The organism is Seohaeicola zhoushanensis (assembly GCF_014656415.1).
GTDB lineage: Bacteria > Pseudomonadota > Alphaproteobacteria > Rhodobacterales > Rhodobacteraceae > Seohaeicola_A > Seohaeicola_A zhoushanensis.
Genome location: NZ_BNCJ01000006.1, coordinates 1 through 56,148, shown reverse-complemented (window position 1 = coordinate 56,148; position 56,148 = coordinate 1). Strand labels below are relative to the sequence as shown.

Below are 56,148 nucleotides of genomic sequence, written 5' to 3'. Positions count from 1 at the left end.
TCTCGGCCGAATCCTGGCCGCGCCCCTCGAGCCGGCGCTTCAGCTCGGCGATCGAGGGCGGCAGCAGGAAGATCGACAGCGTATGCGCGCCGAGCGCCGAGTTGCGGATCTGCTGCGCGCCCTGCCAGTCGATGTCGAAGAGCACGTCGCGCCCCGCCGCGATGGCCGCCTCGACCGGCGCGCGCGGCGAGCCGTAGAAATTGCCGAAGACATGGGCGTGCTCCAGCATCCCCTCGGCCTTTACCTGCGCCTTGAACTCGGGCTCGGTCACGAAGTGATACTCGCGCCCGTCGCGCTCGCCCGGCCGGGCCGCGCGGGTGGTCGCGCTGACCGAGAAGGCGATCGAGGCGTCCCATTCCCTGAGCCGCCAGGCCAGGGTCGACTTGCCCGCCCCCGAGGGGCTGGAGAGGATGATCAGAAGACCGCGCCGCACCGACATCGTCTTACTCCACGTTCTGGACCTGCTCGCGCATCTGGTCGATCACCGCCTTCAGCTCGAGCCCCACCGCCGTCAGGTCGCTCGCCTGCGCCTTGGAGCAGAGCGTATTGGCCTCGCGATTGAATTCCTGCATCAGGAAATCGAGCTTGCGCCCCACCGCGCCGCCCTCGGCCAGCAGCGCGCGCGCCGCCTTCACATGGGCGCCCAGGCGGTCGATCTCCTCGGTGACGTCGGCCTTGACGGCGATCAGCGCCAGCTCCTGCGCCACCCGGTCGGGATCGGCGCCGCCGGAATTGTCGAGCACCCGCGCCAGGTTCACCCGCAGCGCCTCGGCGCTGGCGGCCTTGCGCGCCTCGGCCAGTTCGGCGGCGCGCGCGGTCAGCACTTCGACCTGTCCCAGCTGTTCCGAGAGGATGTTGAACAGCGCCGCGCCCTCGACCCGGCGCATGGCGACGAAGTCGCGCACCAGGCCGGGGAACTCGGCCATCAGCCGCGCCACCAGCGGGGCGGGGTCCTCGTTGCCATTGCCCGCCTCGAGCATTCCGCGCAGGCCCAGCAGTTCACCCGCCGTGGTCGGCGCCAGCGTCAGCCCGCGCGCCAGCGCCTCGGTCTCGAGCGCGTGCAGCGCGTCGAGGATCACCCCCATGGTGCCGGTGTTCAGCGCCAGCGTGCCCGCCGTCTCGTCGCGCCCAACGCGCAGCGTCAGGGTGACATTGCCCCGGGTCAGCGCCTTGCCGAGGTCCGCCCGCAGCGCGTTCTCGAGACCGTCGAGCCAGTCCGGCACGCGCAGGCGCAGGTCCAGGCCCTTGCCGTTCACACTGCGCAATTCCCAGGTCCAGCCATAGGAGCCGAAGGCCCCCTTGCCGGATGCGAAACCGGTCATCGAAACGATCATCTGGCCCCCTTGGTCCGCCTTTTGCGGCCCCTGCCGCGACAGTCGCACCTAATGCGAACCGGCCTGCGAGGGCAACCCCGCACCGCCGCCGGGCGCGTTAACTATTTGTTCAGGTTTTCCGCCCGGAAACGATCAAATGTGAGATATTAAGACTTGGCTAACCATTATGACCTAAAAGTTTCCATGCGGGTGACGCGGCGGTCTCCCGTCGCTTGCCCTTTTCCGGAGAAGAGCATGACCCCGACCCAAGGAAATACCGCCGCCCCCGACGCCGGAAAGGTCGTCAAGATGAACCGCTTCCTGAATGGCCGCACCCTCTCGCCGATCCGTCAGGCCGAAGCCTATTGGTCTGCGCTGCGCGAGGGCGCCGGCATCCCGCGCCGCTCGCAGATCGATCCGCGCGGGCTTGAACCGCTGCTGGAATTCGCCTTCATCCTCGAACATGTCGCGCCCGGAATCGCGCGCTTCCGCCTTGCCGGGCGGCACCTGGTGCGGCTCGGCGGCATGGAGGTGCGGGGGATGCCGCTCACCGCGCTGATCTCGCCGGCCTCGCGCGGGGCTGTCGGCGCGGCGCTGGAACATGTCTTCGAGACGCCGGCCGTGGCCGAACTGACGCTGACCAGCGAGCCGCGCCATAGGCGCGCGCCGATCAACGCGCAGATGATCCTGCTGCCGCTCAAGAGCGATCTCGGCGACATCAGCCGGGCGCTTGGCGTCGTGGTCTCGGATTGCACCCAGGGCAGCGCGCCGAACCGTTTCGACGTGACCTCGACCATCTTCCGCCCGGTGGCGGGGCTGCGCTATCAGCGCACGCCGGTTCCGCCGGCCGAGCCGGAGGACGGGCCGCTGACCGGACCAGTCTCGCTGCCGGGCTTTGCCGAACCTGAGGCGCCGCCGCTGCGCGGCCGCGCGCCGCACCTGCGGCTGGTCAAGTCGGACTGAGGCGCGCCGCGGCGTCCTGCAGGACCGGGGCGACTCTGGCGGCCTTTGGCCCGGGTTTGCGCGCGGAAATCGGGCGGCGAATTGGATCGGAAGGCCGGGCAGGGGGTGGATTCCATCCGTGCCCGAGAGCGGGGCTGGAAACCGTCCCGGAAATCACTCCCGGCCTAAGTTGTTTTTTATCAACGGGTTGACCCCCCGTCCTAGCTGGGACACCTTATTTTCGCCCGGATCGGCTTGCCGCGACGGCCCCCTTGACGGATCAAAACCACCCCTCCTAAGCTGCCGCCCAGTGCCCTCTTGCGGCAGGGGCCAGAACAACAAGCCGCGCCATCCAATAGGGGATTTAGATGAACCAGTTCCACACCCTGGTCGCTGCCGCCTCGCTTGCCTTGACGACGGCCCTGACGCCGTTGACGGCGAAGGCAGAGACACCGCCCGACACGCTGATCCAGGCCTGGTCGATCGACGACATCATCTCGCTGGACCCGGCGGAAGTCTTCGAATTCACCGCCTCCGAGATCCTCGGCAACAGCTACCAGGGCCTCGTCGGCTATGACGTGAACGACGTCTCCAACATCTTCGGCGTGGTCGCCGAGAAGTGGGACATCTCGGCCGACGGCAAGACCTTCACCTTCACCATCCGCCCGGGCATGAAATTCGCCTCGGGCAACCCGATCACCGCCGAGGACGCGGTCTTCTCGCTGCAGCGCGCCGTCAAGCTCGACAAGTCGCCGGCCTTCATCCTCACCCAGTTCGGTCTCAGCGCCGACAACGTCGAGGAGAAGATCCGCCAGACCGGCGACATGACCTTCGAATTCGAGATGGATCAGGCCTATGCGCCGACGCTGGTGCTGTATTGCCTGACCGCGACGGTCGGCTTCATCGTCGACAAGAAGGTCGCCATGGAGCACGAGGCCGACGGCGACTTCGGCTACAACTGGCTGAAGACCAACTATGCCGGCTCGGGCGCCTTCAGCATCCGCGACTGGCGCGCCAACGAGGTGGTCGTGCTGGAGCGCAACGACAACTACTCGGGTGACAAGGCGCCGATGGCCCGCGCCATCTATCGCCACATCCCCGAGGCCTCGACCCAGCGCCTGCTGCTGGAGCAGGGCGACATCGACATCGCCCGCAACCTTGGCGCGGAAGAGATCAACGCGCTTTCCTCCAACCCCGACATCGTGATCGAGAGCGGCGTCAAGGGCTCGATCTACTACCTGGGCCTCAGCCAGAAGAACGAATACCTCTCCAAGCCCGAGGTGCGCGAGGCGATGAAATACCTGGTCGACTACCAGGCCATCGCCGACACCATCATGAAGGGCAAGGTGCAAGTCCATCAGGCCTTCCTGCCCAAGGGCTTCCTCGGTGCGCTCGAAGACACGCCCTATTCGCTGAACGTCGAGAAGGCCAAGGAGCTGCTGGCCAAGGCCGGGCTGCCGGATGGCTTCAGCGTCACCATGGACACCCGCAACACCCCCGAGATCACCGGCATGGCGCAGGCGATCCAGCAGACCATGGCGCAGGCCGGCATCAAGATGGAACTGATCCCCGGCGACGGCCAGCAGACGTTGACAAAGTATCGCGCGCGCAACCACGACATCTACATCGGCCGCTGGGGACCGGACTACCAGGACCCGCACACCAACGCCGACACCTTCGCGCGCAATCCCAACAACGCCGATGACGCCACCTCCAAGCCGCTGGCCTGGCGCAATGCCTGGGACATCCCCGAGATGACCAAGATGGCCGACGCCGCCGTGCTGGAAGCCGACGCCGGCAAGCGCGCGCAGATGTATATCGACATCCAGAAAGAACATCAGATGACCTCGCCTTTCGTCATCATGTTCCAGGAGATCGAGGTGCTCGGTCGCCGCGCCAACGTGAAGGGCTTTGTCGTCGGACCCTCGTTCAACGACAACTCGTTCAAGGCCGTGACAAAGTAAGATGGCCCTGGCCGATACCTCGGGTGAAGGGCGCGCAAGCGCCCTTCGATCCTTTTCCGTCAAGGCAGCCAAGCTGATCCTCTCGGTTGCCGTCACCTTTTTCGGATTGCTGCTCGTCACCTTCCTGATCGGCCGCGTCGTGCCGGTCGATCCGGTGCTGGCGGTGGTCGGCGACCGGGCCAGCCAGTCGACCTATGACAAGGTCTTCATCGAACTCGGCCTCGACAAGCCACTGTGGGAGCAGTTCCTCATCTACCTCCAGAAGATGCTTTCGGGCAGCTTCGGCGAGTCGCTTCTGACCAAGAAGCCGATTGCCGAGGATATCGCCCGCGTCTTCCCGGCAACTCTCGAACTCGCCAGCGTGGCGATCATCATCGGCACCCTCATCGGGATTCCCGCCGGCGTGCTGGCTGCCGTCCGCCAGGGCGGGCTGGCCGACCAGGTGGTGCGCGTGCTGGGCCTCGTCGGCTATTCTGCGCCGATCTTCTGGCTCGGCCTGATCGGGCTGCTGGTCTTCTACGCCAGCCTCGGCTGGGTCGCGGGGCCGGGCCGCATCGACATCGCCTACGAGTATTCGGTGACCCGCCAGACCGGGCTGCTGCTGATCGACACCGCGATGCAGGGCCAATGGGCCGCCTTCCGCAATGTCTTCAGCCACATCATCCTGCCGGCCTCGCTGCTGGGCTATTTCTCGATGGCCTATATCAGCCGGATGACCCGCAGCTTCATGCTGCAGGAGCTGAGCCAGGAATATGTCGTCACCGCCCGCGTCAAGGGCGTGCCGGAATGGCGCATCATCTGGCTGCACGCGCTGCGCAACGCGGCGGTGCCGCTGATAACCGTGGTGGCGCTGTCCTATGCCAACCTGCTCGAAGGTTCGGTGCTGACCGAGACAGTCTTCGCCTGGCCGGGCCTCGGGCAATACCTGACCAACAGCCTGCAGAACGCCGACATGAACGCGGTGCTGGGCTGCACCCTCATCATCGGGGCGATCTTCGTCGGGCTCAACCTGTTCTCGGACCTGCTCTATTCCCTGCTGGACCCGCGGGTCAGGAGGGGCAGATGAGCGCGCTTTCCCGTGAATGGCTGCTCTCCGAGCAGCCGACCTCGCGCCGGCAGGCCCGGCTGGGGCAGGTCTATCGCACCTGGCTGTCGCTGCGCTCGAACTGGCTGGCGATGGTGGGACTCGGCATCATCGTGGTGCTGATCCTGGTGGCGCTCTTTGCCGATGTCATCGCGCCCTACGACCCGCTCGCCGGGGGCGACCTGCGCACCGCGCGGCTGCTGCCGCCCAGCTGGGAACACCCATTCGGCACCGACGAGCAGGCGCGCGACATCTTCAGCCGCATCGTCTACGGCTCGCGCCTGACGCTGATGGTGGTGGCGCTGGTCGCGGTCATCGCCACGCCCATCGGGCTGCTGGTCGGCACCACGGCGGGCTATTTCGGCGGCTGGGTCGATACCGTGCTGATGCGCACCACCGACATCTTCCTGGCCTTCCCGCGGCTGATCCTGGCGCTGGCCTTCGTGGCGGCACTGGGGCCGGGGATCGAGAATGCGATCATCGCCATCGCCATCACCTCCTGGCCGCCCTATGCGCGATTGGCAAGGGCCGAGACGCTGACCATCCGCGACAGCGATTTCATCAACGCGGCGCGGCTCCAGGGGGCGTCCTCGCTACGCATCCTCTGGGGCCATGTCACGCCGCTGTGCCTCTCGTCGGTGATCATCCGGGTGACGCTCGACATGGCGGGGATCATCCTCACCGCCGCCGGACTGGGCTTCCTCGGCCTTGGCGCGCAACCGCCGCAGCCCGAATGGGGCGCGATGATTGCCGCCGGTCGCAGGTTCCTGATCGATTTCTGGTGGGTCGCCACCATTCCCGGCATCGCCATCTTCACCGTCTCGCTGGGGTTCAACCTGCTGGGCGACGGGCTGCGCGATGTGCTTGATCCGAAGGCGCGCAAATGAGTGATCTGCTGACAGTGGAAGACCTGCGGGTCCGCTTCCCCTCGCGCAACGGGCCGGTCGAGGTGGTGCGCGGCGTCACCTTCGCGCTCGGGCGCGAGCGGCTGGGGATCGTGGGCGAAAGCGGCTCGGGCAAGAGCCAGACCGGCCGGGCCATCCTGGGGCTGACGCCGCCGCCGGGGCAGGCGGAGGCCAAGCGGCTGGAGTTCGACGGCATCGACCTGCGCAATGCCGACAAGGCAACCTGGCGCAGGCTGCGCGGCGCGCGGATCTCGATGGTGATGCAGGACCCCAAGTTCTCGCTGAACCCGGTGATGACCATCGGCAAGCAGCTGGTGGAATGCTGGAACCTGCACGCCGGCACCTCGCGCGCCGAGGCAAAGGATCGCGCCATCGCCATGCTCGAGGCGGTGCAGATCAGGGACCCGAAACGCGTCTTCGGCGCCTATCCGCACGAGCTGTCGGGCGGCATGGGACAGCGGGCGATGATCGCGATGATGCTCATCACCGAGCCCGACATGCTGATCGCCGACGAGCCGACCTCGGCGCTGGACGTGACCGTGCAGATCGAGGTGCTGCGCATCCTCGACCGTCTGGTGAGCGAACGCGGCATGGGGCTGATCCTCATTAGCCACGACCTGCGGCTGGTCTCGTCCTTCTGCGACCGGGTGCTGGTGATGTATGCCGGCAAGGTGGTCGAGGAGCTGAAGGCCTCCGAATTGCTGAACGCCCAGCATCCCTACACGCGGGGCCTCTACAACTGCCTGCCCAAGATCGACGGAAGCGCGCGTCCGTTGCCCACACTGCAACGCGAGGAGAGCTGGGCCGAATGACAGCGCATCTGGATATCCGCGACCTGCGGGTCAGCTTTCACAGCGGGGCCGAGCGGGTCGACGCCGTGCGCGGCGTCTCGTTCCGCGTCGAACGCGGCGCGAGCTATGGCATCGTCGGCGAAAGCGGCTCGGGCAAGTCGACCGTGCTGCGGGCGATCTGCGGGCTGGCGCCGGTGACCGGGGGCGAAGTGCTGTTCGAGGGCCGCCCGGTCAGCGAGCCGCGCGACGCGGCCTTCTACCGCAACGTGCAGATGGTGTTCCAGGACCCCTACGCTTCGCTGCACCCGCGGCATACCATCGACCGGGTGCTGTCCGAGCCGCTAGCGATCCACGGCTTCAAGGACCGCGACAAGCGGATCGAGACGGCGCTGCGCGATGTCGGCCTCGGGCCGCGCTTCCGCTTTGCCTATCCGCACCAGCTCTCGGGCGGGCAGCGGCAACGCGTGGCGGTGGCCCGGGCGCTGATCCTGGAACCCACGGTGCTGCTGCTCGACGAGCCGACCTCGGCGCTCGATGCCTCGATCCAGGCCGAGGTGCTGAACCTGCTCGACCGGCTGCGCGCCGAGCGCGGGCTGACCTATGTGCTGGTCAGCCACGACCTGGCCGTGGTCGCGCATATGTGCGAACAGCTGATGGTGATGCAGCACGGCCAGACCGTCGAAGTGATGACCCGCGCCGACCTCCAGGCCGGCCGGGCGACACAGGATTACACGCGCCGCCTGCTGGCGGCGAGCGAAGGATATACCCCGATGGAGACCAGTGCATGAACGTTCCGGTATTCGATGGTCACAACGACCTGCTGCTCAAGCTCTGGCGGGCGAAGCCCGAAGATCGCGACCGGATCTGGCTGGAAGGCGACGGCCAGGGCCACCTCGACCTGCCGCGCATGATCAAGGGCGGCTTTGCCGGCGGCTTCTTCGCCATCTACATCCCGTCGCCCTCGGACGGGCTGGATCACGACGCGCTGATGGACACGCCGCCCTATGATTTCGCGCTGCCCGAGATGATCGGCGTCGACGCGGCCCAGCCGGTGGCCATGGCTATGGCCGGCATCCTGATGCGGATGGAACGGGTCGCCGCAGGGCGGTTCAAGATCGTGCGCAGCGTGGCCGAGATCCGCGAGTGCATGGCGCAGGGCGTCATCGCGGCGATCATGCACATCGAGGGCGCCGAGGCGATCGGGTCGGACCTCGACGCGCTCTACGCCTTCCACGCCATGGGCCTGCGCTCGGTCGGGCCGGTCTGGAGCCGGCCGACGCTCTTCGGCCATGGCGTCCCGTTCCGCTATCCGGGCACGCCCGACACCGGCGATGGGCTGACCGAGACCGGCAAGGCCTTCGTGAAGGCCTGTAACGAGTTGAAAATCATGGTCGACCTCTCGCATCTGAACGAGAAGGGCTTTGACGACGTGGCCGCGATCTCGGACGCGCCGCTGGTGGCCACCCATTCCAACGCCCACGCGCTCTGTGCCTCGACCCGCAACCTGACCGACCGCCAACTGGCGGTGATCCGCGAAACCGGGGGCATGGTCGGGCTGAACTATGCCACCGTCTTCCTGCGCGAGGATGGGCGGCGTTCGGAAGACATGACATGGGAGCCGATGCTGCGCCATCTCGACCACCTGATCGAAAAGGTCGGTGAAGACGGCGTGGGCCTTGGTTCGGATTTCGACGGCGCGCAAGTGCCGGCGCCGCTGGGCGACGTGACCGGCCTGCCGGCCTTCCAGCAGGCCATGGCCGAGCATCAATATGGCGAAGACCTGATCCGCAAGCTGAGCCACGGCAACTGGCTGCGGGTTCTGGAACGGACCTGGGGCGCATAGCCCCGGCCAAACGCAACTCGGGCGGGAGCGCTTGCGCGATCCCGCCCGGATTGGCGCGGCCCGAGGGAGCGTGGCCGCGCCGGTGATCAGCCCTCAGAGCTGGAGAGCGCCCTCGATCTGCTTCACCTTGATGCGGGCGAGGCCCAGATTCGACGTCTTGCGATCAAGCGCGGTGTAGAGGAACACCGAGGGGTTCGCCGCCAGCGGGCGGATCAGGTGATATTGCTTGCCGAGCGAGATCAGGATGTCCTCGATCTGGTCGTTCAGCTTGAGCGCGTTGATCGCCGCCAGCTTGGCCTTGACCACCTGGGTATTCAGCGCCGAAGCCGCTTCGAGGTCGAGCTTGCCGCCGCCTTCCGAGGCCAGCATCAGGCCGGTGTCGCTGTCGACGAGGCAGGCACCGATGAAGCCTTGCATTTCGCTCAGTTCGGAGAGGTCGTTGTTCATTTTCTGTCCTTCGTGGTTGGTTTTCTGACGGTTGGCGAGCGTTCTCGCGCCTTGTGTTCGTCGTTTCAGTCGCATCGTGAATGCTTTGCTCATTGGCGAACGCAGGTCCGGCGGAACCCGGGTTTCAGGTCATTCTGCGGGAAATATCTCGCTTTATGGTTTCACATTATCGTCAGGAATCAACCTTAACGAGAGATTGCGACCAAATAGTGTTCAATCATAGTCGAAATTTCCATTTTTCCCGGAAAATCAGGTTGTTGCGCGGCGATGTTGCGCCAGATTTCCACCTCTCGCGGGATTGGTGGTTCTGTTTCGGCTACGGTCGGGGCGGGGGCTACTTCACGCTGGGCCTGCGTTGCTTCGGCTTCCTTGCGCGCATGGGCCTCGCGGGCCTGGCGCAGCAATTCGAGAATGCCGACACCCGCGGTCGACTCCGCGGCAGGCGCCACGTCGACGCCTTCATCCTCGAACTCGGGGGCCGGGTCGGGAACCTGGTCTTCGGGATCGGCTGCGATCTCGGCGACCTTGTAGCGCTCCAGCAGGGCCAGCCGGGCCTTGCGCAGCGCCGACGTGCGGGCCGTGATCTGCCGGATCAACTCGCCACAGCCGCTGGTGGCCCAGAGCGCGGTGTCGCGGGTTTGCAGCGCCTCGATCCCGCGGGTGGCCGAGAGCATCAGGATATGGCTGAACAGACCCTCGGTCTCGCGGCGGAGCCGGCGCAGGACACGCTCGCGCTCGTGGTCGGAGTCGAGCTTGTCGGCGCGGGTGACGACAAGAAGGCCGGTCCGGTGCAGCCGGTCGGGCAGGGCGGCCCAAAGGCTGCGCTCGGACTGGCGCCAGGCCTGGGTTGCCGGGGTGCACCAGATCGCCATATGGGCGCCGAGCAGCGCGGAATGGGCGCCGGCGTCGCTGCGGTTGGGATCGGCGAGGCCGGGCAGGTCGATGATATCCGCGCCGCGCAGGATGTCGGCCTCGTAGAAAAGCTGCACCTCGCGGCAGTGCTCGGGCAGGGCGTCGATGCCGCCCTCGGGCATGGGCTGGCGATGGCCGCGCGGGCCGATCCATTGCGCCGGGTCCGCGCCGTGGCAGAGCCGGATCGGCGGCGCGTCGGTTGCCGTCACCTGCATCGTCAACAGGTCGCTGCCGATCAGCAGGTTCAGCAGGGTGGACTTGCCCGCGCTGAACTCGCCGGCGATGGCGATGCGCGGTTTGGTGCTGGCCTGCCGCGCCAGGCGGTCGTAGGCGAATTGCGAGACCGGGCGCGCCCGGTCGGTGTCATACGGCATTGCGGAATTCCATGACCTTGGCCCCGGCCGGGGGGAGGGCTTTGTCGCTTTCGCCCCGGATCCGGCCGTGCAACTGGCGCAGCGCGGCGACAAGGCGGCGCGTCTCGGCCAGCGAGGCGGTCTGGATGGCGTTGCGCTCGGCGATCGCGGCGGCGATCTGTCCCTGTTCCTCGAGGAAGAGCGCCATGGCGGCCGTGGTTTCCTCGAGCGCGGTTTCGATGCAGGCGCGGACGTCTTCGGTGATGCCCTTGACCTCGATCTCGATCAGCGGGCGGTAGGTCTGCTCCAGCGCCTCGGGCGTGCGGTGCCGGCCCAGCCAGGACTTCCACCAAGGCGTCTGCATGTCGATCAGGATGGTGCGCCCGAGCGAGACCGGCGGCGGCATGTGAGGGGCCTGCGGCGGTTCGACGGTCAGGTTCCCGGCATCCTCGCCGATCAGCGCGCCGTAGATCGCGTTCAGGGCGTCCGAGGCGCTTTGGCCCGCCGCGTCGTTCATCACGCGGGCATCGCGCACCGCGCGGGCATAGATCACCCGGGTGCGCGTGCGCAGGAACATCGGGTCGAGCTTTTCGCGCCCTGCGACGCCCTGCGCAAAGGCGTCGGTCAGCGCCAGCAGGCTCTGGTCGATGAAGGCGGCGGTGATGTCGGCGATATCGGCATCGAAGCGTGCAAGGATGTCGCCGCTGGCGCCGGCCAGTTGGGTCTCGGTGTCCAGCCGCAGGCCATGCAGGCGGGCTTCCAGTTCGTCGGGGCTGAGGCGGCTGCGTGGCGCTTCGCCGGCCTCGCAGCGGGCCAGGGCCTGATTGGCCGCGCCCATGACGAGGTTGCCGAGCTTGCGGCGCACATGCTCGACAACCCGGCGCGCCGAAGTCTGTTCCACGATGGTGCCGATCGCCTCCTGCAGCGCCGGCAGGCCCGAGGCGATCCAGGCGGTCTGGGCGTTGACCGGCGTGTCGGCATTGCCGACGGCCTCGACCACGCGGACCAGGCTGGCGCGGCTGTCGGGGCGCAGCTGTTCGAGGCCCCCGGTCAGCGCAGCTTCGGCCCAGCGGGCGCAACCGAAGATGATGTGGCCGATGCCGCCGAGCGACTGGCTGTCGAAGGTGCGGGTCAGCGAGCGGCGGATCTCGGCCACCTGCGTCTCGGGGCGGTCCAGCTCGTCGATGCGGTTGACGAAGATGATGACGCGGCGATTTTCCATCGAGGAGAGCAGCTGCACCAGCGCCAGGTCGACCGCGTTTAGCGCCTGCGCGGCCGAGAGCACGACGACGCAGAGCGAGGCGCCACGAACGCTTTTCAGCGTGATCTGTTCGCGCATAAGGAAGGGGTCGTTGACGCCCGGCGTGTCCTGGAACAGCAGCGGCAGGGGATAGGCGGGCTCGTCGATGTAGAGCTTGGCCAAGCGGGTGATATCGGCAAACCGGCCCTGGCGGTCGGCGCCGTCCTCCTCGGGATCGCCGAGGCAGACATAGCGTTCGATCAGGGCGGTGTCGAAGTGGTCGTATTTGTGGCGCTGGCCCAGCAGCAGTTCGAAGTTCCGCCCCAGCCGGGCGCGGGATTTCTCGCACATGGCGTTGACCTGGCGGCGGATCTCGGCAAGCTCGTCATGCGCCCCGGCGCGGCGAGCCATCTCGCCCAGGCGGCCGCCTTCCTTGACCAGATCCTCCCATTCGTCGCGCTGGAAGAAGGTGAACTCCGAGCGCACGTTGCGCGGACGCTGGCCATTGACCTGGATCGAGGTCACCACCGAGGTCCAGGGGTTCACGTCCGAGGGCAGCAGGCCCGGCCGGCCCGAGAGCGCGTTGACTAGGGCCGTCTTGCCGGCCTTCACCTGTCCGACGAAGGTGATTTGCGGGCACAGGCTGTCGAGGGTCTTGCGCAGCGACAGGAGCGGCTTGGCCGCGTCCGTGCCCAGCAGGGCCTCGGCTTCGCCCAGCCGGGCGTTCAGCGCGTCCAGTTCCGCCTGGATGGCAGTCATCCGGCGCAGGCCGAAGCTGGGCATGGCAGAGTGTTTCTCAGTTGCTTCAACCGCCTGCGACATGAACACTCCAGCCTTACTTGACAGATTCCGGCCTTGTCCGATGAACGCTTCGGTCGTGCTTGATCTGTTGAATTCTCCTTAAGGTTGCAAGATCAATTTGACGACAATTGGGCGGCTTGTCGTCCTTTCGCCTTTTCCTTTCGTCAGTCGCAGCCTGTCACCGGACCGGTGCAACGGTGCTACCGGTTTGAAAAGGCGATGCAATTCGACGGCCAAAAGATTCCCGAAAAATAGGCCTTTTCCCGCTGCGCCCTACCACCCGCGCGCCGCAATCGCCCGCGTCCGGGCAAAACGGCGAATCGGGAAAAACGGCATGAAAGGGGCCAAACTATGGCGGCATCTCGTGCAAGGCGACGGGCCAGGACTGCAAGGAACGCCGCAAATCTGCCGCGGACGGGGCAGATTCCTTCCGTCATTCGCAGGCCTCGCCAACCGGCGAAACGGCCCGGTTCAGCGGGTCAGGATATAGGTTCCAGGCGCGTCGCAGATCGGCTTGGTGCGCGGCATGCCCATGCGCGGCGGCGGGCCGGGAGGGCTGGAATGCCGGGCGAGCCATTGCTCCCAGGCGGGCCACCACGAACCCTCGTGAACCGGTGTCGCCTCGATCCAGGTGTCCGGGTCGAGCCAGGGTTCGCCCACGTGATGCGTCGCCATGCGATAGTGCCGGTTGGCCCGGCCGGGCTCGGACACGATCCCGGTGTTATGCCCGCCGTTGGTGAGCAGGAAGGTCACCTCGGCATCGGCATCCAGCGTCAGCTTGTAGACCGATTTCCACGGCGCCACGTGGTCGGTTTCGGTGCCGACCGCGAAGACCGGGGCGACGATGTCGGGGATCGCAACCGGCCGGCCAGCGGCGATCAGGCGGCCCTCGGCCAGGTCGTTGTCGAGGAAGAGGTGGCGCAGGTACTCCGAATGCATCCGCGCCGGCATCCGCGTCGCATCGGCGTTCCAGGCCATCATGTCGGTCATCGGGGCCCGCTTGCCGAGCAGGTAGTCACGTACCACCCGCGACCAGAGCAGGTCGTTCGAGCGTAGCAACTGGAAGGCCCCGGCCATCTCGCGCGCTTCCAGGTAGCCGCGTTCGGCCATCAGGTCTTCGAGGAAGGCCACCTGGCTTTCGGTGATGAACAGGCGGATCTCGCCGGCCTCGGTGAAATCGGTCTGGGCCGCGATCAGCGTCAGGCTGGCCAGGCGGTCGTCGCCGTCGCGCGCCATGGCTGCGGCCGCGATCGACAGCAGTGTGCCGCCCAGGCAATAGCCGGTGGCATGGACCTTCTCGGGCGTGATCGCGCCGATGGTGTCGAGCGCGGCCATGATGCCGAGCTCGCGGTAATCCTCCAGCCCCAGGTCACGGTCCACGGTTTCGGGGTTGAGCCAGCAGATGGCGAAGACGGTGTATCCCTGGCTGACCAGCCAGCGGATCAGCGAATTCTGCGGCGACAGGTCGAGGATGTAATACTTCATGATCCAGGCCGGGACGATCAGAACCGGTTCGGGCCGGACCGTCCCGGTTGTCGGCGAATACTGGATCAGTTCGATCAGCCGGTTGCGGAAGACCACCTTGCCCGGCGTCACCGCGACATCGCGGCCCGGCTGGAACGCTTCGGTGCCGACCGGCGGGCGGCCCTCGGCGTTGCGCTGGATGTCCTCGACCAGGTTCATCAGCCCGCGCACCAGGTTCATGCCGTTCTCGGCGCGGGTCGCGGCCAGCACCTCGGGATTGCTCCAGGGAAAGTTGGTCGGCGCCCACATGTCGAGCAGCTGGCGGGTCAGGAAGGAGATCTGCCGCTCGTTCTCGGCCGAGACGCCGTGAACGCCGGTGGTCGCGACGTGCCACCATTGCTGGTTGAGCAGGAAGGCCTGAGACCAAAAGTTCCAGGGCCATTCCTTCCAGGCCTCGCCATTGAAGCGGCGGTCCTGGGGCAGGGGGGCGATGCAACTCTCACCGCAGCCCTCGTTGCGCGCGCAGCTGAGCAGGAAACGTTGCAGGCGCATCGCCTTGTTGAAGGCCTTGCTGACGAGCTGGCCCTGTTTCTCGGGCGAGGTGGCGAGGTGCATGGCCCAGTCGGCCCAGGCCAGCATCAGCGCCGCGGGCGCAAGACCCCGCGTGAAGCGGGCCATCTGCGCGTGCAGATGGCGGTCCAGCGAATGCGATGCACTGCGCGGGTCGACGGCGGAGTCATCCTCCTCGCCGGTGATCCCGGCCTGCGCCTGGTCGTTCAAGTCTATGTTTCCTTGGTTTCCGTCATCGCGCGGGCAGAGCGTTCGAGGATCGAACTCATCCGCGCGGCCTCGTCCTGGTAATCGTCGATGGCCTTCTGGAAGAAGGAGGCGTGGATCTCGTGCAGGTCCGAGGCGGAGCGGCAATGCAGGATGGCGTGCTGCGTCCGGGCGTCCTGGCGGAGGCGCTGTGCGATGAAGCTTGCCGATTCCGCGATCAGGTCGGCCCAGGCATCGGCCATGGCGACGCCGAAGTTGCTCATCGGGCGGATCAGGGCAAGTTCCATCTCGGCCATCCGTTCATAACTGTTCTGGGCAATATCTGCTGCCGAAACCTTGGCCTCGGCCTGCGTCTCTTTCGCGATCTTGTTCATGGGCGTTCTCCCCTGATGACCGGACCCGTGTAGTGCGACCCGGATCCTCCCGCATTGACCCATATCAAGAGCGCGGCTGCAAAGCGCGAATCGACGCGGGTGCGGCTGGGCAGGCGGGATCTGGCGCATCGGGCCCTGGATTTGGGCATATGGCGGAGTCACGCAGGCTTCCGACGGGCGTTGGTGCTTCACATCGAGCGGACTTCGCGCCAGAACACCGGCATCAGCAGCACGAAGACCGTCACCATTTCGAGCCGGCCGAGATACATCCCAAGCGACAGCACCATCTTCACCGGGTCCGAGAGCGTCGCGAAGTTGCCGGCCGGGCCGATGATCGGGCCGACACCGGGGCCGACATTGGCAAGCGCGGTCAGCGCGCCGCTGATCGCGGTCGCGAAGTCCAGCCCCAGCAGGTCGAGCGCGACTGCCAGAACTGCGAAAGTCAGGAAGTAGAAGGCAAAGAAGGTGATGACCCCGTTCCAGACGTCCTCGTTGATGCGCTGCCCCTCGTAGCGGACGACCACCATCCGGTGCGGCGAGCGGATCATCTGCAATTGCGCGCCGACCGAGCGTTTCAGGATCAGCCAGCGCATCGCCTTGGCTCCGCCTGCGGTCGACCCGGTGCAGCCGCCCACGCTGGTCAGCGCGAAGAAGGCGAAGGCCGCGAAGGGGCCCCAGAGCGTGTAGTCGGTGGTGGCGAAGCCGGTGGTGGACACCACCGAGACGACGTTGAAGGCGACCATGCGCAGCGCCTCGAGCGGTGCGACGGAGCGGAACAGGACCAGCCAGGCCGAGAGGGACAGGATGACCACCGTGAGGCTCATCACCATGGCGCTGACCTGTTCGCTGCGGAACGCCCGTTTCGTTACAACGCGGATATACCAGGCGAAGGGCAGCGAGCCGCAGAACATGAAGAAGGTCGCCGTCCACTCCAGGAACGGGCTCTGGAAATGGCCGAAGGAGGCGTCATAGCCGGAATAGCCGCCGGTCGAGAGCGTGGTCATCGCATGGGTGATGGCGTCAAACCCGTTCATGCCGCCCAGGAAGTAGATGAAGGCGCAGAGGCTCATCAGGCCGAGGTAGACCTTCAGCGTGGCGGTGGCGAAGAGGGTCGCGTTGCGCAGCTCCTTCTCGCCCTTGTCCGAACTTTCGGTGCGGAAGAGCTGCATCCCGCCGATGTTCAGGATCGGCAGCAGCGCGATGCCCGTGACGATGAAGCCGACGCCTCCGACCGCCTGCAGCACGGCGCGCCAGAAGATGATGCCACGCGCGGTGCCGTCGAGGCCGGTCATCACTGTGGAGCCGGTGGTGGTGATGCCGGACATGGCTTCGAAGAAGGCATCGACCGGCGAGAGCGACCAGAGGAACAGCGGCAACGCCCCGACCGCCGCCGCGGTCATCCAGACGCTGGAGGTCAGCAGGAAGGTGTGAACCGTTTGCAGCCGATCAAAGGATGATCGTGTCGTCAGGCAGAGCAGCGCGCCGATCAGGCCGGAGATGACGGCAGAGGTCAGGAACTCGGCCGCCGTGTCCTGGAAGAGCAGCGCGGTCAGCCCCATCAGCGAAGCGAAGAACAGCAGGACCAGACCATTGATGAAAAATACGAAATGCATTCTCTGTCCAGTTCGTCGACGGCACCGGTCAGTTCCGGGCCATGACTGCCAGTTCAGCCGGGGTACCGGTGCCTGTCATAGCCTGTTCCATCGCCGTTCACACGATGAAAATGTACCGAGGCGCCACGTGGCATCGTACAGTCGATGTGGCGGGCCGCTGGCGCGGGGGCACTGACCGCTAGACGAGCCCCGTGATCTCGGATGTCGCCGCCAGCCGGTAGTCCGGCGCGAAATCGGCGATGTCCCGGCGCTGATAGCCGCCTTCGAAATAGGCGAAGCGCACCCCGGCGTTGCGCGCGGTGGCGTAGTCGGTTTCGCTGTCCCCGACATAGAGGCATTCGTCGACGGCGACCCCCAGCCGCTCGATCGCCAGAAGCAGCGGGGCCGGGTCGGGCTTGCGCACGGCCAGCGTGTCGCCGCCGATGATGACGGGGAAATAGGGTGTCAGCCCCAGCGTGTCGCAAATCAGCTTCGTTGCCGCTTCCGCCTTGTTGGTGCAGATCGCCAGGCCAAACTCCCTCGCGGCAAGCTGCGCCAGCATCTCCATCACGCCGGGGTAGGGATGCGTCGTCTCGGTGGCGGCGGGGCCATAGTAGCCGGAGAAGATGCGGACCTGCTCGGCTAGGATGGCCTCGTCATGGCCTATCCCGCGATGGTCCAGCACCCGGCGCACCAACGTCGGAATGCCATGCCCGATAAAGCGGATGGTCTGTTCCAGGTCAATCGGTTCGGCGGAATGGTCGGCCAGCAGGCGGTTGGCGGCGGTCATGATATCGCGCGCGCTGTCGATCAGCGTGCCGTCCAGGTCAAAGACGAGGCCCTTGACCCGCTGCGTGCTCTGCAATGTGAAGTTCATCTGCCCAATTCCCCTCAAAGCTCCAGGAGCCTGCCAATGCCTCGGCCCCTCCTATGCCAGGGCTGGCCTCGGGGCCAAGCGGCAAATGGTCCCCACATGGCGCGCAATTGGGGTTCGTGTCATATCCGGCCCCGCCGACAATAGATTTCTAGACGGTCCGCTCCATCTCGCCCTCCGGCAATACTTCCGGCTATGATGGCGGCAACAGGATGAAAGCAGCCCCGCCATCTCCGCGCGGGCAACCTGCGCGAGATGGGGGCTGACGCATGAACGTGGTGGAATTCTTTGATTACGCCGGGGTTGCGCTGTTCTCGGCGACAGGCGCGCTGGCGGCGTCGCGCAAGCAGCTCGATATTCTGGGGTTCGTCTTCCTGGGCGCGGTCACCGGGATCGGCGGCGGAACCGTGCGCGACCTCGTCCTCGGGGTGCCGGTCTTCTGGGTGGTGCGGCCCGACTATATCATCGTCTGCGCGATTGCTTCGGTGGTCCTCTACTTCACCGCGCATTTCGCCGAATCGCGCTATCGCTGGCTGCTCTGGCTCGATGCTGCCGCGCTGGCCGCATACGGCGTCTTCGGCACCTACAAGGGCCTGCTGATCTCGGGCAGCGCCACGGTGGCGGTGGTGATGGGGGTGCTGACCGGGACGCTGGGAGGCATCCTGCGCGACGTCCTGGCAAACGAACCCTCGGTGTTGTTGCGGCGCGAGATCTACGTCACCGCCGCGCTGCTCGGGGCGGTGGTCTTTGTCGCTTGCCGGCAGGCCGAGGCGAGCCTGCTGGTCTCGGCGCTCGGCGGCGCGGGGATGGCCTTTGCCCTGCGCGGCGGCGCGCTGGCCTTCAACTGGCAACTGCCGGTCTACAAGGCACGCGAGGGCGTCGACGCCAGGGAGTTCCGGCGTTAGAGGTCGGCGCGACCGCATTCGGGTTGCCCTTCTGGCCCGTTGCCCCTATGCCGCAATGCAGCGAACCTGGACCCGGAAGCGATTCCGGGTGGCTCTTCCGGCCGCCGATCCGCCGGACAACGACAGACAACGGCGCATCTGCGCACCGGCCGCGCTTGACGCGCCGATATCGGAACCGATCTGATGATTTCATTCGACGCTTACCGCAACCAGTGGTTCGGCAATATCCGTGGCGACCTGCTCTCGGGCCTCGTCGTGGCGCTGGCCCTGATCCCCGAGGCGATTGCCTTCTCGATCATCGCCGGGGTCGATCCCAAGATCGGCCTCTACGCCAGCTTCTCGATCGCCGTCATTACGGCGATCGCCGGCGGGCGGCCCGGCATGATCTCGGCCGCAACCGCGGCGACGGCGGTGCTGATGGTGACTCTGGTGCGCGATCATGGCTTGCAATACCTGCTGGCGGCAACCGTGCTGGCGGGCCTGCTGCAAATCGGCGCGGGGATGCTGAAGCTGGGCTTCGTGATGCGCTATGTGTCCAAGTCCGTCATGACCGGCTTCGTCAACGCGCTTGCCATCCTGATTTTCATGGCGCAGCTGCCCGAGCTCGACCCGCGCAACGTCACCTGGCTGACCTATGCGCTGGTGGCGGTGGGGCTGGCGATCATCTACCTGTTTCCGCTTGTCGCCAAGGCGATCCCGTCGCCGCTGGTCACGATCATCGTGTTGACCGCGCTGACCGTCACCTTCGGCTGGGACGTGCGCACGGTCGGGGACATGGGCGAACTGCCCGACACTCTGCCGGTCTTCCTGATCCCGCAGGTGCCCTTCACGCTGGAAACGCTCTGGATCATCCTGCCCTATTCGGTGGCCGTGGCCACGGTGGGCCTGCTCGAAAGCCTGATGACCCAGAACATCGTCGACGACCTGACCGACACGAAATCGAACCGCGACATGGAATGCATCGGCCAGGGCGTCGCCAATACCGCCACCGCCTTCATCGGCGGCATGGCCGGCTGCGCGATGATCGGGCAGTCGATGATCAACGTGAAATCCGGCGGGCGCGGGCGGTTGTCGACCTTCGTGGCGGGACTGTTCCTGCTGATCCTGGTGGTGGGCCTCGGCGACCTGGTCAGCCGCATCCCGATGCCGGCGCTGGTGGCGATCATGATCATGGTCTCGATCGGCACCTTCTCGTGGTCCTCGATCAAGTCGCTGCGCGTGCATCCGCGGTCCTCGTCGATCGTGATGATCGCGACCGTGGTGACTGTGGTCTATACCCACAACCTCGCTATCGGCGTGCTGGTCGGCGTGCTGCTGTCGGGCATCTTCTTCGCCGCCAAGATCGCCCAGTTGTTCCGCGTCACTTCGGAGATCAGCGCCGACGGACGCATCCGGACCTACCGGGTCGAGGGTCAGCTCTTCTACGGCTCGGTCGAGGACTTCATGAATGCCTTCGACTTCCGCGAAGCGCCCGAGCGGGTGGTGATCGACGTATGCCGCTCGCATATCTGGGACATCAGCTCGGTGCAGGCGCTCGACATGGCGATCCTCAAGTTCCGCCGCGAGGGGGCCGAGGTCGAGGTCGTCGGCATGAACGAAGCCACCGAGACACTCGTCGACAAGCTGGGGACCCATGACAAGCCCGGCGCCATCGACGCATTGTCGGCGCATTGAGGGAGGACGCGCGATGACCGAGAAGATCATAGCCCTGGTAGACGGCTCCATCTATTCCGAGAGCGTCTGCGAACACGCGGCCTGGATCTCGGCGCGCACCGGGGCGCCGGTCGAGCTGGTGCACGTGCTGGGCCGCCGCGAGGCGCCCGAGACGCAGAATCTGTCCGGTTCCATCCGCCTTGGCGCCCGCACGCAGCTGATGGAGGAACTGGCCGAACTCGACGCGCAGCGGGCCAGGCTGATCGGGCAGCGGGGAAGGGCGATCCTGGAGGATGCCCGCGCTATCGTCGAACGTGCCGGCGGCACGGATGTCACCTCGCGCCTGCGCCATGGCGACATCGTCGAGACCATCGCCGAGGTCGAGGATGAGGCACGCGTCATCGTCATCGGCAAGCGCGGCGAGGCCGCCGATTTCGCCAAGGGCCACCTCGGCTCGAATCTCGAGAGGATCGTCCGCGTCGCTCATCGCCCGGTTGTCGTCGCCTCGCGCGCCTTCCGTCCGGTGCGCTCGGTGCTCGTCGCCTATGACGGCGGGCGCTCGGCCATGAAGGCGGTCGACCTGATCGCCCGCAGCCCGCTGTTCCTCGACCTCGCCGTGACCGTCGTGACGGTTGGCACCGACACCGCCGACCTTCGCAGGGGGCTGGCCGATGCCGCCGCGCTGCTGAAGGCAGCAGGGATCGAGGCGGCGACGCGGATCGTGCCGGGCCAGCCCGAGACCGAACTGGGCAGGCTGGTCGAGGAAGAAGGCTTTGGCATGGTGGTGATGGGGGCCTATGGGCATAGCCGCATCCGCAGCATGATCATCGGCTCGACCACGACGGAGATGGTGCGCTCGTGCAAAGTGCCAGTCGTCCTGCTTCGCTGATCCGAGCCTGCGTGCCGTTGCCTGGGGACTGGGCCGGCCCCGCTGCGAAGAGAATTGAAATCGGCAATAATGTTTGATATCCACCATTACGAGAGAGTCGGAGGAGGATCCGGCTCTGCTTGTGGGAGGATATCATGAAATTTGCACAGACCGCTCTTGGCGGAATTCTTTTGCTCGCCATTCCGGCCATGTCGATGGCACAGGAAGTGACCCTGCGCCTATCGCACTGGGTTCCCGCCGGCATCGCGCCGGCGTCCAAGGGGATCGAACCCTGGGCCAAGGACGTCGAAGCGGCGTCGAACGGGCGTATCGCCATCCAGATCTTCCCGGCGCAGCAGCTGGGCAAGGCGCCGGATCACTACGACATGGCCAAGCAGGGCATCGTCGATCTCGCATGGGTGAACCCGGGCTATACCGCCGGGCGTTTCCCGATCTACGCGCTGACCGAAGTGCCCTTCATGGCCGATGACTCGATCAAGGGCGCCAAGGCGATCCACGAGTGGTATCTGCAATATGGCGCCGAGCAGGAGATGGGCGACGTCAAGGTCTGCTTCATCCACCCCCACGCCCCGGGCACGCTGCATTCCAAGGAGAAGATCACCTCGCCCGAGGGCATCAAGGGCAAGAACGTGCGCCCGGCCCATGCCACCATGGCCCGCTTCGTAAGTCTGCTGGGCGGCGGCCCGGTGCAGGTGCCCGCACCGGAAGTGCGCGAGGCGCTGTCGCGCGGCACGGCCGAGGCGGTGACCTTCCCCTGGGGGTCGATGTATGACTTCAAGCTGACCGACGAGGTCAAGGAGCATCTCGACATGCCCTTCTATCTCTCGGCGCAGGTCATGATCATGAACAAGGCGAGCTACGAAAAGCTCTCGGCCGAGAACAAGGCGGTGATCGACGAGCATTGCTCGCCCGAGTGGTCCTCGAAAGTGGCGCAGGGCTGGTACGACGACGACATGGCCGCCCGCGACAAGCTGATCGCCGACCCCGAGCAGACCCTGAACGTGCCGACCGACGACGAGGTTGCTGCCTGGCGCAAGGCGGCCGAGCCGCTGCTCGACGAATGGCGCAAGGCGGTCGAGGCCAAGGGCGGCGACGCCACGGCGATCCTCGATGGCTACGTGAAGTCGCTCGAAGCCAACGACGCACGTTACTGACCCTCCGGCCGCGCCTGTGTCTTATGCCCCGGCGCGGCCCCTGATCTTCGGGTTCTTCCATGTCGCAGCCAGATGAAGGCTCCCGCGCCACGCGGGGAGTCATCCTCCTGATCGAACGGATCGCCGGCATCATGCTCGGTGTCGTGACCGTGCTGATCGTCATTTCCGCCATCGGGCGATACATCTTCGCCTCGCCGGTGCCCGATACCTTCGACGTCTCGCGCCTCGTACTGGGCGTGGCGATCGCCTGGGGGCTGGCGAGCCTCGGCTATCACGGCACCCACATCAAGGTCGACCTGCTGGCCCATGCGCTGCCGCGCCGCCTGCGCACCGCGATGAACACCTTCGCCTGGGCAGTCCTCTTCGGCTTCACCCTGCTGCTGGTCTGGAAGATCTGGGAGCGGGTCCAGGCCGCGATGAGCGGCGGTGACGCGACGATGGAACTGCGCCTCGCGCATTGGCCCTTCTTCCTCGGCATCTGGCTCGGCCTTGTCGCCGCTCTGCTGACCACCGCGATCCGGCTCTGGCTGATCGCGGGGCGGGGCCGGGACCTGGGCGAATACGACGGCATCGACGAGCACCTTCTCGAGGACATCAAGAAATCATGAGCAACGAGCTTGTCGCCGGCGGTGGCTTTGCCGCCCTGTTCCTCCTCATGATCCTGCGCGTGCCGATCGGTGTCGCTATGGGGCTGGTCGGGATCTTCGGCTTTGGCGCCATCGTCGGCATGGGGCCGGCGCTGAACCTGCTGGCGCAATCGCCGATCAGCACGGTGACCGACTTCAACCTGACGCTGATCCCCTTTTTCGTGCTGATGGGCGTGTTGGCGACGAACTCGGGCATGTCGGCCGAGTTGTTCCGCGCCGGGCGCGCCTGGCTGGGCGGGCTGCGCGGGGGGCTGGGCCTAGCCTCGGTCGGCGCCTGCGCTGGGTTTGCCGCGATCTGCGGCTCTTCCGTGGCCACCGCCGCCACCATGACCAAGATCGCCCACCCCGAGATGAAGCGCGCCGGCTATTCTGACGAGGCCTCGACCGGCATCATCGCTGCCGGCGGCACGCTCGGTATCCTGATCCCGCCCTCGGTGGTGCTGGCGGTCTATGGTTTCATCACCGAGCAGGACATCGGCCTCCTGTTCATAGCCGGCATCGTGCCGGGCCTGCTGGCCGTGGCGATGTACATGCTGACCGTCCGCATCTGGTACGGCCCCAGCCTGCCGGCCGGGGAACGCTTCGACCTGGGCGAGGCCTTCCGCTCGCTGCGGGGCGTCTGGGCCGTCGGCCTGCTGTTCATCGCGGTGATCGTCTCGATCTACTTCGGCATCGTCACCGCCACCGAGGCCGCCGCCGCCGGCGCCTTCATCACCGCGCTGATCGGTATGGCGCGCGGCCGGCTGTCGCTGTCGGGCCTGCTCGACAGCCTGGTCGAGGCGCTGCGCACCTCGGTCGCCATCTACGTCGTGCTGATCGGCGCAACCCTGTTCGGATATTTCCTCGCCATCACGCAGGTGCCGCAGGAGCTGACCCAGTTCCTGATCGACCTCGGTGCGGGGCGCTATGGCACTCTGATCCTGATCCTGCTGATGTTCGTGATCATGGGCTGTTTCCTCGATGCCATGGCGATGGTCATCCTGATGGTGCCGATCGTCTTTCCGGTGATGATGGAACTCGGCTTCGACCCGATCTGGTTCGGTGTCATCATCGTGATGACGGTTGAGCTCGGCCTCATTACCCCGCCGGTCGGCATGAACGTCTTCGTCATCAACTCGATCACGCCGGGCATCTCGCTGGCGACGATCTTCCGGGGCGTCATGCCCTTTGTCGTGGTCGACGTGCTGCGGCTGATCCTGCTGATCGCCTTCCCGGCCATCGTGCTGTTCCTGCCTTCGGGGATGCACTGATGGCGGGGGTGATGCGCGACCTGGAAGATCTGGTGGAGCCGGAGGCGCTGACCGGCAGCGTGTCCTACCGGCTGCGGCTGCTGCAGATCGCCGCCTACAAGAGCTTCGAGAAGACCATCACGGGCTTTGGCGCCGCGCCGCGGTATTACGGGATGCTCAAGCTGGTGCAGGCCAATCCGGGCATCCATCAGATGCGCCTGGCCGAGGCGATCTTCCTCGACCGTTCGAGCCTGGTGCCGATCATCGAGATCCTGTCGCGCGAAGGCTGGCTCGAACGGCGCGACGCCAAGAGCGACCGCCGCGTCAAGCGCATCTTCCTGACGGACGAGGGCCAGGACAAGCTGGCCCGGCTGGAAGCCGAGGTCGCCCGCCACGAGGCTGTGATCACCGATGGATTCACTCCTGCCGAGCTCGACCGGTTGCGCGGGGATCTGGCCCGCATCGACGCCAACCTTCGCGGCTTCCTGGCTGCCCCGAATGTGGAGCAGAGCGCATGACCATAAGCGGCATCGCCGATCTCGAACAACTCGAAGCGCGGGGCTTCGAGGCCGTTTTCCCGCATAGCACGCCCTGGGACCTGCTGAAGCACAGTGCGGCCCGCGCCCCCGATGCCACGGCAATCCGCTTCCTGCGCGATGCGGGCGATCCGGCAGCGGATCGGATTGTCAGCTACGGCGACCTCCTGCGTGACAGCATGGGGGCCGCGCGCCTGTTCCGCGGTCTCGGCGTGGTGCCGGGGCGTTCGGTCGCGCTGATGGCGCAGCACACGCCCTCGGCCCATGTCGCGCTCTGGGGCGGGCAGATCGCCGGGCATGTCTGCCCGATCAACCCGCTGCTGAAACCCGCGCATATTGCGGGGCTGCTCAAGGCCGCCGGGGCCGCCGTGGTGGTCATCACCGGCGTGAACGACGAGATCGACTACTGGAGCAACCTTGTGCCCGCCCTGCGCGCCGAGGGTGTCACCCTGCCGATCCTGGCCTGCGACGGCGATGCCGATTGCCCCGGCGCGGACGGGATCTTCGAGGATCTGGTGGCCGGGAACCTCGCTGGACCCGAGATTGCGCCCGAAGGCGACGAACACGCGCTGGCTGCCTATTACCACACCGGCGGCACCACCGGCGCGCCCAAGCTGGTGCGCCATTCGCGCCTCAACGAGGCCCATGTGGCCCGCTCCTGCGCGCTGCTGCACGACCTTGCGCCGCAGGACGTGGTGGTCAACGGCTTTCCGCTGTTCCATGTCGCGGGGGCCTTCGTCTACGGGCTCTCGACACTTTCGGCCGGGGGAACGCTGCTGATCCCCGGCCGCCTGGGGATGCGCAACCAGACCTTCATGCGTTCCATCTGGCAACAGGTGGAACGCCACGGCATCACCATCGTCGGCGCGGTGCCCACCGTGCTGGCGGCGCTCAACGGCATCCCGGTCAACGCCGATATCTCGACCCTGCGCTGGTTCCTGACCGGCGGCTCGCCGCTGCCGACCGAATTGGCCGAGGCGACGGAAAGCAAGACGGGCAGGGGCGTACGCAATATCCTCGGCATGACCGAATGCGCCGGGGCGATTGCGGTCGAACCGGTGCACGGCCCCCGCACGCCGCTGTCCTGCGGGCTGCGGATGCCCTTCTCCGAGGTGGCCATCCTGGGCGAGACGGCAGGCGATGCCGATCCGGACAAGCGTCTCGGCGCGGACCAGACCGGGATCATCGCCTTGCGCGGGCCCAACGTTTCGGCCGGCTATTCCGACCCGCAGCGCAATGCCGGCACCTTCTTGCCGGGCGGCTGGCTGGTCAGTGGCGATATCGGCAAGCTCGACACCGCGGGCCGCCTCTACGTGACCGGCCGCGCGAAGGACATCATCATCCGTGGCGCCCACAACATCGACCCGCAGATGATCGAGGACGCACTGCTCGCCCACCCGGAGGTCGAAAACGCCGCGGCGGTGGGGATGCCCGACGCCTATGCCGGCGAACTGCCGGTCGCCTTCGTGACGTTGCGGAGCGGTGCGCAGGCCGATGGCTCGGCGTTGATTGCCTTCCTGCGCGAACGGATCGACGACCCGGTGGCCTTGCCGAAACGGATCGGGGTGCTGGAGGCTCTGCCGCTGACGCCGGTGGGCAAGATCTTCAAGCCGACCCTGCGGCGCGAGGCCATTCTCTGGGCCATCGCCGCAGCGGCCGAGGAGGCCGGGATCGACGCAAGCGTGGTGGACATCGAGGTCTCGGAAAGTCTCGATACCAGCGTCGAGGTGCCCGCGGCCACGCTCGATGCCATGAAACAGGCGCTGACGGGGATGCCGCTTGCCTTGACCATCACGGGGCGGGAATGACGATGGCGCTGCCTCTGATATTTGAAACACGGGGGGCGGTCGCCCTCATCACCCTCAATCGGCCTGAGCGGCACAACGCGCTCAACCCCGAAATGATCTGCCGCCTGGCAGATGCCTTCGACCGTTTCGAGGCCGACCCGGAGCTGCGGGTCGCCGTCATCACCGGGGCAGGCGAGGGGAGCTTCTGTTCCGGCGGCGACCTGGAATTGACCCTGCCGCTGCTGACCGGCGCCCGGCAGCCCGAAACGGAATGGGACCATCGCCTCGCCGCCAATCGCGAGATCCTGTTCCGCTCCAATTTCAAGGGCGCGCATAGCGTCAAACCCGTGATCGCGGCAATCAACGGACACTGCCTCGCCGGCGGGTTCGAGCTGATGCTGGCGACCGATATCCGGATCGCCGCCGATCACGCCCGTTTCGGCCTGCCCGAGGTGCGGCACGCGCTGATCCCCTTCGCCGGCGCTCTGGTGCGCCTGCCGCGCCAGTTGCCCCATGCTGTGGCGATGGAGATGTTGCTGACCGGCGATCAGGTCGAGGCCAGCCGGCTGCTGGCGCTCGGCCTGCTGAACCAGGTTGTGCCGCCGCAGGAGGTGCTGCCCGCTGCGCTGCGCGTGGCCGAGCGGATCGCGGCCAACGGCCCGCTCGCGATTGCCGAGGTCAAGCGGGCCACGGCCGAAGCCGCCGGCCGTCCCTATGCCGAGGGTTATGCCATCGAAACCGAGAGCATGGACCGGATCATGGCCTCGGAAGACGCCCGCGAAGGCCCCGCCGCCTTCCTCCAGCGTCGCGCGCCGGCCTACCGGGGGCGGTAGAGACCCCTGTTGTCGACTCGGCACCCCATTGAAATGGGGCGGTACAGCGGCAAACCACATCCGATTCTCACCCGTTGAAAACGTCGATTTCAGCGCCAATCGGAAACGGTAATGACATTTTGGCGAGGAGTGTCTCCAGGGGCTGTACAAAAATCAGAAATTTGTCGATTTCGTGCGGCAATTACAGCAGAAGCACGTTGTAATTGTGGCGGAAGTTGGGCTCGCACGGGTGGCGTGAAGTCCATTGGTAGTAAAATGGTTAAAGAGTTCCTCGCCTTCAAACGGCAAAAGACCTGGTCCTGGGCGCTTATCGTGGCCCTTGCCTCGATGCCGTATCAGCTTTCGGCGGCGGCCACCCGGATCGACGACGATTCGGTGGCCAGCCTCGGCAGCGTCGGACCGGCGATCATCCAGACCTTCCTGCCCAACGGCGCCTCGGTCGTGCGCACGCAGGCCGGCGCCAGCTGCGTCGTCAGCGCCCGCATCCTCATCGAGGATTCGAGCTATGTCGACGTCGACGGCATCGCCCTCGATTTCGCCCACATCCGTCGCAGCCCGGCCACCTCGATCCAGGCCATCGCGCCGGAAGAGGGCGCGCTGCGCTTCCGCATCCAGCTCAAATACAGCCCGCGCGCCGACCGTCCCATCCGCATGGCCTTCGGCGATATCGAATGGGATCTGAGCGACGCGCTGGAAAAGAGCACCGACTCGCTGCTGCTGACCGGCGAACGCGCCGTTGTGCTCGCCGAAGCCTTCCGCAACGGGCTGCGGCCGCAACTGGTCGCGATCTCGCGCGATAACGATCACGTCGTGACCGACCGGATCGAAGTTCCCGACCTGGCAACGCTCGACACCTGCAAGGCCGAGCTGGGCCCCGATCCGTCGCAATCGCCCAGCCCGCTGGTCAGCCTTCGGTTCAACGCCGATCCGGCAAGCGCGCCGCTCGCCACGCTGGGCCAGCTTCAGGATTGCCGCATGGACGAGGCACCGGGCGAGCTTCACCTGGCCCGGATCGAACAGACCACCGGTTTCTTCTCGCAGACCGACAAGGTCTTTGTTGCCTTCGACGACGAAGGCAAGGTGACCCGCGCCTATGTGCCCGGCATCTTCGATGCCGATTTCCGGCGCGGCCGCAATGCCGCCCGCGTCAGCATCGCTGCGAACACCAACGTGCCGATGGAAGACAATGAGGTGAAGGGCTGCCTCGGTCTCGCCCCGGTCAAGCTGTGCAGCTACAACATGGGCAGCTCGCGCTATCTCGGCCTGTGCGAAACGCCCTTCGCGGGGCTTGTCGACCCGGATATCGAAGTGGCTTCGGTGCCCGATCCGGTCGGCAACTGGCGCCCGCCAGTCTTCACCCCGCCCGGCGGCGGCACGCCTCCCGGCACGACCACCTCGACTCCGATTCCGCCAAAGGACCCGAAGACACCGGGCGGCGAGCCAGAAATTCCGCCGACCGTCATGCCACCGGCCCCGATTCCGCCAATCGACGTGACGCCGGTGCCGCTGCCGCCTTCGGCCTTCCTGCTGCTCGGCACCTTCGCGGTGATGGCGGGCCTGCGCCGCCGCAAGGCGCGCTGAAGCGCAACGGGGGATGACGGCGTCGCCATCCCCCGGACCTTCAATGCATGATTGCGTAGAGAAGGACCGTCTCGCAGTGGCTGTCGGCCCATAGATCGACCACCGACAATTCATCCTTCCACCTGCCGATGATCCCGGCGGCGCAGTCGTCGCGGAGGGACTCCATCGCCATCCGGTAGGCGAGGTTGCCGTTCCGGAACTCCACCAGCTGCAATGCCTCATCCATCCGGGCGTTGAACCCGGGCATCAGCGCATGGACGCTGTCCCAGACATCCCGGATATAGTCCCGCATCTTCACCACATCCTCGCGCGTTCCCAGCACCGATACGTGTCCCGAGAGAAAGTGCTCGAAATCGAAGTCCAGAAAAGTGTCGAACCCCTCCAGGTAGGCACGGACGTTGCTTGTCGCGCCGAAGTTCATGAAGGGCGCCTCGCCGGGGGTGATCGTGTCGACCGCCATCAGGAAGCGCTGCCGCGGCAGGTGGATGATCGTGTCGGCATCCTCGGCGTGAAAACGGGCGGTGCGCAGGTGGATCGGAACGCCGCCCACCACCAGGTCGAAGGTCTCGGCGAAGGTCTGCGTCGGCGCAGGCACGCCCCGCACCGGTGCGGCGGCCAGGCTTTCGGCATGGGCCTGCGCGGCGATCACGACAAGACCGTCGTTTTCGGAGAAACCCGCGCCGCCGCCGTTGTGGTCGCCATGGGCATGGCTCATGATCAGATGGGTGATCGGAACGCCCGGCGCCACCATCTCGATCGCGGCGCGATGCCCGATACCGAAGCTCGGAGGCGCGTCGAAGACGACGACGCCTTCGGGGGTGACCAGGACAGCGGATTGATAGATCAGGTCGGTCAGGAAATAGAGCCCCGGTTCGATCTCGCTGACATGCAGACCGAAATCGGTGTTCACCTGCGCCGCGCGGGCGCGGGTGGCGGGCAGTTCGGGAGCAAAGTTGCGAAAGCTGTCGGGGTGGGTGGGGTCAATTGAAACGGTGTTCGCCGGGTTGTGGCCCGGCGTGGTCTCGGCCCGCAGGGCCGTGCCGGGACCGGAAGCGGCCAGCACGGCCAGGAGGACGGCGGTTTTCAGGTTGTACATTTGGTCACCTTGGCTAGGAGGCGGGCAGAAGCAGGTCTCGGGCCGGGCGCTGCCGCCCGAGACCCATCGCGGGATCAGAGGTCTTCGACCGCCGTGGTGCGAATGCCCGGCCAATTGTCATAGGCGACCGAGATCACCTCTTCGCGGTTCTTCAGGTATTCCGCGAAGATGGCCGCGTTGACGAAGAGGTAGAGCTTGCCGTCGACGATATCGGCATAGCGGACGTCCCCGTCGAGCTTCTTGCCCTTGTAGACACCGAAGGCGCAGAAGCCGCCGAACTGCGGCAAGAACGACGCCGGATCGGCCTCGAAGCGCTTCTTGGTCTCTTCGCTGGCAAAGTAGTAGTCCACCCCGTCATGCGCCACGGTGTGGACGGCATCGCCGATGCCGGGAGCTTCGCTCGCGAACATCGAAACCGGATCGACGCCGTGCAGGCCCAGCGGATTGCCGGTGAGCGTGATCCCGTTCGAGACGTTGTATTCGTCGGCGGCAAAGGCCGGCGAAAAGCTCAGTGCGGCGGCGATGGTGAGGGCGGACAGGGAGAGCAGGGTTTTCATTTGGTTGGTCCTTTCGAGGAGAATTCTGGGTTGAGGGAAGGGGGCAGTTCAGGCCGACTGCGCGATGCGCGCGACGGCGTCGTCGGTCCACCAGACGCCATTGGCGACCATGCGGAAGTTGATGATGGCGGCGAGATAGCCGTCGCCTTCGGGCACCTTGGCGCCGGCGGTCGCGTCCCGCACCACGGCGACCTCGAAGCCCAGCTCCAGCAGCTCGTAGAGATGCGCCTGGGTGCAGAGGTTGGCCGACATGCCGGCCAGGATGACCTTGTCGATACCGCGCTTGCGCAGCTGCAGGTTCAGGTCGTTCTGTGCCGGGCTGTAGACCTTGTGGGGCGAGCAGATGACGGTTTCGCCATCCTCGATGTATTTCTTGTATTGCGGCATCCAGTCGGCGCCCGAGCCCTGGAAGTTTTCGAGGTTCAGCGGGCCGGGGCGGTCGAACATGCCGATGGCGTGCATGGTCTTTTCCAGCGTGCCCTCGAACTGCCACTTGTGGTCGTGCGGGTAGTAGTAGTGCGGCGAAATGAACACCGGCATCCCCGCGCTCTTGGCGGCGGCGAAGAGGCGCTCGATATTGTCGACGGTGCCCTGTTCGGTGACGCTCTCGCCCACCACGCCCCAGGTCACGCCCTGTTCGGACAGGAAGTCGACCTGCGGGTCGGTGACCACCAGCGCGGTGCGGCCCTTCTCGATGGTCATGTCGACCTGCGGCAGGCCGGGTTCCGCCGGATCGGCATAAAGCGCGCGGGCCTCGTCGGTGGCCGCGCTGGTGGCGGAACCGGCGACGGCAGCCGCCGCCGCGATGGCCGCGCCAGACATCAGTCGACGGCGCGCCATGTCCACCCGTTCCGGGGTGACATCGCATCCGCATTGGTGGTCGTGGTCGTGGGTCATTTCAGGTCTCCTTTTCCTGGGTGATGGAAGCACGCCGGTCAGCGCGCCTTATGGCCCGGCACATCACGCCGGACATGGTTGTCCCGGTCGCGGTCGCCGTGGCGCCGCGTCGGGGAAGATCGGGTTGGGATGGGTCTCAGCCGACGTTTGTCGCGACGCCCAGCACCACGGTGTCCCAAGACGAGAGCGAGCCGCCGGGCAGGGTGAAGGGCAGTGCAAGCGCCCCGGTGAGCAACGCCGCGACGATGGACAGGAGCAGCAGTTGGATCATCTCCCTGCGGGCCTGACCGATCCGCGGGGCGCGATGGCGCGACATGGTCCTGGGAACAGCGTCAGCCTTGGTAACCATTCTGATGGCCTTTCCTCTCTGCCAGGAGCGTTGTCAGCTCCGGTGTGTTCGATGAGGAAAACCTAGCCGTGGGGGCGGGCCCGGGTATCGGCCGGCTCTGCCATGCTCTTGGCCGATCCTGCCAAGGATCAGAGGTCGGAGGGCTGCTGCCTGAACTGCGCCGGGGCCTTGCCGACCCAGCGCTTGAATGCGCGGCTGAAAGTGCTCTGCTCGGAAAAGCCGGTCAGGAAGGCGATCTCGGCAATCGAGTTGCTGCCGTCCCGCAAGAGCTCCTGCGCCAGTGCCGATTGCGCCTGCACCAGCACGTCGCGGAATGTCAGCCCTTCCTCGGCCAGCCGGCGATAGAGCGTGCGCTCGCTCATCCCGAGGTCACGCGCGATGACCGCCGCCTGCGGCACGCCATTGCTGAGCGAGGGCGTAAGGCGGCGCAGAAGGGCGGCCCGCAGCGAGGCTTCCTCGCTCAGCGGGCCAAGCTCGCTTTCTAGGTGTGCGGTCAGGAAGGCATTCACCGCCGAATCCCCCAGCCGGTTGGGCAGATCCAGCATGGCGGGTTTCATGGCGATGGCATTGCGCTCGGCCCCGAAATGCACCGGGCAGCCGAAGAGCGCCGAATAGCGCGCCTGGTCGTTGCGGCAGGGGTGGCTGAACGAGACGTGCTCGAACGCCAGCTCTCCGCCGACGAAGTTGCGCATGTTGCGCACAAAACGGCCAGCGCGCATTCGTTCCTGAGGTCGAGCACCGGGTGCGGCGCGGTCCGGGCCTCGATCTGGAACACCGCGGGATCGCCGCTTTCGTCGAGGCAGTAGACCGCGGTGTCAGTCAGAATCCGGAAATATCGCTCGATCCGCTCCAGCGAGGCGCGCAGCGTCGGCGCGGTCTTGAAGGCCAGCCCGAGAACGCCAAGGTCATCGGCCTGGATCGTGTCGGCATAGGCCTTCACCAGCGCCAGGTCGTCGGGCTGGGAATTGCGCACCCATTGCGTGAAGTCGAAGAACTCGGCGTCGCTGATCCGACCGTCGGATTCCGAGAAACGGCGCACGACGACGCCGTCGCGGAGCAATGCTCCGTCTTCCCTCAGCGTCGCGCCGACCGCCCTGGCCATCGCGCGCACGAAAGCGATGGTTACGCTCGGCATAGCGCAATTTACGCCGGGCAGGGCGATCAGGCCAGCGCTTTGATGCCGCGGGAGAATGTTGCGTTCGGGATCAGAAGCCACGGCCCGGGGCCAGGGCTATCTCCCGTTCCAGAATGTCGATCCGCGCGCGCAACCGGGCGATCTCTGCGCCGGCTTCCTCATCGGTGAGGCGGACCGGGATGTGCTGCGGGCAATTCCAGTCGAAGCCTGCGACGCGGATGACAATTGCGCGCTCGGCCGCCGGCCCACCGTCGCGGTTGAGCAGAGCGATGATGTCCGGATCCTCCGAGATCCGCGCGTGACCCAGCAGTTTCAGCCGCTTCCGGCGCGCATAGTCCACGGCGATGATCGACACGCGGTCGTTGTGCCGCAGGTTGCCCGTGCTGATGTATTGCCGGTTGCCGCTGTAATCGGCGTAGCCGATCGTGCGGTGGTCGATGATCTTGAGGAACCCAGGCTGGCCGCCGCGAAACTGTACATAGGGCCAGCCCGTCTCCGACACCGTCGCCTGGAAGACGCCGTCACGTTCCGTCAGGAAAGCCACCTCGCGCGCCGTCAGCTCGGCCCCGCCCGAGCGGTCGGGCGACAGCCGGGCGGCATAGTCCGCGGCCGACCCGAAGCGCTGCTGTTCGGCGCGGACGGCGGGGGTGAAGGCGATCTCGGAATAGGCATGGGGCATGATGCGTCTCCTAGAGGCCGAGGTCGGTCAGGCCGAGGTGATCCGCGGGCCGTGGCCCGAGCGGCCAGTGAAACAGCCGGTCGGCCTCGTCGATCGGCAGGTCGTTGATCGAGGCGATGCGGCGGCGCATCAGCCCGTCTGCGTCGAACTCCCAGTTCTCGTTGCCATAGGCGCGGAACCATTTGCCGCCTGCGTCGCGGTATTCATAGGCAAAGCGCACCGCGATCCGGTTGCCACTATGCGCCCAAAGCTCCTTGATCAGCCGGTATTCCAGCTCGCGCGCCCATTTCCGGGTGAGGAATTCGACGATACGGCCGCGTCCCTGGAAGATCTCGGCCCGGTTGCGCCACTGGCTGTCCGGCGTATAGGCCAGCGCGACCTTCTCGGGCGTGCGGCTGTTCCAGCCATCCTCGGCCAGCTGAACCTTGGTCCGGGCGGAAGCTTCGTCAAAGGGCGGCAAGGGCGGGCGTGTCATGGCTTGGGCCTATTATCAGAGTGTTAAAGTGTCCCGGCTGCGAGCGGGGGAGGACATTGGTTCGCGGCCGGGACAGGGGGACGTCAGGCCGCTTCGGCGCTGACGACGGCGAAGTCGATGGGCGTATCCAGTGCTTCGTTCAGGTAGTTGGTCAGCGTGTTCAGCGCGACATGGGCGACGATCTCGACGATCTCGGCCTCGCCGTAGCCGGCCAGCTTGACGGCCGAGACCTCGGCCTCGGACACCTGGCCGCGCTTCTGCACCAGCTGCGCAGCGAACTGCACCGCCGCGTCGGCCTTGGGATCGGAGGAGTGGCCGTTGCGGTTGGCGGCAATCTCCGCCTCGTCCAGCTTGGCGAGGTTGCGGCCAAGGTAGCTATGCGCCGAGAGGCAGTAGTCGCAGCCGTTGATCTGGGCCACGGCCAGCGCGATCCGTTCGCGGGTCTGCGGCGAGAGGCGGCCCTTGGCAAGGGCGCCGCTGAGACCGAGATAGCCTTCGAGCGCGACCGGGCTGTTCGCGGTGATGCGGAACAGGTTCGGCACGCTGCCAAGCGACTTGCGGACGGCTTCGAGAAGCGGCTGTGCGGCGGTGGGGGCGGCGTCGATCGAGCCGGGAAGAGTGATGCGGGGCATGGTGTGGTTCTCCGTAAGTTTCGATGGTCTTGAGATAGCGGCCGCGGCCTTGAAGGTATTGGCGCGGCCTGCCAAGGCTTTGGCTGTTCCTGCCAGTTGGGTGCCGGACCGGATCAGAGATCCCTGGCCGCGGTGTGTTCGATGGCTTTCCAGTTGGCGGCAGCCTTGGCGATGGTCCCGGCCTGGTCCTTCCGGAAGGCCTGGTAGATCTCCTCGCTGAGGAAGACGTAAAGCTTGCCGTCGACCACGGCGGCAAAGTTCGGGTCGCCGTCGAACTTCTTGTTCACCGAGACGCCGAAGGTGCAGAAACCGCCGTTCTGGACCATGTATCGGGCCGGGTTCGCCTCGAAGGCCAGGCGGTTGGCCTCGGTGGCGAAGTAATAGGCCACGCCGTCATTAACGGCGGTCTGAGCGGCCAGGCCTTCGAGGTTCTGGCCGTGATCCAGAAGCGCCACCGGATCGGCGCCATGCAGGCCCAGCGGCGCGCCGGCGGCGGTCAGGCCGGGCACGACGTTGACCTCGTCGGCAGCGTGGGCCGGGCCGAAAGCGCAGAGGGCGGCGATGGTGGTCGCGGCAAGAAAAAGTTTGGGGGACATCGGTTATCCTTCCTCGTGGTTTGATCCATCCCGGCGCGGCGTCTGGCCGACGATCCGGAACGATGTAAACTGACCGCAAAATGGCTGGATTTTGAATGCCGGTAAGTCCGACAAACATGCTAGATCGTCCGGATATCTGGACGGTTATAATTCTTCTGATAGGATGCCCGGCATGTTGGACCTGCTCAGCGATATCCTTACCCGCCTCTCGCTCCGGGGCACGCTCTATTTCCGGACGAGCTTCACCGAACCCTGGGGAGTCCGGGTGCCGGCCTTCCGCAACGTGGCGCGGTTCCACTTCGCCCACCGGGGCGAGGCGATGGTGCGCCTCGCCGGCCAGTCCGCGCCGATACACCTGGCACAGGGTGACCTGGTGATTATCCCGCACGGGGCCGCGCATGTGCTCTCGTGCCGTCACACCGGCCCCGACGATGCCCTGCCGCTTGACGATGTCCTGGCCCGGTCCGGCTTTCCGGGCCACGGCACGCTGGTCTGGGGCGGCGACGAGATGACCCGCGACACCCAGCTGATCTGCGGCCACTTCGCCCTTGCCGAAGGCTCGCGCCACCTGCTGTTTGACCGGCTCCCGACCCATATCCACCTGCGCGGCTACGGCGAGGAAGCCGGGCCCTGGCTCGAAGCGACGCTGAAGGTGATCGGTGCCGAGGCCGGCGGCGCGCGGCTGGGCGGCGACCTGATCGCGCTGAAGCTGTCCGAGGCGATCTTCGCACAGGCGATCCGCGCCTATATCGAACAGACGCGCGGCATGAACGGCGGCCTCGCCGGTTTCGCCGATCCGAACCTGGTTCGGGCGCTAACCGCCTTTCACAGCGCCCCTGCCGCGGAATGGACGGTTGCCTCGCTGGCGCGCGAGGCGGGCCTGTCGCGCACCGGCTTCGCCGAACGCTTCGCCACGCAGATCGGCCTCACGCCGATGAACTACGTCACCGCCTGGCGCATGGAAATCGCCCGCGAGGCGCTGTCGGCACGCGGGCTGAGCGTTGCCGAAGCCGCCGAGGTCTCGGGCTATGCATCGGAATCCGCCTTCAGCCGCGTGTTCAAGAAGGAGATCGGCATCTCCCCCGCCGCCTATCGCCAGGCCGGGCGGTCGAAACACGGCATGGCAGATGCGTCGTCCTGAAACCTGTGGCCGGGCGGGCAGGCCTCAATCCTTGGTGCTGCTGCCGAACAGTTCCTCGTCCGAGATTTCCAGCCGCCCGACCAGCAGGCTGCAAGTCAGCTTGTCGCTCAGGGTTGCTGTCACCGACCCCAGCAGCCAACGCGCCATAGGACCCTGCTTGTGGTGTCCGACAACCACGAGGTCGGCCCCGACCTCCTTGGCAAGGTGGCTGATCCGGTCCGCCGGGTGCCCGGTCTCCAGCCGCGCCTCGGGTACAAGGCCCATCCGCACCAACCGCGCCAGGCCTTCGTCGAGGATCGCCTGCACTTCGGTGGTCCGGTCCGGCGGGATATAGACCGAGCCGCCATCGCCGACGACGAACTCGGGCGTCGGTTCCATCACGGCCACCAGGACGACCCGCGACCCGCAGACCTGGGCCAACCGCGCCCCTTCGCGCAGGGCCAGGCGTCCTTCGAGAGAACCGTCATACGCCAACAGGACGGTGCGATACATGACTGCCTCCTATATGATGCTGTATCTCAATACTTATCCTAGCATATTCCGGGCCGGATTTGGGATTAATCGCTGTGACGGGCACCCGCTCCGTCGGTTCGCTCAAGCGCCATAATCCTCTTCAGCGAGGGCAGGAAGAACCGCCTCCGCAAGATCGCGTCCGGACCGGGATCATGACGCGGGCCCGGTAGGGGCGCGTCGATCAGATGGGCCAGGTACCCGCCCAGTTCGCCCCGGTTCCAGAAATGCGCCGCGACGTTGTGCAGTTCCAGCCTGGGCACAACCACGATCCTGCCCGCACCTCTGGCCCGGAGCTTGCGGGCCCCCTCGGCATCGGCCTCGCAGCCGCCCGGATAGACGATCAGCCCGGCCAGGGGCCGTTCCGAGAGACAATCGCAGATCGGATCGAAGGCCGGTCCCGGGTGGCGCCCGAGCAGCAGCATCACCGGGTCGTTGCTGTCTCGCGCACCGACCGCGATGGCGCGTTCCGCCGCGAGGAACAGACCTGCCCGCAGGGCGGCCGTGCCCCCCATGGAATTGCCGTAGGTCACCACGCGACGGTAGGTCTGCGGCCGAAACCTCTCCCGGATGACCTCGATCAGGCCGAAGAAATGCGCCGCCAGATCGTCGACGCCGAAGCGGAACCGGCTTTTCTGCGGATCCCGCAGCAGGAGTACATCGAAGCGCCGCGCATCGAGATGCTGCAGGAAGTTCGGGGTCGGTACCCCGAGACGTCCGCCCAGCCCGGCAAAGCAGATCAGCAGCGTCTTGTCCGCCGGTGCGGCCCCGTCGCTGTAGAAACTCACGTTCTCACTGATCGGCTGGCGATGAAATGGCTGTAGCGCGTCCTCGCCGGGCAGGTCGGTCAGAAACCGCATGTCCAGAAATTCCGCGCGTCGCGGGTGATTGCTCTCGGCCAGCAGGCGGGCAAAAGCCGCCATCTCGCGCGGAGCAAAACGGGCCTGCATCTGATTGACGGCAACATCGACCCGGCGCCCGCGCGCGGCGAAGAACGCCGCGATCAGAGTTTCTGGCGCCTCTGGGCCAGGGGAGTCAGGCATCAACTTCTGCCGTTCGACCGGCCAGAGCCTCCACATATCGGATCAATCCATCGAGTGTTTCCTGCGCCATCATCTCATCGTCGTCGATTTCGATGTCCAGCGCCTCCTCGATCTGCATGAGCGTCTCGAAGCGGGTAAGGCTGTCCACTTCCAGCGCGACAAGTTCGATGTCGCGCCCCTCGGTCAGGGCATCGAAGAACACCGGGTTGCTGCGGATGCCGATGGTCGAATCCAACGCGTCGATAACTACGGAACGGACGGATTTCATTGCTTCGACACCTCGATTTCGAAAGTTCCCGGAATATTGAACACGTCATCGCGGCGCAGCTCGAAGGTCAAGACCTTTGGCCGGGCAGAACTGTCGGTCAGGAACCGTCCCAGCGCGCGCCAGCTGTCCATCGCCAGTGCCCGGCCAAGGCACAGATGCGCGCCGGCCCCGAAGAAGGAGAGGCGCAGACGCGGATCATCAGAGGCCTCGAAATCGGCCAGATGCGCCCGCACCGGTTGACCCTTGGCCACTGGTTGTTCGCCAATCATCACATCCGCATTGGCGACCCGGTCGATATAGGGCACGCCGGTGCGCGGCGGCAGGTCGGGCCAGTCGAGGCTGTTCCAGCCGGCTTCCGCCGCCTGCGCCATGGCCGCCAGCGAACAGCCGAAGGTGCCCATCATCGCATCGCGCCCGAGGATCATCAGCGACAGCTTGAGCCCCAGCTCGCGTGCGCTGCTCGACGGGAAGGTCGCGCGCAGCTGCGCGTTCAGCCGGCCCAGTTCCGCTTCCAGCGTCTTGCGCCGCGCCACCCCCATTGACTGGCTGAAGATGCGGCTGACGTGGTTGGTGTCCTCGACGCCGATCGGCATGCCGACCAGGAGCGAAATCAACTCGGCCACCGCGGGAGCGACCGCCTCCCGCATCACCTCGACCCGCCCCGTCTCGGTCAGCCGGGCGAAGTGCCGACGGACGATATGGGGAAGCTCGGCGCGCAGCACCTCGTTCCGGCCTGCAATCATCGCGGCGATGTCGCGCCGGGCCTCGGCGTGCCGGTCGCGGGGCAGGCAGAGCGGAATGGCGTTCAGTGCGTCGACTGTCACTGAAAGGTCAATTCCCAGCCGCTCCGACAGACCGGCGACACGCGCGGCGTAGGGAACGACATCCAGGTCGCGAGCCTTGAGGATATCGGTCGGCGTATCGGGTATCACAGGGTTCATATCGCTTCATTTCAAATACATGCGGACGCTATCACCGCCTCTTGTACGGCGCAATCTGTGTCGGCGATTGGCATGTTCGCGCGTTCGGACCGCGATTGATTTCGCGGCGTTCAGACCAGTGCGAACCCCTGCCAGGCCAGGAAACCGGCCAGCCCGGCACCGAAAGCCGCCAGCGTCGCTGCACCAAGCGGCAGCCAGAAGCGCGCAGGTCCGAGGACCGCGGCCAGCACCAGCCGGGCCAGGGCGTTCAGCCCGGCCGCCGCGCATACCGCCCCGGCAGCCATGGTCACGGAAACCCCGTGGTCCACCAGCCGCAGCGAGGTCAGGGTCGCGACATCGACGTCGAACAGTCCCGCGAAGACCGAGGCGGCCACCGCGCTGGTGCTGCCGAACTGGTCGGAGAGCGCGGCCCCGGCGGTTGAAACAAGGCCAAAGAAGGCGGCAAACAGCAGGAGCGGGCCAAACTCGAACGGGTTCCCCGCCGGTCCTGGCTGCCCTTGGACCGGGCGTGCCTTGGCAAGGAGGACCGCGCCGATCATCCCGAGCACGGCGGCGGCCGGAAGCAGGGCCGGCAGCACCTCGGGCAGGACGCTGACCCCGAGAAGGGCCGTCAGCGCCATCACCCGGAGCAGCGAGACCATGCAGGCGAGAGATGCCGCCCCGGCGCGCTCGGTCACATACTGCCCGTCCGCCGCCGCACGCGCGAGCGCAACAACCGTCGCGGTAGACGAGACCAGCCCGCCGGCAAGCCCGCTTACGACCATGCCGCGCACCGACCCCAACAGGCGGACGGCGATGTATCCGGCATAGGAGATCGTGGCCGTGAGCACTGTCAGGAACCAGATCTCCCACGGGTTGAACCCGCCCCAGGGGTCGACCGCCTTGTTGGGCAGGAGCGACAGGCCGATCATCGTCATCGCGCCCAGCAGCACGGCCGAGCGGACTTCGACCCAAGACAGGTGGCGAAGGAAACCGTGCAATGCCGTCTTGCTAGCCAGCAGCGCGGCGACCGTGGCCCCCGATGCGGCGGCGATGCGGTAATCTCCAACGACGGCCATAGCGCCCAGCGCAAAGACCGCCAGCGCCGCAATTGCCGTGGTCACGCTGAAATCGCCGTCATGGATCGCCTCGCGCAGCTTGAAGGCCCCGAACACTCCGGCGAAGGCGAAAAGGCATGCGGAGAGAACAAGGCCACCGCCAAACGATTGCGACAGCGCTGCCGCCAGACCACCGAACAGGCCTGTCAGGCCGAAGGTGCGGAAACCGGCGGTGCGGCTACCTTCCGGCGCATCGCGCTCGCGCCAGCCGCGCTCCAGCCCGACCAGCAACCCGATGGCGAGCGCCAAGGCGATGTGGAATGCCAGACCTTCGCTGTTCAGATCCATGTGCCACGTCTCTCCGATCGCGAACCGCCCCAAATCGGCTGAATCGGAAGCTGCGCTTGGTATTGTCCTGTCAGGAAAGATTGTCATGGCGAACTGCAAACCGGCAATGACCTGAATCAATCCGCAAGCGCCATGTTTTGCTAATGAATTGCATCGAGAGCGCGTCGGACAGACCTTGACGAGAAGCAGGGTTCCGCAATCCGCGTCCATCGGTGAAACATAGATCGCACGGAACGATTCTGCTTTCCGGCGTCCGGTCCAACGAAAAACAGGGACTCAGCATGAGCATCTTCGAACGCTACCTGACCGTCTGGGTCGGCCTCGCCATCGTCGGGGGAATCCTGATCGGGCAGGTTGCACCCGGCCTGATGCAGTTGATCGCCGCCACCGAGGTGGCGAGCGTCAACCTCGTCGTGGCGGTGCTGATCTGGGCGATGGTCTATCCCATGATGGTGGGTGTCGATTTCCGGGCCGTGGCAGGCGTCGCGCGCCAGCCCAAGGGGCTGATTGTCACGCTGGTGGTCAACTGGCTAATCAAACCCTTCACCATGGCGCTGCTGGCGGTGCTTTTCTTCGACCACGTCTTCGCTCCGCTGATCTCGCCCGAGGATGCGGCGCAATATACCGCCGGGCTGATCCTGCTGGGTGCCGCGCCCTGCACGGCGATGGTCTTCGTCTGGTCGCAGCTGACCCGGGGCGACGCCACCTACACGCTGGTGCAGGTCTCGGTGAACGACCTCATCATGGTGGTGGCCTTCGCGCCTATCGTCGCCTTCCTTCTCGGCGTGACGGATCTCTCGGTGCCGTGGGAGACGCTGGTGCTGTCCACCGTGCTCTACGTCGTGCTGCCGCTTGCCGCCGGGATGGTGACGCGCCGCAGGCTGGGGTCGAAGGCGGAGATCGCCGCCTTCTCGGCGCGGGTAAAGCCCTGGTCGGTCGTCGGGCTGATCGCCACGGTGGTGATCCTCTTCGGCCTCCAGGGCGAGACGATCCTCGCCAAGCCGGCGGTGATCCTGCTGATCGCCGTGCCCATCGTCATCCAGAGCTACGGCATCTTCGCGCTGGCCTACGGCGCCGCCTTCGCGCTGAAGGTGCCGCACCGGATCGCCGCGCCCTGCGCGCTGATCGGGACGTCGAACTTCTTCGAACTGGCTGTGGCTGTCGCCATCAGCCTCTTCGGCCTGAACTCCGGCGCGGCGCTGGCGACCGTCGTGGGCGTGCTGGTCGAGGTGCCGGTTATGCTGACGCTGGTGGCCTTTGCCAACCGCACACGTGCGAAGTTTCCCGAACCTGACGCTCAGCTGCCGCCGGAACCGCGGCAGCCATTTCCCCGATGATCGGATGACCGCACGAAGGCGCGTGATTCACCGGTTTGTCCCGCAGTAAAGACTCATATTCCAAATTTGATATGAATCAATGTTCCGCTCCGGCGACCGGCTACGGTCAGCAACGAGACGCGAGTTTGCGTCCATGCTTCACCGATTGGGAGGGGAAATATGGCAGACGTGGTAACAAATGCTGACAGCGGCAGCGGTAGCGGTGGCGGAAGTGGTAGCGGCGATCTTTTCGGCGATCTCTGGGTGGTCGCCCGGGATCTCGACCCGACCGACGGCGGCGGCAACGGCGAACCGATCCTTGACGAGAACGGGCAGATCGTACCCATCGGCTATGACCCGGTTGCCGACGAAACCTTCCCCATCCACCTGGTAGAAATCGCGCCGGGCGACTTCGAGGTTCCGGCCGAACTGCTGCCCTATGTCCAGGAAATCGACCTCGAACGCGCCAACATCATGCGTTCGCCCGATCAGGTGGTGGAAAGCGCGCTGACCGAGGCCCTGGCCAAGATCGCCGCGGGCACCGTGATCGACGCCGATCCTTCGGGCCGCATCCGGGTCGATGGCGTCCTCATCGACTCGCCGCGCGAAAACCTCGCGCTCTACAAGCTTATCATGCAGGCCGGCGGCGCCACCAGTTGGACCGATGCGCAGGCCAATGTCACGGGCGTCGTGCCAGACCCCATCCTCGACCTGATGGCCTCGGGCTGGAATCCGACCGGGCTGCTGGCAGGGGTCTTCTCGAAGTTCGTCCCGGTCAGCCTCGATGCAGTGGTGACCGCGCACACGCTGATGGGCGTCAACGAAGTCACCGGCTCGGGCGATACGCAGACGATCAGCCACTATGGCTTCACCGACGGGACCAACGAGACCTTCGACTATGATCGCGTCGCGACCTATGGCGATGTCTGGGTGCAGTGGTACCAGGACATGGACGGCGACCCCTCTGACCTGGAGGCGGTGCAACGCACGCTTCTGGACCTGATCTGGGGCAAGGACCGCAACGGCGACGGGGTCAACGACGTGGGCACTGGTGTCGGCTGGGTCGACCAATACACGAAGCTCTCGGCCGACGGGCTGAGCCTGGAACTGGCCGAAGGCTCTGCCGCAGGTCTCAACGACTGGGCGCAGGCCGTGGAAGATGCCCGCCAGGTCATCTACACGATGCATGAATCTATCGGAACCACCGAGGTTTCGGCCCCGGCTTCGACCGATGATGTCATCTTCGGCAGTTCCTTCGGCGATTACATCGCCTCCTGGGGCGGTGACGACGTGATCTTCGGCAACGAAGGCGACGATTTCCTCGATGGCGGAGACGGCAACGACATCCTGCTCGGCAACGAAGACAACGACAGGCTCGAAGGCGGCAACGGCGACGACATTCTGCGCGGCGGGCTGGGCAACGACGTCCTGTTGCGCGGCGCTGGCAACGACCAATTGTTCGGCGGCAATGGCGATGACGTTCTGAACGGCGGCGGCGGTGACGATGCCCTCGACGGCGGGAATGGCAATGATCGCCTGACGGGCGGGTGGGGTAGCGACCTGATGACCGGCGGCGAGGGGGCAGATGTCTTCGTGTTCCTGCGGGCCGACGCCCGGCACGTCGACACCATCACCGATTTCGCGCGCAGCGAACTCGATCTCGTCAAGCTGGTGCGGATTGATGCCGACACCTCGACCGAGGCCGACGATGCCTTCGCCTTTGTCGGTTACGTCGATTTCACCGGCACCGCCGGCGAGCTTCGCGCCATCGACCTTGGCGGGACGCAGCGGGTCGAGGGCGATGTCGACGGCGATGGCCTGGCCGATTTCGTGATCGATTTCACCGGCGACGCCGCGGTCGAGGCCGACTGGTTCGTCCTCTAAGCACAACATGTCAGGGCAGGGGCCGCAGATTGCCCCTGCCGTTTCACCTTGTTCCCGCGTGGTTTGACGCATCACCCCTGTCGCATTGAAGGAGAATTGAACATGCGAAGACTGGCGACTGTATTGGTGGCCTGCTCGGCATTCGGGCTTTCCGGCTGCCTCGGCCTCGACTCCGACCTCGAACGCGCCGCCGTCGGCGCTGCCATCGGCTGCGCGGCCGGTGAGATCCTGGTCGACGGCCACTGCGTGGCCGGCGCCATCGTCGGCGCAGGCGTCGGCGTCCTGAGCGACTGACCCGGGCAACGGCCCCGAAGCAGCAAGCGCGCAAGGGCGCTGCTTCGGGGCAATTTCAATTGAATGAACCTCGGATGAGAGCGGCAGCGCTTCGGAATCCCTGTCCGAAGCTGGTGTTGCAAAGTCAAGCCCGGCACGTCGCAGCACATGACGCACCCAAGCGGCCGCCTGCCGCCCAGCGGTGGCTTCACGGTCCAAATGCGCAACGTCTCGGTCAAGAAGGTTCAATTGCGTTGACTTGCACCGGGTCGGTCCATTCATCCGGTGAACATCTGCCACCATTTGCCCCACGGCCGAAAAGCCAGCAGGGACTTGGCTCGCGGCCAGATATCTTGACCGAGATCATGTCGCCGCGCGACGGCAGGTGAAAACGTACTCCGAGCATCAGGAAACACGAAACAGCGGGACTCGGATGGACAAGCACAAAGCCAATATCGCCTTTGCAATATTCGCCTTCCTGATCGTTCTGGGGTTCCAATACGTCGTTGCCCTGCGCACCGTCGCGACGATCGATTACAGCACGTTTCTCGAAAACCTGCGGGACGGCAAGATCGCCCATGTCACGGTCACCGAAGGCCGCATCGAGGGCGCCTACAAGCAGCCGGAAGAGGGCAAGCCCTATTTCGTGACCTTGCGGGTCGAACCAGGTTTCGCCGCCGAGCTCGATAAGGCCGGGGTGAGGTTCGATGGCGCCTCTGACAGCAACTGGCTCACCTCGCTGCTGTCATGGATTCTGCCGACGCTGTTTTTCCTCGCCGTCTGGGCCTTTGTCTTCCGCCGTTTTGCCGAACGGCAGGGAATGGGTGGCCTGGTCAGCATCGGCAAGTCCCGCGCCAAGCTCTATGTCGAGAAGGATACCGGCGTCACCTTCGACGACGTCGCCGGGGTGGACGAGGCGAAGGCGGAATTGCAGGAGGTCGTCTCGTTCCTGAACGACCGGGATCGTTACAGCCGGCTTGGGGCGCGTATTCCCAAGGGAATCCTCCTGGTCGGGCCTCCGGGGACGGGCAAGACGCTCCTCGCCCGAGCCATTGCCGGCGAGGCCGGGGTACCGTTCTTCTCGATCTCAGGATCGGAATTCGTTGAGATGTTCGTAGGTGTCGGGGCCGCGCGCGTCCGGGATCTTTTCGAACAGGCCCGCAAGGCGGCGCCCTGCATCATCTTCATCGACGAACTGGACGCCCTCGGGCGGGCAAGGACCGCGATGGGAGGCCTCGGCGGGGCTGACGAAAAGGAGCAGACGCTGAACCAGTTGCTGGCGGAACTCGACGGCTTCGACCCGAGCGTCGGCGTTGTTCTTCTCGGTGCCACCAACCGGCCCGAGATCCTCGACCCGGCGCTGCTTCGCTCGGGCCGTTTCGACCGGCAAATCGTGGTGGACAGACCCGATAGGACCGGGCGCGAGGCCATCCTGGCCGTTCATGTGCGCAAGGTGAAACTCGCCGATGGCGTCCGGCTTGCCGAGATCGCGGGCATCACCGCTGGCATGACCGGCGCGGATCTTGCGAACGTGGTGAACGAAGCGGCGATAACCGCCACCCGTCGCGGGGCCAAGGCGGTGGACACGCAGGACCTGACCGCCGCGGTCGAGCGGATCGTGGCCGGCACTGAACGACGGACCCGCGTTCTGGGTGAGAAGGAACGCCATCGCGTGGCGGTGCATGAAATGGGTCACGCCCTTGCGGCGGCGAACCTGCCGGGCGCCGATCCGGTCCACAAGGTCTCGATCATTCCGCGCTCAATCGGTGCGCTCGGCTATACGCTCCAGCGTCCGACGGAGGATCGCTTTCTCATCACCTTCGACGAGTTGAAGGACCGCATGACCGTATTGATGGCCGGCCGCGCTGCCGAAGCGCTCGAATTCGGGGTGGTGTCGACAGGGGCGTCGGACGATCTGGCCAAGGCAACCGACATTGCCCGCGATTGCGTGACCCGTTTCGGTATGAGCGAGACGGTAGGTCAGGCGGTGCTCGAGACGCAGCGGCTGCAATGGCTCGGTGCAGGGCAGGGGGATACGGTGAGCGATTACTCCGAGGAAACCGCCCGTGAAGTAGACCTGGCGGTACGCGATCTGATCGAGGAAGCCTTTGCATCCGCCAAGGCACTCCTGAGTGCACACCGGGATGATCTGACAGCCGGCACCAACCTGCTGATGCAACGCGAGACCCTGACGCCCGACGACTTCCCGGCCCTGCGCCCCGGGCGCGCGGCCATCGCCGCGAACGCACGGGTTTGATCGATACGGGACGCGCGTCACCGGTCGTGTTCATACTGGGAGGATGACCTTGCAGGCGTAGAGCGATCGCGGTCAAAGTCCTTCGCCGCATCTCCAACTATGTGCTACGCGAAGGGGAGGCGCTCCGGACCGGATTGCCAGCCAACCTGTTCGAGTGCCTTCCGAGATGGACAAGCTCTCCGTCATGCAAGCCTTTCGCCGCATCGTCGAGCGCGGCAGCTTTGCGCGCGCGGCCGAAGATCTTGGCGTCTCTCCCGCGCTCGTCAGCCGCGAGATCAAGCTGCTGGAGGAGAGCCTCGGGACGACGCTTCTGACGCGCACGACGCGCTCCATGTCGCTCACCGAAGCCGGCCAGCGCTACTACGAAGAGGCGATCGGCATCCTCGATGCCGTGACCGGTCTGGAAAGGAGCATCCGCGAGGGCGCGGGGGCAGTGCGGGGGCACCTGAAGGTGAACGCATCCAGTTCCTTCGGGCAGACCGTGATCGCCCCGATGCTGCCCGCGTTTCTCGAGGCATACCCGGACTTGCGGCTTACGCTGTCGATGGACGACCGGGTGATCGACATGGTCGAGGGCGGGTTCGATGTTTCGATCCGCATCAGGCCGACGATGCCCGACTCTGCCCTGGTCGCGCGCAGGATCGGCACCATCAAGCAGCGCATCTTTGCCGCGCCCGCCTACCTGGAAGCGGCCGGTGTTCCGCGGGCACCCGGCGATATCGCAGGGCACAGGGTCATCGGCTTCATGCTGGCCGACCACCTGACGTCGTGGACGCTGCATGGTCCCACGGGAACGATTACCGTCGACCTCGATCCGCCCGTTCGCGTCGGCAACAGCCTTGTCCTGCGCGATCTGCTGCTTGCGGGCCAGGGCATCGGAACTTTGCCGGATTTCGTCTCGAAGGACCCCGAGACACGGGGCGAGCTGGTGCGCGTCCTGCCGGACTGGGAACTTCCCGCGCCGGACATCTTCGCCGTCACGGGGTCGCGGCTGGGCATGGATGCGAAGGTCACGATCTTCCTCGACCACCTCCGGGCCGCCCTGCGACCCTAGCATTCTTCAACCGGAGTAAAGAATGAAGTGAGAGCCGGCCGGTTATTCCGGTCCGGCCAATCCGCGATCCTCACGGGCAATGAAACCCCACACTTCGAGAGGATCCCATGACCCGAGTTCTTGTTCTCTACTACTCCAGCTACGGCCACGTGCGCGCGCTTGCGCAGGCCGAGGCCGAAGGCGTCCGCAGCGTGCCCGGCACGCAAGTCGACCTGCGCCGCGTGCCAGAAACCGTGCCCGAAGACATCCGGCAGAAGGCCGGGTTCATGACGGACGACACGCCCCTGGCGGCGCCGGCCGACATGGAAGCCTACGACGCCATCATCTTCGGCACGCCGACACTCTTCGGCATGATGGCCGGGCAGATGAAGTCTTTCCTCGACCAGGCCGGCGGGCTCTGGGCCCGCAACGCCCTGGTGGGCAAGGTCGCGGCGGTCTTCGCCTCCACCGGCTCGCAGCATGGCGGCCACGAGGCGACGTTGCTGTCGACGCAGATCCCGTTGCAGCACTTCGGGATGCTGATCGCGGGGATGCCCTACACCTTTGCCGGCCAGACCTCGGCCGAGCGGATCGTCGGTGGCGCCCCATACGGGGCCGGCACCATCGCCGGCGCCGACGGGTCGCGTGCCCCCACCGAGACGGACCTCGCCGGGGCACGGTTCCAGGGCGCGCATGTGGCCAGGATAGCCGCGCGACTGGCGCGCATCGACCGGGCCGAGGAAGCCGCGTGATGGCCTGCCATCGCATCGCGGTGTTTCACGATGCCCCGGCCCGCGGGTGCGCATTCTCTGCGCATCCGCGGGCCTCCACCCGCTCTGACGGGCGCTGACAGGAGACACATCACATGTCCCGCACAACTGACATCCTTCTCACGGCGCTTGCCCCAGCGATCTGGGGAAGCACCTATCTCGTCACGACCGAGACGCTGCCCGCCGGCTATCCCATCACCCTGGCGGCGCTGCGCGCCTTACCGGCCGGGCTGCTGCTCCTCGCGCTCACCCGCTGCCTGCCTCCCCGCACCTGGCTGGGGCGCGTCTTCCTGCTCGGCAGCCTGAACTTCGCGCTGTTCTGGGTGCTGCTGTTCGTCGCCGCCTACAGGCTTCCCGGCGGCGTGGCGGCCACGCTGGGGGCACTCCAGGCCATGATGGTGATCCTGATGGCGCGCGGCTGGCTTGGCACGCCGATCCGAACCGGAGCGGTCGTCTTCGCGGCGGCAGGCGTCCTGGGCGTGGCGCTCTTGCTGATTGGCCCCGACGCGGCGCTGGACCCGGTGGGTATCGCCGCGGGGCTTGGTGGCGCTGCCTCGATGGCGGCGGGCACAGTGCTCAGCCGGAAATGGCAGCCGCCGGTGTCGGCGCTCGGCTTCACCGCCTGGCAGCTGAGTGCAGGCGGCTTGATCCTGCTGCCACTCGCGCTGATCGTCGAACCCGCCTTGCCGCCTCTCACGATGACCAATCTTGCAGGGCTGACTTGGCTCGGTCTCATCGGCGCGGCAGTGACCTACGCGCTCTGGTTCCGTGGCGTGGCCCGGATCGAACCGGGAGCGGTGTCGATGCTCGGCATGATGAGCCCAGTGACCGCCGTGCTCCTGGGCTGGGTGGTTCTGGATCAATCGCTTTCGCTGCTACAAGGAATTGGCGCAGCGATCGTCCTGGGATCTGTCTACGGAGGCCAACGCGCTAACCGCCTTGGCGCTGCAGCAGTCGCCCGGCCGACGGGATTGCCGCGGTCCCGCAGGGCTTTCTGAAACAGATGCAAGTCGGGCCTGTAGCGCTTCGGGAGAACGGTTTTGCAGGTGCAAGTGGCGGAGGGCAGGGCCCTGACGTCGAACCTTCTCGACAGCATTGTTTGCTCCAGTTTCACCGACGTCAATTGGGAAGACCGCCATGTCGCGGAACGCATAAACTTGCCAACTGCCGGACTTCTGACCGAAGGCTCTCCATCGGACCTCGAAAGGCTTCTAGGCTCCAGACTCATTGATCGTCCAAGCCAGAAGATGACGGTTGCGGCGAGCGCGATGGCGGAGAGGAATGTCTTCGCGCATCTGTCGTAGCGTGTGGCCACGCGACGCCAATCCTTCAAACGGCCGAACATGATCTCGATGCGATTGCGCCGTTTGTATTTCCGCTTGTCGTAGCGGATGGCCTTGCCGCGGGACTTTCTTCCTGGGATGCAAGGGCGTATCCCCTTGTCTTTCAAGGCCTCCCTGAACCAGTCCGCATCATAGCCCCGGTCGGCAATCAGCCATTCGGCCTCCGGAAGACTACGCAGCAGGGCGAGTGCGCCGGTGTAGTCGCTGACCTGGCCCGCCGTCATGAAGAACCGCAGCGGGCGCCCCACCGCATCCGTGACGGCGTGCAGCTTGGTGTTCAGCCCGCCCTTCGTCCGCCCGATCAGGCGACCGCGCTGGTCGTCAGATCCCCCTTTTTCGCCCGCAGGCTCGAGGCCGTGCGATGCGCTTTCAGATACGTCGCGTCGATCATTACCGTCTTCTGCTCGGTGCCTTCAGAGGTCAGCCACTCCATCATCCGCGCGAAGACCCCCATGTCGCCCCAACGCTTCCATCGGTTGTAGAGCGTCTTCGGCGGCCCATACTCCCTAGGCGCATCACACCACCGCAACCCATTGCGATTGATGAAGATAATACCACTCAGAACACGCCGGTCATCCACACGCGGCTTGCCCGTTCGTCAGGAAACCGATCCACCGGATCGATTTCTGATCTTCCTCGCCCTCGGAAAAAAGGGCCGAAGCCTCTCCATCTGATCGTCGGTCAACCAAAACAAGTTGCTCATCACCACCCCCAAAAAGCTCAGGGGTTTGAATCACGCGGCCCACACTTCCTAAAGCCGATTAATGGGTCCTGACCCTAGTTTCTGAGGTCTCGCACCATTTGGGGAGAGCACCTACTCGCTGTACAACTCGCTGAAGCGATTGGGTGAGCGATCGTCGAATGCCGATGCGGATCAAGAGCCCGACCTGCTCGATCAGATCCCTGCCCACGGGCGGATCGGCAACGTCAGCGCCGACGGCACCTAAGATACTCGCAAACGCCGCGATGCCATTGCCGACCGCGGCGCAGATGCCCGCTTCCCGCGCTGCATCCGGTGACCTCTCTATCACAGCGGTGCGGTGGAGGCGCGCCGTAAAGCGCTAGAATGTCTTGGTGTGTATCACGGTCGGCAGCATGAAATCGCCATGGCCAATGGTGCCCTCGATATCTGGCGAGACAAAGAATTCGCGGCCCTGCCGGGTAAAGGCCACGCCACCACTGCCAAAGATCACCGCGCCATCCATGTCGCGCTCGGACATGATCCGGGCCAGCAGCTTGAGCAGCAGGCGATCCGCACCGGCGGGTTCGGTCTCCTGAATGCGGATCTGTATTTCGGCGGTCGGCACGACCCCCGCGCTTGCCTCGACCATTTCCTGATCGGCTTCGGAGCAGATGTCGGAGACGGCAACCGCGCCAAGGCCATGGGCCGCATCGCCCTCGATGGTGAATTCGCCGGACTTCTCCAACAGCGCCAGCAGATCGCCGAGCGACAGGTTGGTCACGAAATAGGCGTTCATCTCCAAGGCCATTTGTGAATCCTTGTCTGTTGCTAGAGCGGAAAGACGAGACCGTCCTTGACGACTAGAATTTCTTCCAGACCCAGCTGCTCGAGCGTCGGTCCGGTCTTGTTCAGCCTCCATGCCTGGGCGGCCTCGCGCAACTCGTCAATACTGCCCTTCCAATCGTTCAGGTTGAGAACGATGCGCTGCGCCTGGATCCGATCGGGAACAACCGCCATCGCCTCCCGGCTCGCCCCCAGTTTTTTGGAAATCTGCGAGCAAATATTGAACGGGTCAGTGTTGGGTTTTGGCGCCAGATTGTCGGCCCATTCACCTTCGATCTTGTAGTCGGGCTTCCTGCCATTCGGTCGCTTGCCGGGATTCAACTCGACCTTGTAACCGCTGTCGGCCAGAGCATCCGCGGATTCGTTGTCGCGAAGTATCTCGTGCTTCGTCGCCGCCAAATCACCTTCTTTCGCTTCCAGCCGCCTGCCAGTCGGTACGTCGCCTTTTTTCCCGGTCGGCTTGGTCCTTTTCGGCCATTTCAGCGGCGGGCCGTAGGACGACATCGGTTTGATTACGCCTGACAGAAGCTCATCGCGGGTCATATCTGGATGCCGCGCCCAGTATTCCATGGCCACTTCCAGATCGTCGTCCGACAGGCCCATCCCGCGCGCTGTGTCGATCAGCGATTCGGCCTCTTTCTCGGCGGCTGCGTAGGCTTCCTTGACCTTGGCCAGCGACTCGGGGCTGGCCTTCAGGTCGTCCGCGGAGCCGACGATCGCCTTGGCATCGGCGCTTTCCATGAAAGCCTTGAAGTCGCCCGTACCACGGGCCTTCTGGCGAAACACCGCGAATTCGATCTTGCCCGCGATCTCGCCCGATGTGGCCTTCGCCAGATTCATCGGCTCGGGCGCAAGCTTGGCCAGCGCAAGCGCCTCGTCCAGATGCTGCGTTGCTCCCTTGACGATGGCGTGGCGCAGCTCGTCCGGGAGGGGCACGCCTTCGACCTCAATCTTCTTCAGAATGTCGTCGAGCCTCTTGACCTCATCAACGGCCTCTTCGGCGGTCTTGACCGTCTTGGCCGCGTCGTCGAAACCGCGCACCGCCTTGCCGACGTCGTGGCCTTCATCGAGTATCGCGGCGATATGGGTAATTTTGCTAACCTTGGCGATGGCGCCGCCGGCCTTGATCGTGCCCCGGATCGCCGAACCAAGGCCCAGCACGTCGAGCGGCAGCGTGGCCAGGCTGATTACCACCCAGACGATGGACGGGCGCGAGGAGGCGAGACCTGAGAGATAGGCCGCCTGGTCCTCGTTGTATTCGTCGATCGTGTCCCAAGCGCCATAGACCCCCAGCCCCAGCGCTGCGGCCCCGGCCAGGATAGCGACGGTCCCGGTGCCACCCGAGACCAGGCCGGCAATCACGGCGGCGACCCCCAGCGCGACCTCGCCAACCCAGTCCCATTTGGTCGCCTCGTCCGTGGCTTCGTCCAGAATATCGTCCAGCATCAAGCCGTCGTTTGCGACCCCGGCGCGCGCACGCGCTACTCCCATGGCAGCGTCCAGGCTCCAGATCTTGTCCTTCTCGGTCAAGTTCCCGCGCATCTCGTCGATCGCCTCGTCGCGATCGTCCAGCATTTCCTGTAGTTCTTCGCGGAAGTCGGTCAGATTGTCTTCCTTGACCAACAGTTCCACCACTTCCTCGGGGATGGCCCCTTTGGGGTCCTCCTTACGGAAAAAGTCCAAAAGCGCTGCAAGATGCGGATCCTTGCGCGCGGCTTCCTCGATGTACGGGGTCAGGTCCTTGACCAAACCCTCGTCGCCCCAGCCCATTGAACGCGCGACATGGTATTCGCGAGCCTCGGCCAGTGCGTCGAACATGCCGCTGGTCGACTCCGGCGAAACATGTTCGTCGCGGAAATCGAAGATCTCGTGGTCCCGCTTGTCGAGTGAATCCTGCGCGATCGCAATTGCCTCGTCGCGGAAGCTGTTGGCATAGGCCTTGACTTCAGCCGCGAACGCCGCCTCGCTGGCATATCCGTATTTTTCCAGCAGGGCCGGCAGGTCTGCCTTCGCCTTGTCGATGGTTTTGTTGTAGGCGACGTTCTCCGGCGACGGAAACGGTTCGTTGCGGACCCTGTAGACTTCCGGCCTCTTCTTTTCGTTGGCGAGGTCCCAGATCCTGTAGAGCTCCTCCTTGCCGTAGAGTGCGCGCTCTGCCTCCTCTCGCTTGTCAGTTGCCTCCTTGCGCTCCTCCAACCGGGCCAGATAGCGCTCGACGCTGTCCACGAACTTCGTGACGTCCATGGTCTTGGCATTCGTGCGATCCCAGAATTCGGCCAACTCAGCATCGCTCACGTCCTTGAGCTTGTCGGCCAGTCGCATGATCTCGCCGATGTTCTCGGCGGTCAGCGGAATGCCGTCCTCGCCGATCGGCAGGAAGGCCCGCAGCCGTTCCGGCAGACCGGCGACCTGATTCTGAACATCGGCCAGTTCACGCCGGAACTCCAACCAGGCCGCGGCCATCTGCTCGAAGCGGGGATCGCCCTTTACGAGCTTCTCGCCCGGTTTGTAGCCGGACTTTTCCCTGAAGAGCGCATCGGTCTTGTCGTTCAGCGCTTTCAGTTGGTCTTCCGGCAGACCCTTTATGAACTCCTCGGCATCCACGACCGTCTCGTCGTCCATCACCGGCCGACTTTCGTCAATGATCAGCACGACAAGCTTGCCGGGGCCGGCGCCATTGCCTCTGTCCAGGATCTCCTGGGTGACCTCGAAATCTGTCGGCTGCACTCGGTTCTCGGGTTTGACGTTGTCGCGATTGGCCTGTTCCTCGGTCATCCCGAGGCCCATATCGACCAGATTGCTGAACTCCAGGTTGCTCATCGGTTTTGTCACCGTAAACACCTTGGGGTAACTGTGGTATTTCGCCGTATTTCCGCCGCCGTCACCTTTGGCTGCTGCATCTTCGGTCTCGGCGGTTGCACCCGCGCCAGTACCTTGCAATGCGACAACTGACAGATGTTTGGACAGGTTGATCGAGGCGCCGCCGGCTTCGCCATCGCCGGAGGCGGCCTTGTTGTGTTCCGCAAGATCGCTGTCCAGCACGTCGATCAGGACCGTGGCATAGGTCGCGTCGTCCGGCAGGTCGAGCGCATCACGCACGGGAGTCGACCAGGGCACGTCCAGCCCGGTACCGTCGGCGCGGCGGATCGACACCGTCGCGCCGTCCTTCTGCATCGCGGCAATCAGTTCTTTCACGAAGGCCGCTGTATATCGCGGCGTAAAGTTGAGGTAGGCCTGCCCTTTGGCCTCGAGACACGTCATTCCGGGTTTCAGTGCCACGCGAACCTTGACGGTGGTGACGCTCACTATCCCTTCTCCGCCGACAGCAGCGCCGAAAGACGGGCGAATGTGTCGGGCTTAAGTGGCTGGCGCAGCGTGCCGTCCTGGCCGAGTTGGTGGCCGACGCCGTTAAGGGTCGCCTCATGGCGCCGCAGGTCGCCGATGGCGGCCAGAACCCCGGACGTATCCTGTCGGGCGGCAGCGTCCCGGTAGGCGTCCACCGACTGATCCACTTCTTGTTTCTGCGGATCGTCCGACTCCAGCACTGGTTTCAGGAAAGCGGTGATGCGGTCGAATTCTGCCGGTGCAGTCTCGGCTTTGGGCATCAGTCCGGCCACGATGCTTTCGAGCTGATCTTCGTCCAGAGGCCCGGCTTTTGCCGCCTGCAGACCGCGCCGCACCTGCTCGGCCCTTCGGTCGGCCAGATTGAAGTCGCCGGTGTTGCAGGCAGCCACCCCGGAGCGGCAGAGCTCGGTGAGATAGCCGGCGGCAAAGTCAAACTGCCGAACCGTCTCGCTGATGTCGTCGCGCATATCGACAAACGCTCCGATGGACCGCGCGCGTCTTTCCGCCGGCGTGCGGGGCGTCTCACGCGCCAGCTGCGCCAACTCGGCAAACTGCTGCGCTGCAGCCACTTCGTCGCCGCTCGAAGCCGCTTGGTTCGCTGCATCCAGCAGGCCCTGCAGTCGCGCCGCGTCCTGCGGCGCGTCCGCGAACAGCGCGACGACCTGCCGTGCCTTATCCAGTTTCGCCGCCAGGGCTGCGGAAATCCGTGGCTCCCTGTTGCCGGCCGGTTCGAGAGTGCCCGGCTCCTGCGGGACGGCCACTTGGGGCGCCTCCGCCAAGATCTCCTCTTCGTCGTCGTCACTGTCGACCACCTCGCCCGACGGCAGCCGGCAGATGACCTTGTATTTCAGGTCCTGACTCCTCAGGAACAGCCGCGCCTGCCGCGCCAGGGACTTGGGCGGCGCCTCCTCGCAGGTCAAGACGACCGTTCGCCCCTCCACGTTCATTCGGCCCCAGCCGCCGCGCGGTCCGGCGCCTTCCTGCCGCGCGGCAAGGATCAGTTTTCCAGGCTTGCGGCGGCGGTGCGCCTTGAGGACCGGCGCCTCTTTGCCGAGCATCAGCGCGAAGAAATATTGCTTCTTCCGCGCTGCCTTGAGCAGCCGGTCGAGATCCCCGGTCTGCGCGGCAAGGTCGTCCTCGTCATCTGGGTCGTCCGGATCCTCGGCCTCCTCTTCGGGTTCCTCCTCCGTCGGGCCCGAGGTATCGAGTTCCGGTTCGAGTTCCGGCTCGGGCCCCAACTCAGGTTCGGGCTCAGGCTCCGGCGCGGGTTCTGGCTCCGGCGTCTCAGTCGCGGTGACCTCCTCGGGTTCCTCGACGGCATATTCCTCCGTCTTGAGCCTGACCTCGACCTTCACGCTATGTCCTCGGTCGGCAAAGTGCTTGCGCACGATCTGCTCGATCTTCGACGCAGGTTCCTCGTCGCAAATTAACAGGATGGAACTGCCGCTCGACGACATTTTGCCCCAAGCGCCGCGGGTGCCGCCGCCTTGTCCACGCGCGGCCTTCTTCATCGCATCTACCGACTTATTCTTCTCCGCCTGGAAAACGATGCCATCCTTGGTAATCAGCGCCGCAAAGCTGATCGGCTTGGCGCGGGCTTCCGAAAGCGCGGTCTTGAGCGCAGCCTTTTCCGCCCGTGAGTCAGGTTTTGCCGGCATATTCATGCCTCGAAACTGAACTTCAATATGCCGGACAGGTTAGCACATGGTCGGCCGGGTGCATACCCTGGTCAGCGGCGGTCCTCCTGCCGTTGAATAGCCCCGTGTATCGTGGACGCCTTCTTCGCTAATTTTGAGGCAAGGAGGCCA

The 56,148-nt window shown here is 65.6% G+C and carries 51 protein-coding genes, 2 pseudogenes and 1 other annotated feature (1 of these 54 only partly in view); of the genes and pseudogenes, 25 read left to right on the top strand and 28 right to left on the bottom strand.

What is annotated here, in order from left to right:
* Window positions 1-439, bottom strand: the 5' portion of a protein-coding gene (gmk, locus tag IE266_RS12640) for a guanylate kinase (protein WP_189680461.1). It extends 203 nt beyond the left edge of the window; only the first 439 of its 642 coding nucleotides appear in the window; the start codon lies at window positions 437-439; its stop codon lies beyond the left edge, outside the window.
* A gap of 4 nt (window positions 440-443) precedes the next feature.
* Window positions 444-1,334, bottom strand: a complete 891-nt coding sequence (locus IE266_RS12635) for a YicC/YloC family endoribonuclease (RefSeq protein WP_189680460.1) — start codon at window positions 1,332-1,334, stop codon at window positions 444-446.
* A 234-nt stretch (window positions 1,335-1,568) separates the two neighbouring features.
* Here IE266_RS12635 and IE266_RS12630 point away from each other — a divergent pair, with 234 nt between their 5' ends.
* From IE266_RS12630 to IE266_RS12600, 7 genes are all read left to right on the top strand, one after another.
* Window positions 1,569-2,276 carry a PAS domain-containing protein gene (locus IE266_RS12630; RefSeq protein WP_229864081.1) on the top strand — a complete coding sequence of 236 codons (708 nt, stop codon included), beginning with the start codon at window positions 1,569-1,571 and terminating at the stop codon, window positions 2,274-2,276.
* 347 nt (window positions 2,277-2,623) lie between these two features.
* Window positions 2,624-4,219 carry an ABC transporter substrate-binding protein gene (locus IE266_RS12625; protein WP_189680459.1) on the top strand — a complete coding sequence of 532 codons (1,596 nt, stop codon included), beginning with the start codon at window positions 2,624-2,626 and terminating at the stop codon, window positions 4,217-4,219.
* Between the two features lies 1 nt (window position 4,220).
* Window positions 4,221-5,285: an ABC transporter permease gene (locus tag IE266_RS12620; RefSeq protein WP_189680458.1), complete on the top strand. Its 1,065-nt coding sequence runs from the start codon at window positions 4,221-4,223 to the stop codon at window positions 5,283-5,285.
* The gene (locus tag IE266_RS12615) at window positions 5,282-6,190 is read left to right on the top strand and encodes an ABC transporter permease (RefSeq protein ID WP_189680457.1); all 909 of its coding nucleotides are present in this window, start codon (window positions 5,282-5,284) and stop codon (window positions 6,188-6,190) included. Before IE266_RS12620 ends, IE266_RS12615 begins: the two co-directional genes overlap by 4 nt.
* Window positions 6,187-7,020: an ABC transporter ATP-binding protein gene (locus IE266_RS12610; RefSeq protein ID WP_189680456.1), complete on the top strand. Its 834-nt coding sequence runs from the start codon at window positions 6,187-6,189 to the stop codon at window positions 7,018-7,020. Before IE266_RS12615 ends, IE266_RS12610 begins: the two co-directional genes overlap by 4 nt.
* Window positions 7,017-7,787, top strand: coding sequence for an ABC transporter ATP-binding protein (locus tag IE266_RS12605; protein WP_189680455.1), 771 nt, complete (start codon window positions 7,017-7,019; stop codon window positions 7,785-7,787). Before IE266_RS12610 ends, IE266_RS12605 begins: the two co-directional genes overlap by 4 nt.
* On the top strand, window positions 7,784-8,842 hold the full coding sequence (locus IE266_RS12600; protein ID WP_189680454.1) for a dipeptidase: 1,059 nt from the start codon (window positions 7,784-7,786) through the stop codon (window positions 8,840-8,842). Before IE266_RS12605 ends, IE266_RS12600 begins: the two co-directional genes overlap by 4 nt.
* A 93-nt stretch (window positions 8,843-8,935) precedes the next feature.
* On the opposite strand, the gene IE266_RS12595 is transcribed toward IE266_RS12600, so the two are convergent.
* The 7 genes from IE266_RS12595 to gph form a co-directional block, all read right to left on the bottom strand.
* Window positions 8,936-9,289: a roadblock/LC7 domain-containing protein gene (locus IE266_RS12595; protein ID WP_189680453.1), complete on the bottom strand. Its 354-nt coding sequence runs from the start codon at window positions 9,287-9,289 to the stop codon at window positions 8,936-8,938.
* Between the two features lie 185 nt (window positions 9,290-9,474).
* A complete protein-coding gene (locus IE266_RS12590) occupies window positions 9,475-10,575 on the bottom strand; it encodes a dynamin family protein (protein WP_189680452.1) in 1,101 nt (366 codons plus the stop codon).
* The gene (locus tag IE266_RS12585; RefSeq protein WP_189680451.1) at window positions 10,565-12,577 is read right to left on the bottom strand and encodes a dynamin family protein; all 2,013 of its coding nucleotides are present in this window, start codon (window positions 12,575-12,577) and stop codon (window positions 10,565-10,567) included. The genes IE266_RS12590 and IE266_RS12585 overlap by 11 nt, the downstream gene beginning before the upstream one ends.
* A 489-nt stretch (window positions 12,578-13,066) precedes the next feature.
* Window positions 13,067-14,839, bottom strand: a complete 1,773-nt coding sequence (locus tag IE266_RS12580) for a PHA/PHB synthase family protein (protein WP_229864078.1) — start codon at window positions 14,837-14,839, stop codon at window positions 13,067-13,069.
* A 2-nt stretch (window positions 14,840-14,841) separates the two neighbouring features.
* The gene (locus IE266_RS12575; protein ID WP_189680450.1) at window positions 14,842-15,210 is read right to left on the bottom strand and encodes a phasin family protein; all 369 of its coding nucleotides are present in this window, start codon (window positions 15,208-15,210) and stop codon (window positions 14,842-14,844) included.
* 188 nt (window positions 15,211-15,398) lie between these two features.
* Window positions 15,399-16,823, bottom strand: a complete 1,425-nt coding sequence (locus IE266_RS12570) for a TrkH family potassium uptake protein (protein WP_189680449.1) — start codon at window positions 16,821-16,823, stop codon at window positions 15,399-15,401.
* Between the two features lie 178 nt (window positions 16,824-17,001).
* Entirely contained in the window at window positions 17,002-17,679 is a 678-nt protein-coding gene (gene gph, locus IE266_RS12565) for a phosphoglycolate phosphatase (RefSeq protein WP_189680448.1), read from the bottom strand.
* 266 nt (window positions 17,680-17,945) lie between these two features.
* On the opposite strand from gph, the gene IE266_RS12560 reads away from it, so the two are divergent.
* From IE266_RS12560 to IE266_RS12515, 10 genes are all read left to right on the top strand, one after another.
* Window positions 17,946-18,581, top strand: coding sequence for a trimeric intracellular cation channel family protein (locus tag IE266_RS12560; protein WP_189680447.1), 636 nt, complete (start codon window positions 17,946-17,948; stop codon window positions 18,579-18,581).
* Window positions 18,582-18,646: 65 nt separating this feature from the next.
* Window positions 18,647-18,703, top strand: a sequence feature (sul1 is cis-regulatory element that is thought to sense ions involved in sulfur or methionine metabolism; They are found in Alphaproteobacteria).
* Between the two features lie 61 nt (window positions 18,704-18,764).
* Window positions 18,765-20,255: a SulP family inorganic anion transporter gene (locus IE266_RS12555; RefSeq protein ID WP_189680446.1), complete on the top strand. Its 1,491-nt coding sequence runs from the start codon at window positions 18,765-18,767 to the stop codon at window positions 20,253-20,255.
* Between the two features lie 13 nt (window positions 20,256-20,268).
* Window positions 20,269-21,123 carry a universal stress protein gene (locus IE266_RS12550; protein ID WP_189680445.1) on the top strand — a complete coding sequence of 285 codons (855 nt, stop codon included), beginning with the start codon at window positions 20,269-20,271 and terminating at the stop codon, window positions 21,121-21,123.
* 134 nt (window positions 21,124-21,257) lie between these two features.
* Window positions 21,258-22,277 carry a TRAP transporter substrate-binding protein gene (locus IE266_RS12545; RefSeq protein WP_189680444.1) on the top strand — a complete coding sequence of 340 codons (1,020 nt, stop codon included), beginning with the start codon at window positions 21,258-21,260 and terminating at the stop codon, window positions 22,275-22,277.
* A gap of 59 nt (window positions 22,278-22,336) precedes the next feature.
* Window positions 22,337-22,885 (top strand): TRAP transporter small permease, encoded by a 549-nt coding sequence (locus IE266_RS12540; protein ID WP_189680443.1) that lies wholly within the window; start codon window positions 22,337-22,339, stop codon window positions 22,883-22,885.
* Window positions 22,882-24,174, top strand: coding sequence for a TRAP transporter large permease (locus IE266_RS12535; protein ID WP_189680442.1), 1,293 nt, complete (start codon window positions 22,882-22,884; stop codon window positions 24,172-24,174). The genes IE266_RS12540 and IE266_RS12535 overlap by 4 nt, the downstream gene beginning before the upstream one ends.
* Complete coding sequence (locus tag IE266_RS12530; RefSeq protein WP_189680441.1) at window positions 24,174-24,671, top strand: MarR family winged helix-turn-helix transcriptional regulator; 498 nt, start codon at window positions 24,174-24,176, stop codon at window positions 24,669-24,671. Before IE266_RS12535 ends, IE266_RS12530 begins: the two co-directional genes overlap by 1 nt.
* Entirely contained in the window at window positions 24,668-26,497 is a 1,830-nt protein-coding gene (locus IE266_RS12525; RefSeq protein WP_189680440.1) for an AMP-binding protein, read from the top strand. Before IE266_RS12530 ends, IE266_RS12525 begins: the two co-directional genes overlap by 4 nt.
* Window positions 26,498-26,499: 2 nt before the next feature.
* Window positions 26,500-27,309 (top strand): enoyl-CoA hydratase/isomerase family protein, encoded by an 810-nt coding sequence (locus IE266_RS12520; protein ID WP_189680439.1) that lies wholly within the window; start codon window positions 26,500-26,502, stop codon window positions 27,307-27,309.
* A 255-nt stretch (window positions 27,310-27,564) separates the two neighbouring features.
* The gene (locus IE266_RS12515) at window positions 27,565-28,890 is read left to right on the top strand and encodes a VPLPA-CTERM sorting domain-containing protein (RefSeq protein ID WP_189680438.1); all 1,326 of its coding nucleotides are present in this window, start codon (window positions 27,565-27,567) and stop codon (window positions 28,888-28,890) included.
* Between the two features lie 40 nt (window positions 28,891-28,930).
* Here IE266_RS12515 and IE266_RS12510 read toward each other — a convergent pair whose 3' ends face one another.
* The 10 genes and pseudogenes from IE266_RS12510 to IE266_RS12470 form a co-directional block, all read right to left on the bottom strand.
* Entirely contained in the window at window positions 28,931-29,986 is a 1,056-nt protein-coding gene (locus IE266_RS12510; RefSeq protein ID WP_189680437.1) for an MBL fold metallo-hydrolase, read from the bottom strand.
* A 74-nt stretch (window positions 29,987-30,060) separates the two neighbouring features.
* Window positions 30,061-30,543 carry a YHS domain-containing (seleno)protein gene (locus IE266_RS12505; protein ID WP_189680436.1) on the bottom strand — a complete coding sequence of 161 codons (483 nt, stop codon included), beginning with the start codon at window positions 30,541-30,543 and terminating at the stop codon, window positions 30,061-30,063.
* 48 nt (window positions 30,544-30,591) lie between these two features.
* Window positions 30,592-31,440 carry a cysteine hydrolase family protein gene (locus tag IE266_RS12500; protein WP_189680435.1) on the bottom strand — a complete coding sequence of 283 codons (849 nt, stop codon included), beginning with the start codon at window positions 31,438-31,440 and terminating at the stop codon, window positions 30,592-30,594.
* Window positions 31,441-31,576: 136 nt separating this feature from the next.
* Window positions 31,577-31,789, bottom strand: a complete 213-nt coding sequence (locus IE266_RS12495) for a hypothetical protein (RefSeq protein WP_189680434.1) — start codon at window positions 31,787-31,789, stop codon at window positions 31,577-31,579.
* Window positions 31,790-31,917: 128 nt separating this feature from the next.
* The gene (locus tag IE266_RS26865; RefSeq protein ID WP_229864076.1) at window positions 31,918-32,334 is read right to left on the bottom strand and encodes a helix-turn-helix transcriptional regulator; all 417 of its coding nucleotides are present in this window, start codon (window positions 32,332-32,334) and stop codon (window positions 31,918-31,920) included.
* Window positions 32,335-32,376: 42 nt separating this feature from the next.
* Window positions 32,377-32,891, bottom strand: a pseudogene (locus IE266_RS26860) (AraC family transcriptional regulator ligand-binding domain-containing protein); the annotation flags it as partial.
* A gap of 103 nt (window positions 32,892-32,994) precedes the next feature.
* Window positions 32,995-33,603, bottom strand: coding sequence for a pyridoxamine 5'-phosphate oxidase family protein (locus IE266_RS12485; RefSeq protein ID WP_189680433.1), 609 nt, complete (start codon window positions 33,601-33,603; stop codon window positions 32,995-32,997).
* Between the two features lie 10 nt (window positions 33,604-33,613).
* Complete coding sequence (locus IE266_RS12480) at window positions 33,614-34,078, bottom strand: nuclear transport factor 2 family protein (protein WP_189680432.1); 465 nt, start codon at window positions 34,076-34,078, stop codon at window positions 33,614-33,616.
* A gap of 83 nt (window positions 34,079-34,161) precedes the next feature.
* Window positions 34,162-34,710, bottom strand: a complete 549-nt coding sequence (locus IE266_RS12475; protein WP_189680431.1) for a carboxymuconolactone decarboxylase family protein — start codon at window positions 34,708-34,710, stop codon at window positions 34,162-34,164.
* 113 nt (window positions 34,711-34,823) lie between these two features.
* The gene (locus IE266_RS12470; protein WP_189680430.1) at window positions 34,824-35,306 is read right to left on the bottom strand and encodes a YHS domain-containing (seleno)protein; all 483 of its coding nucleotides are present in this window, start codon (window positions 35,304-35,306) and stop codon (window positions 34,824-34,826) included.
* A gap of 172 nt (window positions 35,307-35,478) precedes the next feature.
* On the opposite strand from IE266_RS12470, the gene IE266_RS12465 reads away from it, so the two are divergent.
* The gene (locus tag IE266_RS12465; protein ID WP_189680429.1) at window positions 35,479-36,447 is read left to right on the top strand and encodes an AraC family transcriptional regulator; all 969 of its coding nucleotides are present in this window, start codon (window positions 35,479-35,481) and stop codon (window positions 36,445-36,447) included.
* A 24-nt stretch (window positions 36,448-36,471) separates the two neighbouring features.
* Here the strand turns inward: IE266_RS12465 and IE266_RS12460 are convergent, their stop codons facing one another.
* The 5 genes from IE266_RS12460 to IE266_RS12440 form a co-directional block, all read right to left on the bottom strand.
* On the bottom strand, window positions 36,472-36,939 hold the full coding sequence (locus tag IE266_RS12460) for a universal stress protein (RefSeq protein WP_189680428.1): 468 nt from the start codon (window positions 36,937-36,939) through the stop codon (window positions 36,472-36,474).
* Window positions 36,940-37,004: 65 nt separating this feature from the next.
* Window positions 37,005-38,000 carry a hypothetical protein gene (locus tag IE266_RS12455; protein ID WP_189680427.1) on the bottom strand — a complete coding sequence of 332 codons (996 nt, stop codon included), beginning with the start codon at window positions 37,998-38,000 and terminating at the stop codon, window positions 37,005-37,007.
* Window positions 37,993-38,268 carry an acyl carrier protein gene (locus IE266_RS12450; protein ID WP_189680426.1) on the bottom strand — a complete coding sequence of 92 codons (276 nt, stop codon included), beginning with the start codon at window positions 38,266-38,268 and terminating at the stop codon, window positions 37,993-37,995. Before IE266_RS12450 ends, IE266_RS12455 begins: the two co-directional genes overlap by 8 nt.
* A complete protein-coding gene (locus IE266_RS12445; protein ID WP_189680425.1) occupies window positions 38,265-39,209 on the bottom strand; it encodes a cytochrome P450 family protein in 945 nt (314 codons plus the stop codon). Before IE266_RS12445 ends, IE266_RS12450 begins: the two co-directional genes overlap by 4 nt.
* 110 nt (window positions 39,210-39,319) lie before the next feature.
* Window positions 39,320-40,594: an MgtC/SapB family protein gene (locus IE266_RS12440; protein ID WP_189680424.1), complete on the bottom strand. Its 1,275-nt coding sequence runs from the start codon at window positions 40,592-40,594 to the stop codon at window positions 39,320-39,322.
* Between the two features lie 281 nt (window positions 40,595-40,875).
* Here IE266_RS12440 and arsB point away from each other — a divergent pair, with 281 nt between their 5' ends.
* From arsB to IE266_RS12405, 7 genes are all read left to right on the top strand, one after another.
* The gene (gene arsB, locus IE266_RS12435) at window positions 40,876-41,931 is read left to right on the top strand and encodes an ACR3 family arsenite efflux transporter (protein WP_189680423.1); all 1,056 of its coding nucleotides are present in this window, start codon (window positions 40,876-40,878) and stop codon (window positions 41,929-41,931) included.
* Window positions 41,932-42,090: 159 nt separating this feature from the next.
* Window positions 42,091-43,794, top strand: a complete 1,704-nt coding sequence (locus IE266_RS12430; protein WP_189680422.1) for a calcium-binding protein — start codon at window positions 42,091-42,093, stop codon at window positions 43,792-43,794.
* Between the two features lie 102 nt (window positions 43,795-43,896).
* Entirely contained in the window at window positions 43,897-44,088 is a 192-nt protein-coding gene (locus IE266_RS12425; RefSeq protein WP_189680421.1) for a hypothetical protein, read from the top strand.
* Between the two features lie 412 nt (window positions 44,089-44,500).
* Window positions 44,501-46,324 (top strand): ATP-dependent zinc metalloprotease FtsH, encoded by a 1,824-nt coding sequence (ftsH, locus tag IE266_RS12420; RefSeq protein WP_189680420.1) that lies wholly within the window; start codon window positions 44,501-44,503, stop codon window positions 46,322-46,324.
* 166 nt (window positions 46,325-46,490) lie between these two features.
* The gene (locus IE266_RS12415; protein WP_189680419.1) at window positions 46,491-47,378 is read left to right on the top strand and encodes a LysR family transcriptional regulator; all 888 of its coding nucleotides are present in this window, start codon (window positions 46,491-46,493) and stop codon (window positions 47,376-47,378) included.
* A 107-nt stretch (window positions 47,379-47,485) separates the two neighbouring features.
* A complete protein-coding gene (gene wrbA, locus IE266_RS12410) occupies window positions 47,486-48,109 on the top strand; it encodes an NAD(P)H:quinone oxidoreductase (RefSeq protein WP_189680418.1) in 624 nt (207 codons plus the stop codon).
* 113 nt (window positions 48,110-48,222) lie between these two features.
* A complete protein-coding gene (locus tag IE266_RS12405; RefSeq protein ID WP_189680417.1) occupies window positions 48,223-49,125 on the top strand; it encodes an EamA family transporter in 903 nt (300 codons plus the stop codon).
* Window positions 49,126-49,364: 239 nt separating this feature from the next.
* Here the strand turns inward: IE266_RS12405 and IE266_RS12400 are convergent.
* The 4 genes and pseudogenes from IE266_RS12400 to IE266_RS12385 form a co-directional block, all read right to left on the bottom strand.
* Window positions 49,365-50,173, bottom strand: a pseudogene (locus IE266_RS12400) (IS5 family transposase); the annotation flags it as partial.
* A gap of 358 nt (window positions 50,174-50,531) precedes the next feature.
* Window positions 50,532-50,960 (bottom strand): hypothetical protein, encoded by a 429-nt coding sequence (locus IE266_RS12395; protein WP_189680416.1) that lies wholly within the window; start codon window positions 50,958-50,960, stop codon window positions 50,532-50,534.
* 20 nt (window positions 50,961-50,980) lie between these two features.
* Window positions 50,981-54,301 (bottom strand): CdiA C-terminal domain-containing protein, encoded by a 3,321-nt coding sequence (locus IE266_RS12390; RefSeq protein ID WP_189680415.1) that lies wholly within the window; start codon window positions 54,299-54,301, stop codon window positions 50,981-50,983.
* Complete coding sequence (locus IE266_RS12385; protein WP_189680414.1) at window positions 54,301-56,004, bottom strand: hypothetical protein; 1,704 nt, start codon at window positions 56,002-56,004, stop codon at window positions 54,301-54,303. The genes IE266_RS12390 and IE266_RS12385 overlap by 1 nt, the downstream gene beginning before the upstream one ends.
* Window positions 56,005-56,148: the final 144 nt, after the last annotated feature.

What these genes read in the sequence shown, in the direction of transcription:
- IE266_RS12635 (WP_189680460.1), bottom strand. Translation starts at nt 1,334, where the DNA reads ATGATCGTTTCGATGACCGGTTTCGCATCCGGCAAGGGGGCCTTCGGC.
- IE266_RS12630 (WP_229864081.1), top strand. Translation starts at nt 1,569, where the DNA reads ATGACCCCGACCCAAGGAAATACCGCCGCCCCCGACGCCGGAAAGGTC.
- IE266_RS12625 (WP_189680459.1), top strand. Translation starts at nt 2,624, where the DNA reads ATGAACCAGTTCCACACCCTGGTCGCTGCCGCCTCGCTTGCCTTGACG.
- IE266_RS12620 (WP_189680458.1), top strand. Translation starts at nt 4,221, where the DNA reads ATGGCCCTGGCCGATACCTCGGGTGAAGGGCGCGCAAGCGCCCTTCGA.
- IE266_RS12615 (WP_189680457.1), top strand. Translation starts at nt 5,282, where the DNA reads ATGAGCGCGCTTTCCCGTGAATGGCTGCTCTCCGAGCAGCCGACCTCG.
- IE266_RS12610 (WP_189680456.1), top strand. Translation starts at nt 6,187, where the DNA reads ATGAGTGATCTGCTGACAGTGGAAGACCTGCGGGTCCGCTTCCCCTCG.
- IE266_RS12605 (WP_189680455.1), top strand. Translation starts at nt 7,017, where the DNA reads ATGACAGCGCATCTGGATATCCGCGACCTGCGGGTCAGCTTTCACAGC.
- IE266_RS12600 (WP_189680454.1), top strand. Translation starts at nt 7,784, where the DNA reads ATGAACGTTCCGGTATTCGATGGTCACAACGACCTGCTGCTCAAGCTC.
- IE266_RS12595 (WP_189680453.1), bottom strand. Translation starts at nt 9,289, where the DNA reads ATGAACAACGACCTCTCCGAACTGAGCGAAATGCAAGGCTTCATCGGT.
- IE266_RS12590 (WP_189680452.1), bottom strand. Translation starts at nt 10,575, where the DNA reads ATGCCGTATGACACCGACCGGGCGCGCCCGGTCTCGCAATTCGCCTAC.
- IE266_RS12585 (WP_189680451.1), bottom strand. Translation starts at nt 12,577, where the DNA reads ATGCCCAGCTTCGGCCTGCGCCGGATGACTGCCATCCAGGCGGAACTG.
- IE266_RS12575 (WP_189680450.1), bottom strand. Translation starts at nt 15,210, where the DNA reads ATGAACAAGATCGCGAAAGAGACGCAGGCCGAGGCCAAGGTTTCGGCA.
- IE266_RS12570 (WP_189680449.1), bottom strand. Translation starts at nt 16,823, where the DNA reads ATGCATTTCGTATTTTTCATCAATGGTCTGGTCCTGCTGTTCTTCGCT.
- gph (WP_189680448.1), bottom strand. Translation starts at nt 17,679, where the DNA reads ATGAACTTCACATTGCAGAGCACGCAGCGGGTCAAGGGCCTCGTCTTT.
- IE266_RS12560 (WP_189680447.1), top strand. Translation starts at nt 17,946, where the DNA reads ATGAACGTGGTGGAATTCTTTGATTACGCCGGGGTTGCGCTGTTCTCG.
- IE266_RS12555 (WP_189680446.1), top strand. Translation starts at nt 18,765, where the DNA reads ATGATTTCATTCGACGCTTACCGCAACCAGTGGTTCGGCAATATCCGT.
- IE266_RS12550 (WP_189680445.1), top strand. Translation starts at nt 20,269, where the DNA reads ATGACCGAGAAGATCATAGCCCTGGTAGACGGCTCCATCTATTCCGAG.
- IE266_RS12545 (WP_189680444.1), top strand. Translation starts at nt 21,258, where the DNA reads ATGAAATTTGCACAGACCGCTCTTGGCGGAATTCTTTTGCTCGCCATT.
- IE266_RS12540 (WP_189680443.1), top strand. Translation starts at nt 22,337, where the DNA reads ATGTCGCAGCCAGATGAAGGCTCCCGCGCCACGCGGGGAGTCATCCTC.
- IE266_RS12535 (WP_189680442.1), top strand. Translation starts at nt 22,882, where the DNA reads ATGAGCAACGAGCTTGTCGCCGGCGGTGGCTTTGCCGCCCTGTTCCTC.
- IE266_RS12530 (WP_189680441.1), top strand. Translation starts at nt 24,174, where the DNA reads ATGGCGGGGGTGATGCGCGACCTGGAAGATCTGGTGGAGCCGGAGGCG.
- IE266_RS12525 (WP_189680440.1), top strand. Translation starts at nt 24,668, where the DNA reads ATGACCATAAGCGGCATCGCCGATCTCGAACAACTCGAAGCGCGGGGC.
- IE266_RS12520 (WP_189680439.1), top strand. Translation starts at nt 26,500, where the DNA reads ATGGCGCTGCCTCTGATATTTGAAACACGGGGGGCGGTCGCCCTCATC.
- IE266_RS12515 (WP_189680438.1), top strand. Translation starts at nt 27,565, where the DNA reads ATGGTTAAAGAGTTCCTCGCCTTCAAACGGCAAAAGACCTGGTCCTGG.
- IE266_RS12510 (WP_189680437.1), bottom strand. Translation starts at nt 29,986, where the DNA reads ATGTACAACCTGAAAACCGCCGTCCTCCTGGCCGTGCTGGCCGCTTCC.
- IE266_RS12505 (WP_189680436.1), bottom strand. Translation starts at nt 30,543, where the DNA reads ATGAAAACCCTGCTCTCCCTGTCCGCCCTCACCATCGCCGCCGCACTG.
- IE266_RS12500 (WP_189680435.1), bottom strand. Translation starts at nt 31,440, where the DNA reads ATGACCCACGACCACGACCACCAATGCGGATGCGATGTCACCCCGGAA.
- IE266_RS12495 (WP_189680434.1), bottom strand. Translation starts at nt 31,789, where the DNA reads ATGGTTACCAAGGCTGACGCTGTTCCCAGGACCATGTCGCGCCATCGC.
- IE266_RS26865 (WP_229864076.1), bottom strand. Translation starts at nt 32,334, where the DNA reads ATGCTGGATCTGCCCAACCGGCTGGGGGATTCGGCGGTGAATGCCTTC.
- IE266_RS12485 (WP_189680433.1), bottom strand. Translation starts at nt 33,603, where the DNA reads ATGCCCCATGCCTATTCCGAGATCGCCTTCACCCCCGCCGTCCGCGCC.
- IE266_RS12480 (WP_189680432.1), bottom strand. Translation starts at nt 34,078, where the DNA reads ATGACACGCCCGCCCTTGCCGCCCTTTGACGAAGCTTCCGCCCGGACC.
- IE266_RS12475 (WP_189680431.1), bottom strand. Translation starts at nt 34,710, where the DNA reads ATGCCCCGCATCACTCTTCCCGGCTCGATCGACGCCGCCCCCACCGCC.
- IE266_RS12470 (WP_189680430.1), bottom strand. Translation starts at nt 35,306, where the DNA reads ATGTCCCCCAAACTTTTTCTTGCCGCGACCACCATCGCCGCCCTCTGC.
- IE266_RS12465 (WP_189680429.1), top strand. Translation starts at nt 35,479, where the DNA reads ATGTTGGACCTGCTCAGCGATATCCTTACCCGCCTCTCGCTCCGGGGC.
- IE266_RS12460 (WP_189680428.1), bottom strand. Translation starts at nt 36,939, where the DNA reads ATGTATCGCACCGTCCTGTTGGCGTATGACGGTTCTCTCGAAGGACGC.
- IE266_RS12455 (WP_189680427.1), bottom strand. Translation starts at nt 38,000, where the DNA reads ATGCCTGACTCCCCTGGCCCAGAGGCGCCAGAAACTCTGATCGCGGCG.
- IE266_RS12450 (WP_189680426.1), bottom strand. Translation starts at nt 38,268, where the DNA reads ATGAAATCCGTCCGTTCCGTAGTTATCGACGCGTTGGATTCGACCATC.
- IE266_RS12445 (WP_189680425.1), bottom strand. Translation starts at nt 39,209, where the DNA reads ATGAACCCTGTGATACCCGATACGCCGACCGATATCCTCAAGGCTCGC.
- IE266_RS12440 (WP_189680424.1), bottom strand. Translation starts at nt 40,594, where the DNA reads ATGGATCTGAACAGCGAAGGTCTGGCATTCCACATCGCCTTGGCGCTC.
- arsB (WP_189680423.1), top strand. Translation starts at nt 40,876, where the DNA reads ATGAGCATCTTCGAACGCTACCTGACCGTCTGGGTCGGCCTCGCCATC.
- IE266_RS12430 (WP_189680422.1), top strand. Translation starts at nt 42,091, where the DNA reads ATGGCAGACGTGGTAACAAATGCTGACAGCGGCAGCGGTAGCGGTGGC.
- IE266_RS12425 (WP_189680421.1), top strand. Translation starts at nt 43,897, where the DNA reads ATGCGAAGACTGGCGACTGTATTGGTGGCCTGCTCGGCATTCGGGCTT.
- ftsH (WP_189680420.1), top strand. Translation starts at nt 44,501, where the DNA reads ATGGACAAGCACAAAGCCAATATCGCCTTTGCAATATTCGCCTTCCTG.
- IE266_RS12415 (WP_189680419.1), top strand. Translation starts at nt 46,491, where the DNA reads ATGGACAAGCTCTCCGTCATGCAAGCCTTTCGCCGCATCGTCGAGCGC.
- wrbA (WP_189680418.1), top strand. Translation starts at nt 47,486, where the DNA reads ATGACCCGAGTTCTTGTTCTCTACTACTCCAGCTACGGCCACGTGCGC.
- IE266_RS12405 (WP_189680417.1), top strand. Translation starts at nt 48,223, where the DNA reads ATGTCCCGCACAACTGACATCCTTCTCACGGCGCTTGCCCCAGCGATC.
- IE266_RS12395 (WP_189680416.1), bottom strand. Translation starts at nt 50,960, where the DNA reads ATGGCCTTGGAGATGAACGCCTATTTCGTGACCAACCTGTCGCTCGGC.
- IE266_RS12385 (WP_189680414.1), bottom strand. Translation starts at nt 56,004, where the DNA reads ATGAATATGCCGGCAAAACCTGACTCACGGGCGGAAAAGGCTGCGCTC.